The organism is Pseudarthrobacter raffinosi, from assembly GCF_023913835.1.
In the GTDB taxonomy this organism is placed as follows: Bacteria; Actinomycetota; Actinomycetes; order Actinomycetales; family Micrococcaceae; genus Arthrobacter; species Arthrobacter raffinosi.
Genome location: NZ_JAMXBG010000005.1, coordinates 1 through 55834 on the forward strand (window position 1 = coordinate 1; position 55834 = coordinate 55834).

Annotated in this window: 54 protein-coding genes and 2 pseudogenes (1 of these 56 cut by a window edge); 27 read left to right on the plus strand and 29 right to left on the minus strand. The window is 66.1% G+C overall.

Annotation, left to right across the window (positions count from 1 at the left end; translation table 11 throughout):
- From NG697_RS06220 to NG697_RS06240, 5 genes are all read left to right on the plus strand, one after another.
- Window positions 1-1004 (plus strand): rhodanese-like domain-containing protein (locus NG697_RS06220; protein ID WP_252613786.1); only part of this gene is annotated, 1004 nt, incomplete at its 5' end.
- Window positions 1005-1084: 80 nt separating this feature from the next.
- A complete protein-coding gene (locus NG697_RS06225; RefSeq protein WP_104063814.1) occupies window positions 1085-1357 on the plus strand; it encodes an SHOCT domain-containing protein in 273 nt (90 codons plus the stop codon).
- Window positions 1354-2838: a multicopper oxidase family protein gene (locus NG697_RS06230; RefSeq protein ID WP_252613787.1), complete on the plus strand. Its 1485-nt coding sequence runs from the start codon at window positions 1354-1356 to the stop codon at window positions 2836-2838. Before NG697_RS06225 ends, NG697_RS06230 begins: the two co-directional genes overlap by 4 nt.
- Before the next feature lie 31 nt (window positions 2839-2869).
- The gene (locus tag NG697_RS06235; RefSeq protein WP_252613788.1) at window positions 2870-4156 is read left to right on the plus strand and encodes an MFS transporter; all 1287 of its coding nucleotides are present in this window, start codon (window positions 2870-2872) and stop codon (window positions 4154-4156) included.
- Between the two features lie 25 nt (window positions 4157-4181).
- Window positions 4182-4496 carry a hypothetical protein gene (locus tag NG697_RS06240; protein ID WP_252598585.1) on the plus strand — a complete coding sequence of 105 codons (315 nt, stop codon included), beginning with the start codon at window positions 4182-4184 and terminating at the stop codon, window positions 4494-4496.
- A gap of 186 nt (window positions 4497-4682) precedes the next feature.
- Here the strand turns inward: NG697_RS06240 and NG697_RS06245 are convergent, their stop codons facing one another.
- The 3 genes from NG697_RS06245 to NG697_RS06255 all read right to left on the minus strand — a co-directional run bounded on the left by NG697_RS06245 (window position 4683) and on the right by NG697_RS06255 (window position 5470).
- Complete coding sequence (locus tag NG697_RS06245) at window positions 4683-5054, minus strand: hypothetical protein (protein ID WP_252613789.1); 372 nt, start codon at window positions 5052-5054, stop codon at window positions 4683-4685.
- Window positions 5051-5251 carry a type II toxin-antitoxin system HicA family toxin gene (locus tag NG697_RS06250; protein WP_252613790.1) on the minus strand — a complete coding sequence of 67 codons (201 nt, stop codon included), beginning with the start codon at window positions 5249-5251 and terminating at the stop codon, window positions 5051-5053. Before NG697_RS06250 ends, NG697_RS06245 begins: the two co-directional genes overlap by 4 nt.
- A gap of 78 nt (window positions 5252-5329) precedes the next feature.
- Window positions 5330-5470: a hypothetical protein gene (locus NG697_RS06255; RefSeq protein WP_252613791.1), complete on the minus strand. Its 141-nt coding sequence runs from the start codon at window positions 5468-5470 to the stop codon at window positions 5330-5332.
- 163 nt (window positions 5471-5633) lie between these two features.
- On the opposite strand from NG697_RS06255, the gene NG697_RS06260 reads away from it, so the two are divergent.
- Window positions 5634-6449 (plus strand): MBL fold metallo-hydrolase, encoded by an 816-nt coding sequence (locus NG697_RS06260; RefSeq protein ID WP_058931525.1) that lies wholly within the window; start codon window positions 5634-5636, stop codon window positions 6447-6449.
- 46 nt (window positions 6450-6495) lie between these two features.
- Window positions 6496-6960, plus strand: a complete 465-nt coding sequence (locus NG697_RS06265) for a type II toxin-antitoxin system Phd/YefM family antitoxin (protein ID WP_252613792.1) — start codon at window positions 6496-6498, stop codon at window positions 6958-6960.
- Between the two features lie 274 nt (window positions 6961-7234).
- Here the strand turns inward: NG697_RS06265 and NG697_RS06270 are convergent, their stop codons facing one another.
- The gene (locus tag NG697_RS06270) at window positions 7235-7672 is read right to left on the minus strand and encodes a hypothetical protein (RefSeq protein ID WP_252613793.1); all 438 of its coding nucleotides are present in this window, start codon (window positions 7670-7672) and stop codon (window positions 7235-7237) included.
- Window positions 7673-7991: 319 nt separating this feature from the next.
- Between NG697_RS06270 and NG697_RS06275 the strand changes: the two are divergent.
- Window positions 7992-8042 (plus strand): annotated as a pseudogene (locus NG697_RS06275) (hypothetical protein); the annotation flags it as partial.
- Between the two features lie 48 nt (window positions 8043-8090).
- Here the strand turns inward: NG697_RS06275 and NG697_RS06280 are convergent.
- The gene (locus NG697_RS06280) at window positions 8091-8282 is read right to left on the minus strand and encodes a DUF805 domain-containing protein (RefSeq protein ID WP_252613923.1); all 192 of its coding nucleotides are present in this window, start codon (window positions 8280-8282) and stop codon (window positions 8091-8093) included.
- Between the two features lie 22 nt (window positions 8283-8304).
- On the minus strand, window positions 8305-8817 hold the full coding sequence (locus NG697_RS06285; RefSeq protein ID WP_252613794.1) for a GNAT family N-acetyltransferase: 513 nt from the start codon (window positions 8815-8817) through the stop codon (window positions 8305-8307).
- Between NG697_RS06285 and NG697_RS06290 the strand changes: the two genes are divergently transcribed.
- Complete coding sequence (locus NG697_RS06290; protein WP_252613795.1) at window positions 8816-8959, plus strand: hypothetical protein; 144 nt, start codon at window positions 8816-8818, stop codon at window positions 8957-8959. The two genes, NG697_RS06285 and NG697_RS06290, sit on opposite strands and share 2 nt — an antisense overlap.
- A 165-nt stretch (window positions 8960-9124) precedes the next feature.
- Here NG697_RS06290 and NG697_RS06295 read toward each other — a convergent pair whose 3' ends face one another.
- The 3 genes from NG697_RS06295 to NG697_RS06305 all read right to left on the minus strand — a co-directional run bounded on the left by NG697_RS06295 (window position 9125) and on the right by NG697_RS06305 (window position 10268).
- Window positions 9125-9460: a LapA family protein gene (locus tag NG697_RS06295; protein WP_252613796.1), complete on the minus strand. Its 336-nt coding sequence runs from the start codon at window positions 9458-9460 to the stop codon at window positions 9125-9127.
- 85 nt (window positions 9461-9545) lie between these two features.
- The gene (locus tag NG697_RS06300; RefSeq protein ID WP_104061730.1) at window positions 9546-9722 is read right to left on the minus strand and encodes a CsbD family protein; all 177 of its coding nucleotides are present in this window, start codon (window positions 9720-9722) and stop codon (window positions 9546-9548) included.
- Between the two features lie 288 nt (window positions 9723-10010).
- Entirely contained in the window at window positions 10011-10268 is a 258-nt protein-coding gene (locus tag NG697_RS06305; protein WP_252613798.1) for a hypothetical protein, read from the minus strand.
- 366 nt (window positions 10269-10634) lie between these two features.
- On the opposite strand from NG697_RS06305, the gene NG697_RS06310 reads away from it, so the two are divergent.
- From NG697_RS06310 to NG697_RS06325, 4 genes are all read left to right on the plus strand, one after another.
- A complete protein-coding gene (locus NG697_RS06310) occupies window positions 10635-11147 on the plus strand; it encodes a MepB family protein (protein WP_252613800.1) in 513 nt (170 codons plus the stop codon).
- A gap of 704 nt (window positions 11148-11851) precedes the next feature.
- Window positions 11852-13288, plus strand: a complete 1437-nt coding sequence (locus NG697_RS06315; RefSeq protein ID WP_374209901.1) for a MinD/ParA family ATP-binding protein — start codon at window positions 11852-11854, stop codon at window positions 13286-13288.
- 144 nt (window positions 13289-13432) lie between these two features.
- Window positions 13433-13699, plus strand: a complete 267-nt coding sequence (locus tag NG697_RS06320; RefSeq protein WP_252613803.1) for a type II toxin-antitoxin system RelE family toxin — start codon at window positions 13433-13435, stop codon at window positions 13697-13699.
- 157 nt (window positions 13700-13856) lie between these two features.
- Window positions 13857-14195, plus strand: a complete 339-nt coding sequence (locus tag NG697_RS06325; protein ID WP_308216150.1) for a hypothetical protein — start codon at window positions 13857-13859, stop codon at window positions 14193-14195.
- Window positions 14196-14287: 92 nt separating this feature from the next.
- Here the strand turns inward: NG697_RS06325 and NG697_RS06330 are convergent, their stop codons facing one another.
- Window positions 14288-14629 carry a hypothetical protein gene (locus tag NG697_RS06330; protein WP_252573588.1) on the minus strand — a complete coding sequence of 114 codons (342 nt, stop codon included), beginning with the start codon at window positions 14627-14629 and terminating at the stop codon, window positions 14288-14290.
- A gap of 120 nt (window positions 14630-14749) precedes the next feature.
- On the opposite strand from NG697_RS06330, the gene NG697_RS06335 reads away from it, so the two are divergent.
- Entirely contained in the window at window positions 14750-15967 is a 1218-nt protein-coding gene (locus tag NG697_RS06335; protein WP_252613804.1) for an MFS transporter, read from the plus strand.
- A gap of 88 nt (window positions 15968-16055) precedes the next feature.
- Here NG697_RS06335 and NG697_RS06340 read toward each other — a convergent pair whose 3' ends face one another.
- From NG697_RS06340 to NG697_RS06355, 4 genes are all read right to left on the minus strand, one after another.
- Window positions 16056-16517, minus strand: a complete 462-nt coding sequence (locus NG697_RS06340; protein WP_252598569.1) for a hypothetical protein — start codon at window positions 16515-16517, stop codon at window positions 16056-16058.
- The gene (locus NG697_RS06345; RefSeq protein WP_252613806.1) at window positions 16510-17142 is read right to left on the minus strand and encodes a signal peptidase I; all 633 of its coding nucleotides are present in this window, start codon (window positions 17140-17142) and stop codon (window positions 16510-16512) included. Before NG697_RS06345 ends, NG697_RS06340 begins: the two co-directional genes overlap by 8 nt.
- An 87-nt stretch (window positions 17143-17229) precedes the next feature.
- Entirely contained in the window at window positions 17230-17820 is a 591-nt protein-coding gene (locus NG697_RS06350) for a TasA family protein (protein ID WP_252613807.1), read from the minus strand.
- Window positions 17821-18040: 220 nt separating this feature from the next.
- Window positions 18041-18253, minus strand: coding sequence for a carboxymuconolactone decarboxylase family protein (locus tag NG697_RS06355; RefSeq protein WP_252613808.1), 213 nt, complete (start codon window positions 18251-18253; stop codon window positions 18041-18043).
- 273 nt (window positions 18254-18526) lie between these two features.
- Between NG697_RS06355 and NG697_RS06360 the strand changes: the two genes are divergently transcribed.
- Window positions 18527-19999 carry an APC family permease gene (locus NG697_RS06360; RefSeq protein WP_252613810.1) on the plus strand — a complete coding sequence of 491 codons (1473 nt, stop codon included), beginning with the start codon at window positions 18527-18529 and terminating at the stop codon, window positions 19997-19999.
- 93 nt (window positions 20000-20092) lie between these two features.
- Here the strand turns inward: NG697_RS06360 and NG697_RS06365 are convergent, their stop codons facing one another.
- Entirely contained in the window at window positions 20093-21538 is a 1446-nt protein-coding gene (locus NG697_RS06365; RefSeq protein ID WP_252608339.1) for a TrkH family potassium uptake protein, read from the minus strand.
- Between the two features lie 11 nt (window positions 21539-21549).
- Complete coding sequence (locus NG697_RS06370; RefSeq protein ID WP_252613812.1) at window positions 21550-23532, minus strand: APC family permease; 1983 nt, start codon at window positions 23530-23532, stop codon at window positions 21550-21552.
- Window positions 23533-23703: 171 nt separating this feature from the next.
- Here NG697_RS06370 and NG697_RS06375 point away from each other — a divergent pair, with 171 nt between their 5' ends.
- The 3 genes and pseudogenes from NG697_RS06375 to NG697_RS06385 all read left to right on the plus strand — a co-directional run bounded on the left by NG697_RS06375 (window position 23704) and on the right by NG697_RS06385 (window position 25416).
- On the plus strand, window positions 23704-24069 hold the full coding sequence (locus NG697_RS06375) for a DUF1048 domain-containing protein (protein WP_252613813.1): 366 nt from the start codon (window positions 23704-23706) through the stop codon (window positions 24067-24069).
- A gap of 27 nt (window positions 24070-24096) precedes the next feature.
- Window positions 24097-24658: pseudogene (locus tag NG697_RS06380) on the plus strand (ATP-binding cassette domain-containing protein).
- A complete protein-coding gene (locus NG697_RS06385; protein WP_252598561.1) occupies window positions 24655-25416 on the plus strand; it encodes an ABC transporter permease in 762 nt (253 codons plus the stop codon). The pseudogene NG697_RS06380 and the gene NG697_RS06385 overlap by 4 nt, the downstream one beginning before the upstream one ends.
- A gap of 41 nt (window positions 25417-25457) precedes the next feature.
- Here the strand turns inward: NG697_RS06385 and NG697_RS06390 are convergent, their stop codons facing one another.
- A complete protein-coding gene (locus NG697_RS06390) occupies window positions 25458-26366 on the minus strand; it encodes a phosphatase PAP2 family protein (protein WP_252613820.1) in 909 nt (302 codons plus the stop codon).
- Window positions 26367-26576: 210 nt separating this feature from the next.
- Between NG697_RS06390 and NG697_RS06395 the strand changes: the two genes are divergently transcribed.
- Genes NG697_RS06395 through NG697_RS06410 form a run of 4 tightly spaced genes read left to right on the plus strand, consistent with a single transcriptional unit; the run spans window position 26577 to window position 31394 of the window.
- Complete coding sequence (locus NG697_RS06395) at window positions 26577-27998, plus strand: extracellular solute-binding protein (RefSeq protein WP_252613822.1); 1422 nt, start codon at window positions 26577-26579, stop codon at window positions 27996-27998.
- Window positions 27995-28963 (plus strand): carbohydrate ABC transporter permease, encoded by a 969-nt coding sequence (locus tag NG697_RS06400; protein WP_252613823.1) that lies wholly within the window; start codon window positions 27995-27997, stop codon window positions 28961-28963. Before NG697_RS06395 ends, NG697_RS06400 begins: the two co-directional genes overlap by 4 nt.
- Before the next feature lie 8 nt (window positions 28964-28971).
- Entirely contained in the window at window positions 28972-29853 is an 882-nt protein-coding gene (locus tag NG697_RS06405) for a carbohydrate ABC transporter permease (RefSeq protein ID WP_252608355.1), read from the plus strand.
- Between the two features lie 26 nt (window positions 29854-29879).
- The gene (locus NG697_RS06410) at window positions 29880-31394 is read left to right on the plus strand and encodes a glycoside hydrolase family 32 protein (protein ID WP_252608357.1); all 1515 of its coding nucleotides are present in this window, start codon (window positions 29880-29882) and stop codon (window positions 31392-31394) included.
- Between the two features lie 66 nt (window positions 31395-31460).
- Here NG697_RS06410 and NG697_RS06415 read toward each other — a convergent pair whose 3' ends face one another.
- The 4 genes from NG697_RS06415 to NG697_RS06430 all read right to left on the minus strand — a co-directional run bounded on the left by NG697_RS06415 (window position 31461) and on the right by NG697_RS06430 (window position 34867).
- Window positions 31461-32546 (minus strand): LacI family DNA-binding transcriptional regulator, encoded by a 1086-nt coding sequence (locus NG697_RS06415; protein WP_252608358.1) that lies wholly within the window; start codon window positions 32544-32546, stop codon window positions 31461-31463.
- 139 nt (window positions 32547-32685) lie between these two features.
- The gene (locus NG697_RS06420; protein ID WP_252598554.1) at window positions 32686-33876 is read right to left on the minus strand and encodes an MFS transporter; all 1191 of its coding nucleotides are present in this window, start codon (window positions 33874-33876) and stop codon (window positions 32686-32688) included.
- A 138-nt stretch (window positions 33877-34014) separates the two neighbouring features.
- The gene (locus NG697_RS06425) at window positions 34015-34521 is read right to left on the minus strand and encodes an SRPBCC family protein (protein ID WP_252598553.1); all 507 of its coding nucleotides are present in this window, start codon (window positions 34519-34521) and stop codon (window positions 34015-34017) included.
- A gap of 13 nt (window positions 34522-34534) precedes the next feature.
- Window positions 34535-34867 carry an ArsR/SmtB family transcription factor gene (locus NG697_RS06430; RefSeq protein WP_252598552.1) on the minus strand — a complete coding sequence of 111 codons (333 nt, stop codon included), beginning with the start codon at window positions 34865-34867 and terminating at the stop codon, window positions 34535-34537.
- 189 nt (window positions 34868-35056) lie between these two features.
- On the opposite strand from NG697_RS06430, the gene NG697_RS06435 reads away from it, so the two are divergent.
- Window positions 35057-35470 carry an Hpt domain-containing protein gene (locus NG697_RS06435; RefSeq protein WP_252613824.1) on the plus strand — a complete coding sequence of 138 codons (414 nt, stop codon included), beginning with the start codon at window positions 35057-35059 and terminating at the stop codon, window positions 35468-35470.
- Window positions 35471-35591: 121 nt separating this feature from the next.
- Here NG697_RS06435 and NG697_RS06440 read toward each other — a convergent pair whose 3' ends face one another.
- On the minus strand, window positions 35592-36818 hold the full coding sequence (locus tag NG697_RS06440; protein ID WP_252613825.1) for a BTAD domain-containing putative transcriptional regulator: 1227 nt from the start codon (window positions 36816-36818) through the stop codon (window positions 35592-35594).
- 359 nt (window positions 36819-37177) lie between these two features.
- Here NG697_RS06440 and NG697_RS06445 point away from each other — a divergent pair, with 359 nt between their 5' ends.
- Window positions 37178-42352, plus strand: a complete 5175-nt coding sequence (locus NG697_RS06445; RefSeq protein WP_252613826.1) for a peroxidase family protein — start codon at window positions 37178-37180, stop codon at window positions 42350-42352.
- Window positions 42353-42643: 291 nt separating this feature from the next.
- On the opposite strand, the gene NG697_RS06450 is transcribed toward NG697_RS06445, so the two are convergent.
- Window positions 42644-43417 (minus strand): hypothetical protein, encoded by a 774-nt coding sequence (locus NG697_RS06450; protein ID WP_252613827.1) that lies wholly within the window; start codon window positions 43415-43417, stop codon window positions 42644-42646.
- A gap of 1 nt (window position 43418) precedes the next feature.
- The gene (locus NG697_RS06455) at window positions 43419-45128 is read right to left on the minus strand and encodes a multicopper oxidase family protein (protein ID WP_252613828.1); all 1710 of its coding nucleotides are present in this window, start codon (window positions 45126-45128) and stop codon (window positions 43419-43421) included.
- 149 nt (window positions 45129-45277) lie between these two features.
- Between NG697_RS06455 and NG697_RS06460 the strand changes: the two genes are divergently transcribed.
- The gene (locus NG697_RS06460; RefSeq protein ID WP_252613829.1) at window positions 45278-46318 is read left to right on the plus strand and encodes an o-succinylbenzoate synthase; all 1041 of its coding nucleotides are present in this window, start codon (window positions 45278-45280) and stop codon (window positions 46316-46318) included.
- Window positions 46319-46487: 169 nt separating this feature from the next.
- Window positions 46488-48563 (plus strand): PhoX family protein, encoded by a 2076-nt coding sequence (locus tag NG697_RS06465; RefSeq protein ID WP_252598548.1) that lies wholly within the window; start codon window positions 46488-46490, stop codon window positions 48561-48563.
- On the opposite strand, the gene NG697_RS06470 is transcribed toward NG697_RS06465, so the two are convergent.
- The 5 genes from NG697_RS06470 to NG697_RS06490 form a co-directional block, all read right to left on the minus strand.
- Entirely contained in the window at window positions 48560-50641 is a 2082-nt protein-coding gene (locus NG697_RS06470) for a glycoside hydrolase family 3 protein (RefSeq protein WP_252608366.1), read from the minus strand. The two genes, NG697_RS06465 and NG697_RS06470, sit on opposite strands and share 4 nt — an antisense overlap.
- 34 nt (window positions 50642-50675) lie before the next feature.
- A complete protein-coding gene (locus NG697_RS06475; protein WP_252613830.1) occupies window positions 50676-51614 on the minus strand; it encodes a carbohydrate ABC transporter permease in 939 nt (312 codons plus the stop codon).
- Window positions 51615-51618: 4 nt separating this feature from the next.
- Window positions 51619-52560 (minus strand): carbohydrate ABC transporter permease, encoded by a 942-nt coding sequence (locus NG697_RS06480; protein WP_256470811.1) that lies wholly within the window; start codon window positions 52558-52560, stop codon window positions 51619-51621.
- A 23-nt stretch (window positions 52561-52583) separates the two neighbouring features.
- Window positions 52584-53858 carry a sugar ABC transporter substrate-binding protein gene (locus NG697_RS06485; protein ID WP_252613831.1) on the minus strand — a complete coding sequence of 425 codons (1275 nt, stop codon included), beginning with the start codon at window positions 53856-53858 and terminating at the stop codon, window positions 52584-52586.
- Window positions 53859-54093: 235 nt separating this feature from the next.
- Entirely contained in the window at window positions 54094-55287 is a 1194-nt protein-coding gene (locus tag NG697_RS06490) for a LacI family DNA-binding transcriptional regulator (protein ID WP_252613832.1), read from the minus strand.
- A gap of 93 nt (window positions 55288-55380) precedes the next feature.
- Between NG697_RS06490 and menD the strand changes: the two genes are divergently transcribed.
- Window positions 55381-55834, plus strand: the 5' end (the start) of a protein-coding gene (gene menD, locus NG697_RS06495) for a 2-succinyl-5-enolpyruvyl-6-hydroxy-3-cyclohexene-1-carboxylic-acid synthase (protein WP_252598542.1). 1241 nt of this gene lie beyond the right edge of the window; 454 of the gene's 1695 nt are visible here — the first part of the coding sequence; its start codon is at window positions 55381-55383; its stop codon lies beyond the right edge, outside the window.

The following is a 55834-nucleotide window of genomic DNA, read 5'->3' on the forward strand; positions in this document are numbered from 1 at the left end:
GCTACCTGCTCTCCGGCGACTTCGTCTTCTCCGGTGACCTGGGCCGTCCGGACCTGCTCGACGAGGCAGCCGGCGGCGTCGACACCCGCTTCGAGGGCGCCAAGCAGCTGTTCGCCAGCCTGCGGGACAAATTCCTGACCCTGCCGGACTATGTCCAGGTCCACCCTGCCCACGGCGCCGGCAGCGCCTGCGGCAAGGCCCTCGGCGCCATCCCCTCCTCCACCGTCGGCTACGAGCGCCTCTACGCCTGGTGGGGCCCGTACCTCGCCGCCAATGACGAGCAGGGCTTCATCGACGAACTCCTCGACGGCCAGCCCGACGCCCACGCCTACTTCGGACGGATGAAGCGCGAAAACCGTGAAGGCCCGGCGGTCATGGGCGAACGCACCCCGCTTCAGGAACTGGACCCGGCCGACGTCGCCGAGGACCTCGCCCAGGACACCGTCACCTTCATCGACACCCGCCCCAACACCGAAGTCCACGAAGGCACCGTCACCCGCTCCTTGAACGTTCCCGCCGGCAAGTCCGTGGCCAGCTACGGCGCCTGGGTCGTGAACCCGGAAACCGACAAGAACCCGCTCGTGCTGCTCGCCGCCGGGCAGGAAGCCGCGCAGGAGATGTGGGACCACCTGGTCCGGGTCGGCATCGACAACGTCGCCGGCTACGTCACCACCATCGAGGGACTCCCCGTCAGCACCCCGCCCCTGATCCGGCCCGAAGAACTGGGCAGCTTCGATGCGGCCATGGTGCTGGATGTCCGCAACCGCACCGAGCACACCGCCGGGCACATCCCCGGATCCCACCAGCTCAGCGGCGGCCGTGTCATGTGGCACCTCGATGAAATTCCGGCCGAAGGAACCATCGTGACCTACTGCCAGTCCGGGGTCCGGAACTCCGTCGCGGCCAGCGCCCTGCGCCGCGCCGGGTACGACGTCGTCGAACTCGACGGCAGCTACGCCGCCTGGGACGCCTGGCAGAACTCCCGTCAGTCAGCCAGGGCCTAGAACCACCGGCATCAGCGCGTCCCGGATAACCTGCGGTCAGGAACGGCCTGGCCGTGTACGAAAGAGACAAGGAACCCTTCATGATGAACGGCTTTGATATGGGCGGGATGGGGCTTGCTTGGATCTTCTGGCTTCTGCTGATCGCAGGCGGGGTCACGCTCGCCGTGGTGCTGGTCAAAGCCTTCACCCGCAACGCCGGCGGTAACGCGCCCACCGATGGGCAGGGACCACCGCGCACGGGTGCGGGCCCTGCCCGGGCCAAGGAGATCCTTGAGGAGCGTTACGCCCGCGGCGAGATCAGCACCGAGGAATACCAGGAACGGCGACGGATACTGGAGGAGGACGGCCGGTGAGGCCGCTGACACGCCGCCAGCTGCTGGCACTGGGTGCGGTCGGGGCCGGCGCTACGGCTGCCGGCGGCGCAGGGCTGTGGCTGACCACCGGCAACGGACCCGGATACACCGGGGGTGAGGGCCTGACCGAACCCCAGGTGCTGGCCAGCCGCGACCGGGTGCTGGAGCTGGATCTGACCGCCGCGCCGGCACGGGTCCGGGTCGGCGGGCGGGATGCCTCCGTCCAGGCGTTCAACGGCTCACTGCCCGGTCCGACCCTGCGGGTCCGCGCGGGCGACACGATCCGGGTCACACTGCGCAACGGGCTGCGGGCTCCCACGAACCTGCACGTGCACGGACTGCACGTCTCCCCACAGGGCAACAGTGACAACCCGTTCGTAAGCATTGACCCGGGCGGGTCCTTCGACTACGAGTTCACCCTGCCCGAGGACCACCCGCCTGGTACCTACTGGTACCACCCGCACCGCCACGGGCACGCCGCCGACCAGGTCGCTGCCGGCCTCTACGGGGCCATCGTGGTGGAGGACCCCGACCCGGTTCCGGTCACCCGGGAGCGGGTGCTGGTGGTCTCTGACCTGTCCCTCGACGCTGCCGGCAATCTCGCCGAGGTGGACCAGTTGCAGCAGATGATGGGACGTGAGGGAGAGATCGTCCTGGTCAACGGGCAACTCCGCCCGCAACTGCGCGCCGCGCCCGGAGAACGGGAGCGGTGGCGGATCATCAACGCCTGCCCCTCCCGGTACCTGCGCCTGGCACTTGACGGACAGCAGGTCCGGCTGCTCAGCAGGGACCTCGGACGCCTGCCGATCCCAGAGGACGTCACCGAAGTGGTTCTCGCCCCCGGCAACCGCGTAGAGCTGCTCGTGGAAACCCGCGACGGATCCTCCACCCTCACGGCTGCCGCCCTGGACCGCGGCAGCATGAACGCCATGATCGGCGGGGCCATGAGGGGCGACAACGAATCCGGTGACGGCCCGGTCGAACTGCTCACCCTGGCCGTCTCGGGAAGCGCGGGCACTGACCCCGGGCCCGTGCCCGAGGGCCGGCCCCTGCGCGATCTACGGAACGAACCGGTCACCGCCGCCCGCACCCTGAACTTCGCCATGGGCATGAATGGAAACATGGGCGCGGGAATGGGCAGCGGACAGGGCACCATGATGGCCTTCACCATCAACGGACGGGAGTTCGACCCCGAACGGCTCGACGAGACGGCCGCAGCCGGGACCGTGGAGGAGTGGACCCTGACCAACTCCAGCCCCATGGACCACCCCATCCACCTGCATGTGTGGCCCATGCAGATCGTCCAGGACGGCGACCGCGACGTGACCAGGCCCAAATGGCAGGACGTGGTCAACGTCCCCGCCCGCAGCCAAGTGAAAGTCCGGGTGGCCTTCGACGACTTCGCCGGCCGCACCGTGATCCACTGCCACATTCTGGACCACGAAGACCAAGGCATGATGGCCACCGTCCAAGCCCGCTGACCGGCACCCCTAACACTGACAGGATCCGCCAATGGCCTTAGGCAACACCGCCTCCCGCCAGCAGCCTCAGACAACCGAGGTCATCACGCTGGGACTGCGGCAGAACCTGGCCCAGTTCATGCTCCTCGTCGCCGTCAACGCCCTGGTCGGCGGAACCCTCGGCCAGGAACGCACGGTACTGCCGCTGCTGGCCGAAAAAGTCTTTCACCTCGACCAGTACACCTCCGCCCTGACCTACATCCTGGCGTTCGGCCTGGCCAAAGCCGCGACCAACTACTTCGCCGGGACCCTTTCGGACCGTTACGGCCGCAAGCCGGTCCTGGTCGCCGGCTGGCTCATCGCCCTCCCGGTGCCCCTCCTGCTGATCTTCGGGCCTTCCTGGGGCTGGATCGTGGCAGCCAACGTGGTTCTGGGCATCAGCCAGGGCCTGACCTGGTCCACCACCGTGATGATGAAAATGGACCTCGTCGGTCCCGAACGCCGCGGCCTGGCCATGGGGCTGAACGAAGCAGCCGGCTACCTCGGCGTCGCAGGCACCGCACTGGCCACCGGTTACATCGCTTCCTCCTACGGACTGCGCCCCGGGCCCTTCCTGCTCGGCGCAGCCTTCATCGCCGTCGGCCTTGGCCTGTCCGTGCTGACCATCGGCGAAACACACCACCACGCCAAAGCCGAAGCCGCAGTGCACGTCCCGGTCCACGCCGGCAGCCATGCCGGGCTGAGCAACCGTGAGGTGTTCACTCTGACCAGTTTCCGGGACAAGTCCCTGTCCTCCGTCAGCCAGGCCGGGATGGTGAACAACCTCAACGACGGCCTCGCCTGGGGGCTGTTCCCTGTCCTGTTCGCCGCCGCAGGGCTCAGCATCGAACGCATCGGCATCCTCGCCGCCGTCTACCCGGCCGTCTGGGGCGCCGGTCAACTGATCACCGGCGCCCTCTCGGACCGGATCGGGCGCAAACCACTGATCGCCGGAGGCATGCTCGTCCAAGCCCTGGCACTCGGCATGGTCGCCCTCGGAAATGACTTCGGAACCTGGCTTGCCGCCGTCGTCCTGCTCGGTGCCGGCACCGCCATGGTCTACCCCACACTGCTTGCAGCGATCGGCGATGTCGCCCACCCCGAATGGCGGGCCAGGTCAGTCGGCATCTACCGGCTATGGCGCGACGGCGGCTTCGCCGTCGGCGCCCTGCTCTCCGGCATCATCGCCGACGCCTACGGCATCCCGGCAGCCGTCGCCGTCGTCGCCGGCCTGACTGCGCTCTCCGGCATCATCGTGGCCGCACGGATGCGAAGCAGCGACCACCGCGGCCAGGGATGAACGAGTGGAACCACTTCAAGGACGGATGACCGGGATGCCCAGGTCGGTCAGGCTGACCCGGCATGAAGCGGTCCAGCGAATCCGGATCGTGGATGAGGCCGTCTCGCACTGGCGCGAAGACGCACTTGCATGCGGTGTCAGCCCCGACGCGCTGGACTTTATGGCGAAAGCCTTCGAGGGAGAGCGCCGGGCTCGCGCCACGGACCTGTACGACAGCAGCCCAACCACCATCGACCTTGCGGCAGGCGGCCCGGCAGGGCTGCCCGGTGAAGTCTGGGTACATCCGCACACCAGAAGAGGGCGGTTCGTCGAAGAGCATTTCAGGCGCCGGGCGCAGTAGGGAGGCGACGCGGACAAACTTAGTGCAGGTGAACGGGACGCGGAGAACCGCCGTCCCCCCGCCGTCGAACGAGAGGGCAAAGTGACGCCGGAACGCCTCGTCGCATCGGTAGTTGAGAGATCGAGGCGCACACGCCCGATGCCTTTCTTGCGGATGATGGGCCGGAGCCGAACGGTCGTAGCGCGGTCAGTGGGTGACGAGCTGTTGCGCTCGCTGGTGTGAGACGCCAAGTACCGCGCCGATGTCGCGGACGGTGACACCTTGCCGCTTCAGGACCATGGCCGCCTCGTGGCGTTCCTTGGCTGATGCCGCCTTCAGCTCATCGGACCTGGCAGCTAGCTCACGCGCTTGGCGGAGGTGGGCTGCGACTTCAGGCGTGTCGAAGGTGACCTCGACGTCGAAGTCGGATTCGGGGCGTCCCGTGATCATGGCCGCCAAATCGCGGACCATTTCGGGGATCTCGGCGACGGTGCGGGCCTGAGTGGTCAGCCCGTCGATTTGGGTGGATTCCAGGTACCAGAACCGGCCGTCCCGGCTGGCCGTTACTTCGAGTTTCATTTGGTGTCCTCTCCCTTGGCCTGCTTCATGATTTGCTTGGCGAGCTTCTCGCCGATTTCATTGTGGCGCGGCACAAACGTCGTATTATCGCCGACGTTCACGCGTGTGTGCCTGCCGCCTTCCTCGGTGGTGTACTCGACGTCGAGGTCCTTTGCGGTCTGCTTGAGCTGGTTCAGGAGTTCCCGGCGCTTCATCACGAGAAAAGTCTATAGCGGACTAGGCGAGGCCGTCTAGTCCGCTATGGACTGTGCCTAGGCGAGCTGTGCACCTCAGCGTCAGACGGCTTCCTCTGCATGCTCAGCGCACTGCACCGTCGCGATCAGCTGGCCACCGCCGTCGGCCTTTACATAGTGGGTCACGTGGTTCGTGATCCTGCCGCAGTGATCACAGAAGCACGCGTGTTGTTTTGTCTGCATAGCGAGATGTTACGCAGTTCGATGGATTTAAGGCGAAATCCCGGCTAGGAATGTGGATCTCCACATGCGGCCCGGACCGCGTCCCGCATCCCGGAAACTCCAAGGCCCCGCGGGTAGAATCGGGGCCAAGAACGCAGTCGCTTTCCGGAGGTACGGAGAAACAATGTCAGAATGGCTCGACGTCGGCGCGGACAACTACGTGCTGGTCACCGAAGGATCACTGCTGAACACCGGCCTGATTGTGGGCTCCGAGCGTGCCATGGTGGTCGATACCGGCTGCGGGCCGCGGCAGGGGCGCGAGATCCTGGACGCGGTGCGGGAGAAGACCTCTTTGCCCCTGGTGGTGGTCAATACCCACGCGCACTACGACCACTTCTTCGGCAACGCCGTGTTCGCATCCGACGGCGCCACCGAGTTCTGGGCACACGAAAACTGCGCCCAGGAGATCGACGACCACGGGGACCTGCAGCGCCGGTTCGTGGGAACGCTGGAGCCGGAGATGTCCACGGGCGAGGGCGAGAATGTGGAACTCGTGGTGCCCAACGCCATCGTCAAGGACCAGCCCGTGCTGGTGGACCTGGGCGGAATCACCGTGACCCTCTTCTACCTGGGGCGCGGCCACACCGACGGCGACCTCCTGGTGGGCACCCCCACCACTCTCTTCGTGGGCGACCTTGTTGAGCAGGGCGCGCACCCGTCCTTCGAGGACTCCTACCCGGAGGAATGGGCCGACAGCCTGCGCCACATCTCCGCCCTGCGCCACCGCTACGAGTTCCTGATCCCCGGCCACGGCCAGCCCTGCAGCGACCAGTTCGTCAAGACCATGGCCAACACCATGACCACCGCCGTCCGCCAGGCCCAGCAGTCCATCCGCGAAACCCCCACCGACGCCACCAAGGCCATCCCCGTGCTGCCCTACGGCCCGGAGCAGTCACGCTGGTTCATCAAGCGCCTGCAGGAGACGCGGCCGCTGCACTAGCCCCGAGGCCCTTCATTATTCAGAACACGTTCTGAATAATGAAGGTATGTCCACCCCCACCATTTCACGCACCGCCCAGTCCTCCGAGCTATCTCGCAATTCGGCGAACGTCTTCAAGGCGGCCGAGGAAGGGCCCGTTAGGATCACCCGCCGCGATGGGGAACCCCTCGTTCTTCTGACATCCCCCGAGTTCGACCGGATACACGAAGGGGCAGAGCTGGCGGCTCACCTCGTGACCGCGTCTTTGGGAGATCCGCAGGTTCCGTTTGTGGAGCGGCTCCGCGGTCCCTTTCCCTGGATTGCATTCCTCAGCGAGGCAGACGAGGCCGCCTTCGCACGCGAAATTGTCGCCATCACCCGCGCATGTGCCTCCGTCGGCAGGTTCGACAAGGCATTGGTTGCACTTCGGGCCTGGCGATCCACCGCGGAGGCCATTAGCGCCGGTTACACCCCCGATGACCAGTTGGACTGGATCGAGCCCACGGCTGTTGCCGACCCGCGCACTGCATGAGCGCTAAGAGATCCGGCGTTCCACGGCCCCTCAAGAAGGCAGAGTTCGAAATTCAGTCCGGCACTTCGGCCGCTGGCAGCACGAACTTCCCGGCGGTGCACGGCTTTGGTTCTACGTCGACGGGCAAACCGTCTGCTTAGTTGATGTGCACACGCATCACCCCAACGCCACCAAGTAGCAACCGGCCTACGCGGGCCGGCCAGCGAACACGCTGGTTCATCAAGCGCCTGCAGGAGACGCGGCCGCTGCACTAGGGCGCGGCGTCGTTGTTCGCTTATTCAGGCACATCCATCTGGAAGCCGCAGGAACAACGCAGAACCTGAGCCGTCAGGGACACACCCGACGCGTCCTCCGGCGGCCCGTCCGAAAAGCCCCGGGCGCTGAGTCTCCGCACCTTCGAGCCGATCTTGTGCATCGGCTGCTCGCAGTGGACGTAGTGCCCGCCGAAGACCAGGACGCCCTTGGGGCTGTGGAGCCGGCTAAAAACTGCAGCCACAGCAGCCACATCCGCCCGCCCGACATAGTGGAGGTTGCAGGCGTCGCAGGAATACCCCACCTCCACCAGGACGTCCGACGGCGGGCTGACGGCGGTGATGGAGTGCAGCGTCAGCCCGCCGTCGGCGCCGCAGCGGACGCAGGCAACCGGACCGCCGCCAGCTGGCCCTTCGGGCCGGCTATTTCCGGGCCCATGGGGATGGATGGGCGCCGTCATGCGGCTGCGGGGCGGCTGGACAGACTGGTGGCTTGATCAAGGAACTGGCTGAAATGCGAGGCGGCCATGGCTGGCTCTCTTTCGCTCCGTGCATTCCGGCCGCCGCGTGGCTACAGCGGCAACTCCAGACGTCCCTGCACCGGGCGAACGGGGATTCATCAACTGAAGTGATGTATGCCACTTTGAATTTAGCATTGCCTCCCGCGATGGCCAACGGCCCGTCCTAAGGACCGTGCCTCACGTGAGCCCGTTCGGTTAGACCTCAGGCATGATTGTTTGGGTGATCACAGAACATGCACTGCTCTCCGTCCGGCCCGGCATGGAGGACGAATTCGAGACTGCTTTTGGCAAAGCGAAATCGATCATTGGCTCCATGCCAGGATTCCAGGGCCTCACGCTGTCCCGCTGCATCGAGAATTCATCCACGTACCGAGGCAAGGCTGGAACCGACACCGATCACCCCGTTGGGGGTGGCCACGTTCAGGGCGCCAAGGCCGCTGGTTACCAGTGTCACGAAGAGGATGAACCACCAGAACTCGGCCACGCCGGCGCGGCCCCCAAACTCGGCATACTGCCGGAAGCCCGCGAGGATCGCGTCGCCGAACGACATGGGGGGTGCCCTGCAGCCTGGGTCATGACCGGATTCTACCGCCGCGCGTGGTCTGTGGCGATGGCGTTCCGGGCGCCGCGGCACACATCAGAAGGCTCAGCCCGCCCGTGAATGTGGTGGTGTGGAACCGTGGCCCGCGGGCCATCTCGGTGAAGTTCCAGCGGCGGTGCAGCTCGATGGACACGAGGTTGTCCGCATTGACCACGTACCAGGCCTCCGACGCCCGGGCCCAGACCCACCGCAACCGAGCCTCCGTCAGCGCCGCGCCCACCCCGCGCCTGCGCCACGCCGGCAGGACCGTCACGCCGGCGAGGTAATGCCCGGAAGGTGCAGGCCCGTCGTCGTCGTCCCAGTACCGGCGGGACGCACAGCGGCGACCGTCCCGGCGTCGGGCGTTACGTCCTTTTTGGTGAGATCGGCAAACCCGTGGGAGTCCATCTGGACAGTCAACCGCATCGCGCCTCCGGCGGCCATGGAGGTCACATTTGGAGCGACTTGAGCAAACCTTGAGCCTGTGTTCATAGCCTTGCGGCATGGGTAAGTATGGGGGTCCACAGTACGCGCGCGACACACGGAGCGAGCTCCGCCGTCGCCGACTTCAGGCGGTTTCCTACGTTGCGCTGGCCGCCCTGGCAGTGGCCACGGCAGCGGTGGTGGTGATCGCGCTCAACCGGTGAGCGGCTGCTGCCCTAGGGCGCCTTCTCAATTCCTTGGTTCTGTCGGGACGCCGAGAGAAGCAAGGAAGTGAAATGGCCGAATTCTAGGCGACGCGTTGTGTATAAGGAGCGCGCGGGCAGGGGCGCGAGGGAACAGGCAACCTGAATTCGCACTGAGGGTCGCTCTCAGGCTGTTTGCGGTGGGATCTGTTCGTGGCGGTGGTGGGATCTGAGTTGGATGATCCGCCCGGCGCCTGCCACGGCGACCAGGAACCCGCCGCTGACGGCGGCGATAAACAGGGCCATGCCCAGGGAAATTGTCCCGTCCAGGCCAAAGAACCTGACCCTGACGTTGTCCTGGTTCTGCACGATGAAGGCGATGAGCAGGATCAGCAGCATCAGGGTGGCCACGGTGGCCACCCAGATCATGCCTGAGCGGGTTACTGCCGGCCGATTCGCAACGGCCGGAGCGGGCCCGGGGCCGTGCACCGGCTCCGACGGCGGAAGCGGTTCAGCATTCATGAGGTGGTCCCTTCTTTGGTTCCCCCGGACGTGCCGGGCAGGGCCCGGGGCCAGGCCGGGAAGGCTCCGGGCCCCGGGTTTCGGGTCAGTGTTTCTTGAAGGCGTCTTTGATTTTTTCCCCGGCCTGCTTCAGGCCGGCCTTCGTCTGGTCGGTCTTGCCTTCGGCTTTGAGGCTTTCGTTGCCGGTGGCCTTTCCTGCGGCTTCCTTGCCCTTGCCGCCGGCTTTCTCGGCGGCGTGCCTGATCTTGTCACCTAAACCCATGATGGCTCTCCTATCCATGGCCGGTCCGCCGGCCCATGCCGGCGGGACACTTTCATCCTATCGCCGGGCGAACAAGGCGAACCGGCGAGGGCGATAACATTCACTCGGCACCGTGGTCAGGGCCGCCACCGCCGCCTTGCTCAGCGATGACTACTGCATCATCCTGGCCCGCCGGATCCTGGACGCAGCCCGTGCCATCCGCGATTTATGCGGAGGTGCCGCTGAGCCGGGCTCCGCTCTCTTCCGGGGCACGGGCGGTACCCGGGATGGCGCAAAGTGCCCCGCTGTTCACGGTTGTACGGAGTCAAAGAACCGGTACTCCGGGGGATCGGTCCGGGCCTCGTGTGCCTTGGCCTGGATGAAGTCACGGTCGTCCTGGGAGAGCACCGTCTCGCCGTGCCGGTCACCCTCGTCGGTTCCGCCGGTCTCCTTGCAGATGGTCGCTGTGATCGTGCGCGGCAGGACGAGGCATCCCGGGTGGTCGATGAGCCACTGCTGTGTGGCGTGATCGAGCCGCGCCCATTGGCCTTTGATGTTCATCCCCATGAATGCTGCCTTCCCGAGAACACGTATTGAGGGCCCCGGCGTCGCGCCGGTACCCGGTATGCGCTCAGGGTACGCCCCGCCGGCAGACGAAGGACAGGACCGCGGGACGGAACCGTGCACCGCGGCCCGTCGAACCGTCCCACCAAGGCACGCCGGCTGCGCACAGGCACCTGTTGCCTCATTGGGGACTAAAGATATCGGTCGTTTGTGAATCAGAGGATTCGTTGCCCAGGATCCTCCGGAAGACGTGCATATCAGGATCCTCCGGAAGACGTGCATATGCGGATAGTGTCCGGGTGGTGAGGGCTGAGCTTTTCATGCACTGCCCCGTCGTTCCTGTCGGGGTTTCGTTTCGATGGGAGTTCTATGTCTGCTGTTCAGGTCCATCCGGATGTCGCCATGGTGATGAGGGTTCTCGGCGGCCTCGCCCTCGTCTGTTCTCCCGCCATAGTTGAGGCCGACAACGCTGAGTACGGTGCCGCGATCTCGGAAATCGGTCGGTCTCCGGTTCGGTTCCGGGTCGGCAAGCTGACCCCGACGAAGGTGGGATTGTTCGTGACGGTGTGGCGGCGCTCTCTCGGTGGGTCGACCGAACCTCTGCCTGCGGAGGAGGACCCCGACATGCTAGTGGTCTGCGTGCGGGAGGATTCCCGAGTCGGAGCATTCGCGTTTCCGAAGGCGGCGCTCGTCAAGCATGGCGTCGTGTCCGTGGGCGGCGCCGGAGGCAAGCGAGGATTCCGCGTCTATCCGCCATGGTCAGCAACGACGAATCGGCAGGCGAAAAAATCCCAGCAATGGCAGTGTAATTACTTCTTCGAGATGGCTGACGGATCCGCCATCGATGCGCAGCGAGCCATTCGACTCTTCGTTGCGGCCTAGCTAGGAGGAGCGCTGGGGAATAGCTCCAGACGCATCCCGTGCAGAAAGCCGGAGATCAGCTCGCGATGATGATCTCCGGCTTTCTGATGCCCGGAACCATATAGCCCTACAACGCCAGCACTTCGTCGGAATTTTCTGGCTGCTGATCTTCATTCTGGTGGCCGTCTCGTCCGCGCGCCGGCCGTTAGGAACAGCTGCGAGACGGAAATCAATCTTGTCCGGAGGGATCCATCTGGTGACCGGAAGCATGCCCAGCGCGCCGCGTCAATGACGCGATTTGTCAATCCCGTGACGGACCGATAGCGTGACCTCTGATCGCATGGGGGATCACTCTAACGTTCGGAGACCGTTGTGGCTCTCATTGACTATGTCCTGGCGCTGTGCGCACTGTTGGGCACACTGCTGATTCCCTTCTTTGCGATGTACCACGTGCTGCGCCGGAAGCGACGCGCAGTGCGGGTGACCGCCACGAGGAGTAGCCGTAGATAGCCATGCCCTATATCGATATCAACCCGCATAAGGGTCGCCCCAAATGGCAGGCCTACGCCATCCTGGCCGTGCTTCTGGTCCTCACCGGTGCCGTGGTGATCGCCGCGCTCACCCGCGGCTGACCTCGTAATTCCGCCCCAGCGCCTAGACTTACTGATTGAATCAGTCCGTAAAGTGCCGCAGAACCTTGTGCCGAAAGTCCTGGGGGGACAGACATGCCCGATCCGGCGGATCAGAACGCACGCCCCTTCGCAGAAGATGCAGGGCAACCGCAACCGCCCCGGCGACGCCGTGACCTCCGTCGCGCCGACAGTGCGCTGCAGGATGCCCAGACAGGAACCATGCCAGCCGTAACGCCAGATCTTTCGAGCACCCCCGACGCCGGCACCCCGGTACCGCGCCGCAGTTCCTGGGCGGAGGCGGCGGCCGCCGCCGACCAGGCCAGTCCCGAACCCTCTGCCCCCATCACCTCTGCCCCCATCAGCTCTGTCCCGGCGCCCACCCGCCGGCCCGCCAGGCCGCCGGTGACCCCGCTGCCGCAGTCGACGCCGCAGGACGGGCAGCCGGCCGAGCCGGACTATGGCACCCCCGCATTGGCGTACGACGGCGACGAAGCCGCGCCGCCGTCGTCGTACGTTCCTGAGGAAGCACCGGAGCCGGCGCCGGCGCCGGCGTTCCGGCGCATCCGCCCCACTACCGCGGACATCATCGCCGACAGCCCCATGCCCGACTTCATCAGCTCCCCGGGCCTGTTCGTCAAGGAGCAGAAGCCCCGGCCGGTGGGCGGCGTCCGCGGCGCCCTCTACTCGCTCACGGGCGGGGCCTGGAACATGGGCCCCAGCGCCAAGCAGCGCGAGGAGGACGAGCTGGGCCGCCGCATCTCCCGCCAGCTGCAGGGCAGCTACAACACGGCGGTGCTGAGCCTCAAGGGCGGCATCGGCAAAACCTCCACCACGGTGGGCGTGGGCCTGACGCTGGCCGAATTCCGCGGCGACCCGCCCTGCGCCATCGACGCCAACCCGGACTCCGGCGACCTCGTGGAGCGCGCCCTCGGCGAGGGCATCTACCAGCAGGCCAGCCCGCGCACCATCACGGACCTGCTGGCGAACATCGAGGGCGTTGACTCGCTCACCGCCCTGGCCCGGTACATGCACCACGCCGGCCGGCTGCACCTGATCGCGGGGGAGCAGGACCCGGAGGTCTCCGACTCGCTGACGGCCGCCGAATACCTGCGGATCCGCAAGCTCATCTCCAACTACTACTCCGTGGCCCTGACCGACTGCGGCACCGGCGTGACGCACAACGCCATGAGCGGGATCCTGCAGTCGGCGGACAACATCATCATCGCCGCGGGGTATGCGGTGAGCGGGGCCAAGCGTGCCCGCAGCACCCTGCACTGGCTGGCGAGCCACGGGTACGAGGACCTGGCCCGGAACGCCGTCGTTGTCATCACGGACAAGGATGAGGTCTCCTCCCGCGTGGACAAGGACGCCATCGAGGAACACCTCGCCGGGATCTGCCGCCAGCTGATCGCCGTCCCGCATGACCGCGGCGTGGCCGACGGCGACCTGGTCACCCTGGATGTGCTGAAGCCGGAGACCCGGCGGGCGTACAAGGAAATCGCGGCGTCGATCGTGGACGGGTACCGGTAGCTTTCCCCTTCCCCCCGCCCCCTTCCCAACTAGGTAGCGCTAAGTGTCGTTTTGAGCCCTCAAAACGACACTTAGCGCTACCTACTTTTGGGTGAGCAGATCCGGGCTGAGTTCGGCGTTCCCAGCCACCGGGGCTGAGCCCCGGTGGCATATGAGGTCATTTTCTCGCCCACCGCACGCCGGGACCTGCAGTCCGTGCCTCCCCGGATACTGCCGGCCATCATCGCATTCGCCTACGGCGACCTCTCCAGAAACCCTCAGCTGGTAGGCAAGGCGTTGGAGCGGGACCTGGCTGGCTTCCACTCGGCCAGGCGTGGCCCCTACCGCGTCCTGCACTCCATTGATGAGGAACACAACAGCATCAGCATCCTGCGGGTCGACCACCGAGCCGACGTGTACCGGCCCAGATAGTCCCGAGTGCGCGCTTGGGGTGTGCGCGACATATCTGAGCTCAAATGTTGCGCAGATCACATTCGTTGCCTACGCTGAATGAGGCTGCAGAGGCGCGGCCATTGGCCGCAGCGTAGCGGCCTCCCCGGCTGCAGCGTCGCAGCCACGCAAGGAAGGCATGATTATCTTGTCCGAAAAGCTCAGCATTCTTGTCCGTGTAGATCTCGACCACGCGAAGGCCCAGGTTCTCGCCAAGGGCCACGTCACCATCCACAGCATCCAGGCCCTCTATGTTGTGGTGAAACGCGCCAACGCCTTGAAGCACAACCTGGACCTGGAATTGGACGTGCGGAACGCCCGCGTCGATCCCGAAGCCCTGCGGCAGCTGCAGGCCTGCTCCGAGACCCATCACCTGCCCGCCAGGATTGACCCGCAGCAAACTCACTGCACGCTGAGCATCCTCGCGCCCCGCCGTGTCACCGCCAAGGCCACCGAGTTCAGCCACGCCGCAGCCTGACCCACGCCCTTAGCGCGAACTCCCTTTAGCACGCCCTCTTCTTAGCGCGAACGGGCGCCACAACGCGCTTGAAGGAGGGCCGCCGTCGGGGGTTATCCGACGGCGGGAATCCCGCCGGCCAATTCCGCCGCCGCGGCGAGGGCCCAGCGGTCGTTCTCCGGATCGAAGAAGACCACCATGGATGAATCGGCTTCGCGGGCCTCGTCGAGGGCGAACAGCAGGGCATCCTCCAGATGCTGCGCGTGTTCCAGCCGTTCGGGAAGCGTGCCCGGAAGACCGCCGTCGTCAATGACGACGTGGGCCTTGCCGTCCACGATGACCTTCAGCGCAAAACCCTGGTCCTCATGAAGGGACCCCCGGGTGGATGCGATTTCCGTGACTTTGTCGGCCCGGACCAAACCGTTGTTGATGGTGCGGATCCACACTTCACCCATGAGACCTCCTTGGCTGAGAGGGGCAGGCGGAAGCGCCCCACAAGGCAAACGTTAGTCCTCGCGGGGCCGCTTGTGACCCCCTAAAACCTGGCGAATTTCCGGCGGCATAAGATAAATCTGATGACTTCGCCAGGAACCCCACAGCCGTTCAACTTCCGAAGCATCGCCATACCCGCGTTCGGACCGGCGCTGCTGTTCTGCATCGGCGAAGGCGCGGTCCTCCCGGTGGTGGTCCTCTCCGCCCGTGACCTCGGCGCCTCGGTGGCGGTCTCCGCTCTGATCGTCACGCTGATCGGGCTCGGCTCGTGGTTTTTCAACCTGCCGGCCTCCCTCATCACGCTCAAGTTCGGCGAACGCTGGTCCATCGTCGGCGCCGCGGCCGTGGGTGCCCTGGCGCTCGCGGCCGCCGCCATGTCTTCCATGATTCCCAACGGACTGTGGCTGCTCGCGGTGGCGATGGCCGTCGTCGGGATGGCCGCCAGCGTCTTCAGCCTGGCCCGGCAGAAGTACCTCACCGAGGCCGTGCCCGTCCAGTTCCGGGCGCGGGCGCTGTCGACGCTGGGCGGGGTCAGCCGGATCGGCGTCTTCATCGGGCCGTTCATAGGTGCCGGCGTGATGCAGTTCGCCGGGATCGCCGGAGCGTACTGGGTGGGGGTGGTGGGCATGGCGGCCGCCGCCGTTTTGGCGGTAACCATCCCGGACCTGGTGGTCCCGCCAGCGCCCGACGGCGGCCACAAGGGTCCGGAGCCGACGCTGCGGAATGTGGCGGTTTCGCATGCCCGCGTGTTCCTGACGCTGGGTGTGGGGGTCCTGCTGCTCAGCGCGCTGCGCGCGTCCCGCCAGGTGGTCATCCCGCTGTGGGCGGACCATCTGGGCATGGATCCGGCCCAGGCTTCCGTGATTTACGGACTGTCCGGGGCGATCGACATGCTGGTGTTTTACCCGGCCGGCAAGGTGATGGACCGCCGCGGCAGGCTGTTCGTGGCCATCCCGTCCACCATCATCATGGGCATCGCGATGCTGCTCATCCCTTTGTCTGCGTCCTTTGGCGGGCTGCTGCTGGCGTCGCTGCTTATCGGCTTCGGGAACGGCATCAGCTCCGGCCTGATCATGACCCTCGGTGCCGACTTCTCGCCCGACCGCGGCCGCGGCCAGTTCCTGGGGCTGTGGCGGTTCATCGCCGACGCAGGATCAACCGGCGGGCCCGTTTTGCTCTCCGGGGTCACGGCGCTGACCACCCTCGGTGCGGGAGTCTCGGCCACCGGTCTGCTGGGGTTTGCTGCAGCTGGTGTGTTTGCCGTTGTGCTTCCGCGGTTGCGGCACCGGCGGAACTACTGAACCGACATCCCGTCCACGGGGTGACCTTGCTGCAGCGCATCAGGGGCGAATCCGGGACGGTCCGGATGATCGCAGAGCAACTCGGCTGCTAATTGCAGATCAATGTCCGGGCGAGTGGCTGGCCGCTCCAGACATTGGTGGTTGAGGGGACTTTATACTTGGCGCGGATCTCGTAGATCCAGTTGCCCTTGCCGGCGCCGACGCTGACCTGGGTGGTGTAGGTTCGCTCCAGCGAGTTGCTCAGGTTGCCCGTGAACTGGACGGCACCGGCCGGGTTGCGGACCACCATCTCGTAGTAGTTCGCGTACTGCACGTTGCCCGTGCCCGTAATCGAGATGCTGACATGGTACATGCCACTGACCTTTGAGCAGCTGGCGGATGCCGGAAAGGACGCGGCGCTTGGCATCGGTATGGATGCCGTTGAGTAGCTCGTGGCCGCACCACCATTGCCGGTGAAGGCCGCGTCGGCGGCGGGGGCCAGGGTCAGGCCCAGAAGCAGGCACAGCGTCAGACCGGTGGCCGCCGCCGAACCTGCGCCAGGCCTACTCACTGGCGGCGGGTTCCGGATCCCTGCGCCAGATGGAGGCCAGCAGCCCGATCACCAGGACGGCCGGCGCCCCGTACATCATGGTGTTCAGGACAACCGGCTGGCGCAGGGTGCGGATGGCTTGGCCCACAGAGGGGACGGTCAGGACGTGCCGGTCAACAGTGGCGGCGTTGAAGGTGGCGGTCCAGGGATCCACGCCGGTGTTGGCGTCCCCCTTGGTGCGGACCGCAATCGTACCGGCCGCGTTGGCGAAGAGCTCCGTGACCCGGTGGGTCTCCACCCGGTGGTCTTCCACAGGGATGCTGTAGGTAATGACGTCGCCCACCCTGATCCCGTTGACCGGTGTGGGGACGGTGACGACCACATCGCCCGGGTTGATCAGCGGGGCCATGGACCCCGTGAGCATGGTGGACGTCTGGTAGCCAAAGACCCGCGGACCGACGGCTAGGAGCAGGAACGCTGCCACCGTCGCGACGAAAATCGCGGAGGTGAGGACGCTGACCGTCCTTCGCAGTACTGCCTTAAAGCGCGGTCGCTTGCCCGTCCGGACCCCAGCCCGGGGGCGCGCGGCGATGGTGGTCCCGGCGCCGCGCGGCGCCGCCGTCGGAATTTCAGTTACTGCGCTCATCACTACCAGCCCTAAGGGGAGTCCGGACGGGGGGTCAGGAGGTACTGCTTGGCGGCGCCGGCTTTCATGACACCGCCAAGTCTTGGGTTACCCGACCGCGGCGGTGCGCTGCGTGGCGTCGAACGTGAAGCCGATGGTGCTGGTCAGGCCCTGAAAGGTGTTATCCGCGCTGGTGGGCAGCGAGGTGGTGATCTTCAGGCGGTCGGACGAGCCCGCAGTCACTGATGCGAGGTTGGCCAGTGCCTTGCCGGTGCCGATGATGGAGCCCTTGGCGAGGACGGCGGTCTGCGTGCCGGAGCAGGTGTCCGGAGCGGCGGCAACCACGGTCCAGGCAACGTTGCACGCGTCGATGGCCACCTGCAGGCCGTTGGTTACGTCCGTTGTCAGCAGCGAGGAGACAGCGGCGTTGGTGGTCAGGGTTACCGTGTTCAGGGTCGAGTTGCCCGTGTTTTTCAGCGTGGCAAACTTTTCCACGGAATCGCCGGGCAGCAGGCCGGCTACGGCAACGTTAAGAGTGCCCGGATCCGTCAGGTCGATGTCGACGGTTCCTGCGGTCACCTGCTGGTCTACGGTGGTGGTGGTCCCCGTGAAGGCACCGTAGGTGCCCATGCCTGCAACGGCCGCGGCGGTGCCGACCAGAGCGACGGAAGCCAGAATCTTGCCTGAAGTGGTTTTCATGCTGATGCCCATGAGAATAAGTCCCTTTGTGACGGTTGCCCACCCCCAGGCGGGCCAGCCGCCCCCCAGCGGGCCGGCTGCCAATGCCTGGCTCACGTGGGCCGGCAAGAACTACTTTCTCCGATCCGACGCAACTTATGCCCGGGTATTTCCTCAAGATTTTGTCAAGGTTTCTTAACGTTTTCGCAGGTCAAGGGCAGAAAGTAATCCATTTGATGAACTAAAGCGTGGTCCGCCCGGCGTCAACGCACACCATGCTGCTCGCACTAAGGGTTGGCGGAACATCGAGCTCCACGGCCAGGGCAAGGAGCGTGCGGCTGAGGAAGTTTCGCGCGGTGGCCCCCAGAGTGATGTCCATGATCTCGCGGTCCGCGAAGCCGTGGTTGCGCACTTCCAGTGTGTCGGCGTCGGTCATTGCAGGATTGATCGCCATGGCCTTCGTCTGGGAGGTGACGTAACCGAGTGAGTGAGCGAGTGTCGTCGTCGTAAATTTCCACAGTCAGCCCCTTTGCCTCGGATTCCGACGTGGTTTTCAGGATCATGGCTACCCCTGTCAGGCTCGCAAGGCGGTTATCTGCCCATTCTGGCCCCGTGCCAAAACCCCCGCAACAGGTATGCCGATGACCCGGGCCCGGCCCGTTGCCAAAGGAACGCGAAAGGATCACAGTGAAGTCACATCGATGTATTGAGTGTGGAGGTCAGGGCGATGAGCACCACTTCAGATGACCTGTTTCCGGCAACTCCGGAGGCGGAGCCACACGAGCTGAAGCGGGTCCTGGGCCCCAAGCTCCTCCTGCTGTTCATCGTCGGCGACATCCTTGGCGCCGGCGTGTACGCGGTCACCGGAACCATGGCCGGGACAGTGGGTGGCATCGTGTGGCTGCCGTTCCTGCTCGCGTTCGTCGTCGCGACGCTGACCGCGTTTTCCTACCTTGAGCTCGTCACGCAGTACCCGCAGGCGGCAGGGGCGGCGCTCTATACGCACAAGGCGTTCGGCATCCACTTCGTCACGTTCCTGGTGGCATTCGCCGTGGTCTGCTCCGGCGTCACCAGCGCCTCCACCTCCGCGAACGTCCTCGCCCAGAATTTCTTCGGCGGCCTGAGGATCAACGGCTGGATGGAGATGCCGGCGCAGGGCGTGATCACCGCCGTGGCCATGGGCTTCATGGTCTTGCTGGCCGCGATCAACCTGCGGGGGGTGGGGGAGAGCGTGAAGTTTAACGTGGTCCTCACACTGGTGGAGGTAATCGCGCTGTCCATCGTGATCGGCGTCGGCTTCTACGTCATGACGCAGGGCACCGGGAACGTGGGCGAAATCTTCGTCTTCAACGATTACCAGGACAAGGGCCTGTTCCTGGCAGTCACAGCAGCGACCTCCATCGCCTTCTTTGCCATGGTGGGCTTTGAAGACTCGGTGAACATGGTGGAGGAGACCAAGCACCCCGAGAAGATTTTCCCGCGGACCATGCTGACCGGCCTGGGCATCGCAGTGCTCCTCTACATGCTGGTGGCCGTCTCCGTGGTCAGCGTGCTGTCGCCCACCGAGCTGGAGAACATCCGCGAGGCTGAAGGCGCCGCGCTGCTCGAAGTGGTGCACAAGGGCTCGCCGGACTTCCCCATCGACAGGGTCTTCCCGTTCCTCGCGGTGTTCGCCGTTGCCAACACGGCGCTGATCAACATGCTGATGGCGAGCCGGCTGATCTACGGCATGGCACGCCAGAACGTCCTGCCGCCTGCCCTGGGGAAGGTCCTGCCTGGCCGCCGCACCCCGTGGGCCGGCATCCTGTTCTCCACCGTCCTCGCGCTCGGGCTGATCTGGTACGTCACCAGCGACCCCAAGAGCAACATCGTGGCAAACCTTTCCGGCACCACGGCGTTCCTGCTGCTGTGCGTCTTCACCGTAGTGAACGTGGCCTGCCTGGTGCTCCGCCACAAGCGCGACCTCACCCGCAAGGTGTTCTTCACCTCGCCCGGGCAACTGCCGCTGCTCGCGGCTCTGCTGTGTGCCTTCCTCGCCGGGCCGTGGGTGGGCCGCAACGTCATCCAGTACCAGATCGCCGGGGGACTGATGGCGATCGGGGTGGTGCTCTGGTTTATCACCTGGCTGATCAATAGGCGGACGAACAGGGCGGAAAGCGAGCCGGTAGGGACCCAGAACATCGGCAAGGATGACGCTTAGGCGCCTATAACGGTGCCCGACGGCGGCTGGGCGCGGTCAGCGCCTTGGCGAGTCCCGCCGTCGTACTTTCCAGAGCGTCCGACGACGGCGGTGCTAGCCGATGATGGGGCGTTCCTCCGGCAGGCTGTAAAGGCGGGGCCGGGAGGACAAAGCCAGAGCGGACGCGACCGTCACTGTGCCGATTCTGCCGAGGAACATGAGGGCCATAAGCACCCATTCTGCCGACAGCGGGAGGTTATAGGTGATGCCGGTGCTCATCCCGACGGTGGCGAACGCGGAGATGGATTCGAACAGTACCTTCTCCAGGCTGTAGTCGGTCACCATCAGCAGCGCCAGCGTGCCGGCCACCACCGCGGCCACCCCGAGCAGCGCCACGGACAGGGCCTGGCGCTGGGACGAGGCGCTGATGGAACGGTGGGCAATGGTCACCTCGTCCCGGCCGCGGACCTCGTTCCAGATGGAGAAGCCGAGGACCAGGAACGTGGTGATCTTGATGCCGCCAGCGGTGCCGGCGCTGCCGCCGCCGATGAACATCAGGATGTTGGTGACCATGAGCGTTTCCGGTGACGCTAGGCCGTAGTCGATGCTGTTGAATCCGGCAGTGCGGGGGAAGACTCCGCCGGCCAGGGAACCCAGCAGCTTCCCGGTCAGGGACAGGCCGCCGAGTGTTTCGTCCCTGTTCCATTCGAACGCGGCGAAAAGCGTGACGCCAAGCACCAGGAGCAGCAGCGTGCCGTAGATGGTCAGTCGGAGGTGGACGCTCCAGTTCCGGGCCTTGACGTTTCCCCGGAGCAGCTGGATGATCACCGGGAAACCGAGGCCGCCTGCGATGATCGACAGGCAGATGGGGACGATGATCCAGGGATCCTCCGCGAAGCCGATGAGGTTGTCGCTGTAGAGCGCGAACCCGGCGTTGTTGAACGACGAGACGGCGTGGAACACACCGTGCCACAGCGCCGTGCCGGGGTTCTGGTCGTAGGCCAGCCAGAAGCGTCCGGTCAGCACCACGGCGGTGGCTGCTTCGATGCCCACCATGAGCCGGGCCACGCGGAGCAGCACGGCGCTGACGTCGCCCAGGTTGAGCGTGTGCGTTTCGGACTGCGCCACGAGCTGGCCGCGGAGGCCGATGCTTTTCCGGACCAGCAGGGCCAGGAGCGTCGCCAGTGTCATGATGCCGAACCCGCCCACCTGGATCAGTCCCAGAATCACGGTCTGCCCGAAAGGGGTCCAGTACGTGGCCGTGTCCACGGTGATCAGCCCGGTAACGCAGACAGCCGACACGGACGTGAACAGGGCGGCCATCAGGGGGTCGGCTCCGGGGTCGCTGCCGGTCCGGGCAACGGGCAGCATCAGCAGGGCTGCTCCCAGGATGATGACGGCCAGGAATGCCAGGGGCACCGACCGGACCGGGTGTGAGAGGGCCCGCCGGATGGCGCTCTCCTTGCGGGCCCTGGCCGATTTGGCTGTTTTGGCTGCCTTGCCTTTCCACCGCCCCGGGACGGGTCCCTTCACCCCGGCGGTGTCGCCACGTGCGGTCATCGGACTGCCCGTCAGCCTACGTGGATGCCGGGGCGGCGGGCGGGATCGGGCTCGTTTTCCCTGATGATCTCGCGGACCACGGGGGCGGTGTCTCCGCGTCCCAGCAACAGGTAGCGCATGAGGTGCGCCAGGGGATTGCCTTCTGCCCACTCGAAGTACGCGTGCGGCCGGACACCGGTGGCGTCGCGGAGGGCCAGCAGGATGGCGGCGATGGCGTTGGGTGCGGCCGGGCTTTCGGCGCGGAGAACGCGGTGTCCGTCCACTTCGATTCCGCGTACCTCAAGGACGTCGCTGAATCCCGAGGGGTCGGTGACGTCGATTTCCAGGAAGATCACGTCGGCGGTGCCGGGCACGGGGTTGTTCTCCCGCTGCTCGGCTTCCTTCTCACGGTATTCTGCGGCGTCGCGGGCCTGCGGGCGGTTCGCGATCAAGTTTATCCGCCCGTCAAAGTCCAGGGTGTCGGTGATGAAGCGGCGGGCTTCGTCGTCGAATTCGATGTTGTGGACCCGGAGTTCGGTGGTGCGGCTGACCCGGGAAACGAGTGAGACCACAATGATGCCCAGGATGAAGAAGCCGGATATTGCGAGGCCGTCCGGCTTGGCGATGACGTTGGCCCCCAGCGCATAGAGCAGGATCAGGGTCAGGATGGTGAAGCCGACGGCGGCGCGCCGCCTCTTGCTGCGGGCGGCGGAGATGCTGACCGCAACGGCGCCGGAAACCATCATGGCCAGGATGCCGGTGGCGTACGCGCCGGCCTGGGCGTTGACGTCGGCATTGAAACCGATGGTGATCAGGATGCTGATGGCGGTGTACACCAGCACCACCGGGCGCACGGCCCGGGACCAGTCCGGGGCCATGCCGTAGGACGGCAGGTAGCGGGGAACGATGTTGATCAGTCCGGCCATGGCCGAAGCGCCGGCGAACCACAGGATCAGGATGCTGCTGACGTCGTAGACGGAGCCGAAGCCGTTGCCCAGCAGTTCGTGGGCCAGGTAGGCCAGGGCGCGGCCGTTGGCCTCGCCGCCTGCCTGGAACGCTTCGGCGGGGATCAGCACGGTCGTCACGAAACTGCTGCCCAGGAGGTACACGCTCATGATCAGGGCGGCCGAGGTGAGGAGCTTGCGGGTGTTCCGGACGCGGGCGGCCAGGCGTTCCTCGGCGGTGGCGCCCTTCGCCGCGACCAGTGGCATCATGCTGACGCCGGTCTCGAAGCCGGACAGCCCCAGGACCAGCAGGGGGAAGGCGAGCAGGGCGGGTCCTGCGATGTCGCCGAAACCGGTTCCTGAGGAGGTGAGCGCAGCGGTCCAGTCAGCCATGGCACCCGGCTGGGTGACGGCGTCGTACAGTCCCACCCCGATGATGACGGCATTCAGCACCAGGAAGATGGCCACCAGGGGAATGGCGACGGCCACCGCTTCGGAGAAGCCGAGCAGGAACACGCCGCCCAGAATGAGCAGGAGGACCACGGTGATGGCAACCGCCTGGCCGTCGAGGAAGTGCGGCAGGTAGGGGTTCTCCAGCATGTGGACGGTGGCATCAGCGGCGGAGAGGGTGATGGTGATGATCCAGGACGTGGCGACGAAGCCGAGCAGGATGAGCACAAAGATCTTGCCGCGCCAGAACGGCAGGAGCTTTTCCAGCATGGCCACCGATCCCTGTCCGTGCGGGCTTTCGTGCGCCACCCTCCGGTACATCGGCAGCATGCCCAGCAGGGTCAGGCCGACGATCAGCAGGGTGGCCAGCGGGGAGAGCGCCCCGGCGGCGAGGGCGGCGATGCCGGGCAGGTAGGAGAGGGTGGAAAAGTAGTCCACCCCGGTGAGGCACATGACCTTCCACCAGCTCTGGGTGGGTGCGTGGTCCTCAGCAGTTTCCGGACCCACCGGCTGATGGACCGTGTGTTCCAGCAGCCACCGGGTGAGCCTGTTCCCGGGTCCGCCGTCGCGCTCCGGGTTGGGGACGCTGGCGGGAATGGAGAAGCGGGTGGGTGCAGTCAACGGGTTACTTTCTTTACCCCGCGCAGGCGGGATTGGGGTGAATAACCAACGGAGCGTAGCACCGCGCCAAGGGCCCTCAGCGGGGAAACCCGGGATCTTAACGCATCCTTAACGCCGCCGGCGCCTTCCTCTCCGAACGGCTTGAAGAGCTCCGCAAGGGAGGAAAGTGATATGGCAGCGAAATGGATCGAGCTGGTGACCGGCTCGCTCGAGCAGAAGAAGCAGTACAAGCAGGCCAAGGCGCGGCTGGATGCCCTGCCTGAGCCCTACCTCACCGTGGCGAAGGCCTTCAACCGGTACTTCATGTACTACGGCGGGGTCACCGAGGGGGACACCATGGTGCAGATGTTCTCGGACCTCGCGGACCTGTGGGAACGCGCCGCCATCGACGGCACGCCTGTGGGCGAGATCGTCGGCGAAGATCCCATCGAGTTCGCCGAGAGCTTCGCTCAGGCATACGGCGGAAAGCGGTGGATCGACAAGGAACGGGCCCGGCTCAACGAGGCGGTCGACAAAGCGAAGAGGGCGGAGTCATGACCAGGACCGGCGAACCGTGTGCAGAACATGGAGAAGTCCTACAAGGACCTGCACGTCCTGCGCGGCGTCGACTTCGAGGTGGCGGCTGGCAGCATCTTCGCGCTCCTCGGCTCCAACGGGGCGGGCAAGACCACCATGGTCAAAATCCTGTCGACGCTCCTCAAAGCAGATGCCGGCACGGCTACCGTGTATGGATTCGACGTCGCGACGGACGCCCTTCAGGTTCGGGAGTCCATCAGTCTGACCGGGCAGTTCGCCGCCGTCGACGAAATCCTCTCAGGCCGGGAGAGCCTGGTGCTGGTTGCCAGGTTGCGGCATCTGAAAGCCCCCGGCCAGGTGGTCGATGAGCTTTTGGCGCGCTTCAACCTCACCGATGCAGGCTCGCGGAAGGTGGCCACCTATTCCGGCGGCATGCGCCGTCGCCTGGACATCGCCATGAGCCTGCGCGAACGGCACGCTCGCCGAGCTGAAGCAACTCCTTCCACCGGCGAAGGTGGAATACGTCGAAAAGCAACCGAGCCTGGAGGATGTCTTCCTCGCACTTGTGGGGAACGACGGCAGGGTCGAGGCAAGTAAGGACAGGTCATGAGCACAAATTTCCTTGCAGACACCTCCGTGCTGCTGGGCCGCTCCATGCGTCACATCTTCCGCAGCGTTGACACCATCATCACCACCGCGATCACGCCGATCGCCCTCATGCTGCTGTTCGTGTACGTCTTCGGCGGCGCTATCAGCACGGGCACGGACAGCTACGTCAATTACCTGCTGCCGGGAATCATGCTGATCGCAATTGCGTCTGGCATTGCCTACACCGCCGTTCGGTTGTTCACCGATATGCAGAGCGGCATCTTCGAGCGATTCCAGTCCATGCCGATCGCACGATCATCCGTGCTGTGGGCCCATGTCCTGACGTCGCTGGTCGCCAACGGGCTCTCGCTCGTGATCATTGTGCTGGTGGCCCTCCTGATGGGGTTCCGCACCTCGGCAAGCCTCCTGGCCTGGCTCGCTGTGGCCGGAATCCTGGCGCTGTTCACCCTGGCACTCACCTGGCTGGCAATCATCGCCGGCCTGACAGCGAAGTCCGTGGACGGCGCCGGCGGATTCTCCTACCCGCTGATCTTCCTGCCGTTCATCAGCTCGGCCTTCGTCCCGACGGAAACCATGCCGGGTCCGGTCCGATGGTTCGCCGAGAACCAGCCCGTCACCTCGATCGTCAACACCATCCAGGACCTGTTTGCCCAGCAACCGGTGGGCAACGACATCTGGATCGCACTGGCCTGGTGCGTCGGTATCCTCGTACTCGCCTACGTGTTCGCCATGGCCGCCTACCGGCGCAGGATCATCTAAGGCGCCACCCCGCCGTCGTCCGCCGACCGCGGCTGGTGCGGTCAGCGCCTTGGCGCGTCCCGCCGTCGTGCGGCATATGCGAACAGCGACGTGGTGGCCACGGTGGCCAGGTACCCGGCGATCACGATGAGCGAGATTCCGGCCCAGAAGTAGTTGGTGGTGCTGTCATCCTGGAGCGGCCCCGGGGCGATCCTGGCCAGCGAATACACGGCCACCCCCGCGGAAGCCAGCCCGATCACCACCGGCAGCGTGAGCCAGATCTTTGCCGAGCCCACGTGACTGTCGAAGCCGTCCCACACGTTCCACGCCGCGCCGTTCCGGATGATCAGCCAGCCGGCGGGGATCATAAACGCGCCCACCAGGAGGAAGGCCGCGACGACGTCGGCCGGGCGGTGCCACTGGTTGATCAGGGTGGAGACTCCCGAGGCGATGGCGAAGGTGCCGCCCACAAAACCGGCCAGCGGACGCCACCGCGGCGAGGCCATCAGGAACACCGCCGCCGCAGCCGACGCCGCCAGCGCGGTGTGACCGGACGGCAGCGAGTTCAACTCGAGCGTCACCACACCCTTGTCCGGGCGGGCGGGCAGCACTTCCTTAAGGACCTGCGTGGCGATATTCGCGCCGATGCACGCGGTGACTGCAATCCCGGCAGCAGACCACCGCCGTCGGATCACCGTGACAAACAGGACCACGACGGCGGCCACCACCAGCGAAATGGTGGGCAGCCAGTCCAGGAACTCGGTGGCTGCCTTGCCCGCCGGCCCGTGGATGTCCACGGCTTCAACCAGCGCGGATTCATCGATGACCTGGCCCGTGGTGGTCTGGACGAAGTAGTAATACGTGGAGATCAGGCCGATGACGCAGGCGAGCCAGGCGAACGCGAACATAAAGCCGGAGCCCGGGGAGGGTCGGGCCGGGGTCCGCGGTGGTGCCTGGCGTGGAATGGTCATCGGCTAAGGGTGTCACAGAAAACTGGGAGGACCCGCAGGGCTGCCTCGCGGCCGGCACCCAAGTAGGTAGCGCCATCTGTCGTTTTGCGGGGTCTAAACGACAGATAGCGCTACCTAGTTGGGCGGGGTCGCGGCAACCCGAATGTGACACTTGACACGTGTTAGGTCGGCGCCATAAGCTACCTCACACGTGTTAGGAAGGAAATTGATATGACCGGTGCCACAACTGGCCCTCTGCGTGAATTCTCGCGCCGGACCGCCCTGGGTGCCCTGGGAGCAGGAATTGTGGGAGCAACGGTGGCATCGTGGCCCCGGCTCTCCGGATCCGATATTCCCGGGCGGGGCGACAACAGCCTCAGCATTGCCATCATGGGGACAGCCGCCGATGCCGCAGCGCGCCAGCGCGCCATCGACGCGTTCACCCGACTCCACCCGGACATCCGGGTCAAGGTCCAGGCCATCCAGGCCGTGGACTGGAAAGACTTCTTCACCAAGATCCTCACCATGGTGGCCGCCGGCACCCCGCCCGACGTCGTCTACGTCGCCACTGAAGGCGCGCAGCTCTTCGCGGACAAGCTGGCCCATCCGCTGGACGAATACCTGCGCCGCGATGCCGCGGACATGGCCGAGTTCTTCGCCGACGTCCACCCCAGCCTGGTGGAGGCCTTTATGTACAAGGGCAGCCTGTTCCAACTCCCCATGGACTGGAACGCCGCCAACATGTACTACAACACCACCGCCTTCGCGCAGGCGGGGCTGGACCGTCCTGCGGACGACTGGACCCACGTGGACTTCCGCAACAGCCTCGCCGCGATGCGCAAGGCCCGGCCGTCGGACTTCACCCCGTACTACTGGACCAACCGGCTCTTCGGCGGCGTGGTGCCCTGGCTCTACGCCAACGACACCAGCTTCCTGAAGGAGACCCGGTCCACCGGCGGGGACTGGCTCTGGGACTCCTTCTACGCCAACGATCCCTCCCGCAACCTGCGCTCCGGCGGCTACCAGTGGCTGGAACCCAACGCCGATGACCCGCGCGTCTTCGAGACCTTCGACTACCTCCGCGGCCTGGTCAAGGACGGCCTCGGCGTCCGGCCCGAGGAAGGCGGCGGCAGTTCCCTGGTGGGGCTCTTCGCCTCCAACCGGATCGGCACCACGCCGGCCGGCGGCTACTGGGTCCAGGGCCTCCACGAGGCCGGCATGAAGGAGAACGACTACGACGTCCAGTTCTTCCCCAAGTGGCGGAGCCAGCGGCACCAGTTCGGCACGGCCGGCTACGCCATCATGAAAACCGCCAAGGACAAGGACGCCGCCTGGGAGTGGATCAAGTTCAGTGCCAGCCGCGAGGCCATGGAGCTGATTTTCCCCAACCCGATAACCACCCCGGCCCGCCGCTCCATGGTCAACGAGGCGCTGTACGCGGGTAAGGGCCCGGCGCATTGGAAGGTCTTCTACGACACGCTGGACAAGTACCCCACGACAGGCCCCATCCCGGCGCCGCCCCAGCAGGCCGCCGTCGAAACGGCCCTGATGAAGAACGTTTCGCTGGCCGTCAGCGGCGATGAGCGCCAGCTCAAGCAGGCCCTCGAGTCCATGCAGCGCGATCTTGAACGGGCCCTGAGGAGGCAGTCATGAGCACCACCATCCCTCGCCGGGAGCGGCCAAAGCAGGCCGTCAAGCCGGCTCCGCCCGGGGGCGCGCCCGCCGCTTCCCAGACCGCGTCCGGACGGCACAGCCAGCGCTGGCTGGCCTGGATCTTCCTGGCCCCCACCATCCTGGGCATGGGCCTGTTCACGCTGGTGCCCATCGCGGCGTCGGTGGTCCTGGCGTTCTTCCGCTGGGACATCATCTCCGCCCCGACGTTCGTGGGCTTCGACAACTTCGCCGAAGTGGTCCAGGATCCCACGGTCCGGGTGTCCTTCCTGAACACCATTGTGTTTGTGATTGTGGCGGTGGCATTCCAGCTCGGCCTGGCCTTGGCGCTGGCCGTGATGGTGCAGGAGAAGATGCCGTCCTGGCTGCGGACCTTCTTCCGCTCGGCGTTCTTCTTCCCGCTGATCCTCTCCGCCGCCTCCGTGTCCATCTTTATGCGGTACCTCTTCAACGAGCAGTTCGGCGTGGTCAACTGGTTCCTGTCCCTCGCCGGCATCCCCGCGGTGCCGTGGCTGACCACCCCCGGCGGGTCCGCCGCCGTCGTCATCCTGGTCTACGTGTGGCAGAACTTCGGGTTCTCCTTCCTGCTGTTCATCGGCGGGCTGGCGTCGATCCCCGTGGAAACCTATGAGGCGGCCGCGCTGGACGGCGCCACCGGCTGGCGCAAGCACGTCTACGTCACCCTGCCGCTGCTCAGCCCCACCACCCTGCTGGCGTCCGTGATGGCCATCATCAGCGCCCTCCAGGTGTTCGACCAGCCGTACGTCCTGACCCGCGGCGGGCCCGGGGACTCCACCCGCACCGCCGTGATGGTGATCTTCGAATCCGCGTTCCAGCGCCTGGAATTCGGCGAGGCTTCGGCCATCGGCGTGATCCTGACCCTGATCATCATGGCCATCACCGCCGCGCAGTTCCGGCTCAGCAAACCATTCGTCTTCTACCAGTAAGGCCCGCCATGACTACCACTACAGAGCGTGTATCCACCCGCACCCCTGCCGTGCCTGCCCGGTCCCGGCGGAAGCCGAACTGGAACCTGGTCCTCCGCATTGTCCTGCTGATGATCGCGGCCGTCCTGACCCTGGGCCCGGTGATGTGGACCCTGTCCACCTCGCTGCGGTCGCCGTCGGAATCGTTCAAGCTGCCGCCGTCGTTCTTCCCCTGGAATCCGGACTTCACGTCCTACGCGCAGGTCTTCCAGCAGCTGGACATCGTCCTCCTGGTGCTGAACAGCGCCCTGGTCACCGGACTCATCGCCGTGGGGCAGATGGTCACCGCCGCGATGGCCGGCTACGCCTTCGCCAACCTGAAGTTCCGCGGCCGCGGGGCCCTGTTCTCCATCGTGCTGGCCACAATGATGGTGCCGGTGCAGGTGACCATCGTGCCGGTGTTTATGCTGATCCGAGGCATGGGGCTCTCGGACACCCTCCTGGCGCTGATCCTGCCGGCCATCCCGACGGCGTTCGGCACCTTCCTGATGCGGCAGTACTTCATGGGGCTGCCCACCGACCTCGCGGAAGCGGCGTCGATCGACGGCGCATCGCCATGGCGGACCTTCCGCTCGGTCTACGCCCCGCTGGCCATTCCGGGGATGGCGATCGTGGGCATCCTGGCCTTCAATTTCCACTGGAACGAGTTCTTCCGGCCGCTCATCATGACCATCTCAGAACAGAACTTCACCCTGCCGCTGGGCCTCGTCTCCCTCCAGGGCAACCTGGGCACCGGGAGCATCTCCGTAGTGCTGGCCGGCGTGGTCCTGTCCATGATCCCCGCCCTGGTGGTCTTCATCTTCGGCCAGCGCGCGCTGCAGGACGGCCTCACCGCCGGCAGCGGCAAATAATCCCAACTTCTGAGAGGCTTACTTCCATGTCATCCCCGGACCTCGCCGCCGCCGACTTCGCCCGCCTGGCCGCCGCCCACCCCGACCCAGCGTTCCCGCACTTCCACCCCCGCCCCGCCCAGGGCTGGATCAACGACCCCAACGGCATCAGCCACCTCAACGGCCGGTACCACGTCTTCTTCCAGTACAACCCCGCGTCCGCCCGGCACCACAAGATCGCGTGGGGCCACATCAGCTCCGCGGACCTGGTCCGCTGGGAGGAACACCCCGTGGCGCTGCGCCCGCAGGACGGCGGGCCGGACGAGTACGGCTGCTGGACCGGTGTGGTGACGGACGACGGCGGTGTCCCCACCGCCGCGTACTCCGGTGTCCGCGGCGACGGCGGCCACTCGCAGGTGGTCATCTCCCGCGGTTCGGCGGACCTTGTTTCCTGGACCCAGGATGGGCACGTCGCGGCGTCCATGCCGGCCGACCCCATGGTCACGGCCGTCCGCGACCCCTTCATCTTCCGATTCAACGGCAAGCGCTACGCCATGCAGGGCGCGGGTCTGGCCTCCGGCCACGCGGCGCTCCTGCTCTACACGGTGGAGGACCTGGCTGACTGGAAGTACCAGGGCATCTGGCTCACGTCGGAAAACCCGGTCGCAGCTGCCCGGACGCCGGCCGAGATCTGGGAGTGCCCGCAGCTGGTGCGCGTGCCGTCCGTGTCCTCCGCTGAATCCCTTGAATCCGGGTCCGGCAGCGACGCTTCTTCCGACGACGCGTGGGTCATGATGTTCTCCCTGTGGCTGTCCGGCGATGACCACGAGCACGCCAACGGCGTTGGCCACCTCATCGGCTCCCTGGCCGAGGACCCCGCCACCGGGCTGCCGGTATTTTCCCCGGAGACCGGCGGAAAGTCCGACCTGGGCCGCGACTTCTACGCGCCGCAGATCGTGCAGCTGCAGGACGGTGCCGGCGCCGGCGCTCCCGGTGATCCTGTTTCTTCCTCTGCCCTTGCTGCCCTCGCGGAGCCCAAGGGCCTGCTGTGGGGCTGGGCCAATGAAGGACCGGGACGGGACGGCCGCCGGGGCCGCAGCCAGGCCGAGATCGACGCCGCGGGCTGGGCCGGTGTGCTCACGCACCCGCGCCTGCTGTCCGTGGTGGACGGTTCCCTGGCCGTGGCACCGGCGCCGGAGGTGGATGCCTACCGCGGAGCGCAGCTGGCTGCGCAGGCTGCCGGGAGCGTTGAGCTGCCGGCGTATGCCGAGGCTGTGGTGACCGCCCGCTCCGGTGGGCCGGGCGCGCTGGCCGCGGACGACGTCGTCGAACTTTCCCTGGTGGCCGATGGTTCAACCGAGGCGGGGCAAGTGGTCTTCAGCGGGCCTCTGGCTGCGGGGGAGGAGCTGCGGGTGTTTGTGGACGCGTCGCTGGTGGAGGTGTACCGGAGCGGTTCGGTGGCCACCACGCTGCGCGCCTATCCGGCGCCCGGCGAGCGGTGGGTGCTGCGGCTTCCCGAGGCCGCGGCTGCGGACGTCTGGCAGCTGGCACAGCCTAAGTAGCCTGAATAGCGCCGGGTTCCTAAAGGACTCCGGCACTGTTCGCCGGGCCGGGGTCGGTGCCGGGGGTCAGACCTGGCCGGCGGGGACCGTGCCGGTTGACTCGCGCACCACGAGCCGGCACGGGACCAGCGTCTGGGCTGGCACGTCGTGTCCGGCCGGGGCGCCGCCGTCATTGTCGTTGTCCTCCGGTTCCTCCGACAGTTCCCGGAGGAGCCCGGTCATGGCAGCGGCCCCCATCTCCCGCAGCGGGAGGGCCATTGTGGTGAGCGCCGGGACCATGGTGGAGGCGATGCGGAATTCGTCGTCGTACCCCATGATCGAGAGGTCCTGCGGGATGGCCAGGCCCAGCCGGTTGGCCGCGAGCACCACGCCGATGGCCAGGCGGTCGTTCGCGCACACGATCGCGGTGGGCCGGTCCGGCGCAGCCACGCCGTCCAGGAGCTTCATGGCGCCATGGAACCCGGCATCGATGTCCCAGCCAGCTTCGAGGATCCGGGCCGGCCGCACCGGCAACCCGGCGGCCTCAAAGGCATCCCGATGGCCCTGGATCCGGCGCGGCGCGGCGGGCGTGAGGCCGTCACCGGCGAGGAACGCGATGTCCCGGTGGCCAAGCTCCAGCAGATGCGTTGCCGCCTCCCGGCCGCCGCGGACCTCATCCGGAATGACGGCCGGAACGCCTGCCTCGGGACGGTCATCGAAGCAGTTGGCCAGCACCGACGGCACGCGCAGCATGTTGAGCGGGACGTGCAGGGGGCGCAGGCCCACGGTGACGTACATCAGCCCGTCCACCTGGCGGTCCAGCAGCGTTGCCACCGCACTTTCGTCACGGGTCTCGTCCAGCTCCGTATCCATCACCACGGTGACAAAACCCTGGGACCTGGCCACGGCGTCCGCGCCGGCGATGATATTGCCGTCGAACGGGCTGGTGACCACCTGGTCCGAGACGATCCCGATGATCCGCGACCGGCGGTTGCGCAGGCTCACGGCAATGGCGTTGGGCGTGTAGTTCAGCGTGGCCGCCGCTTCCCGGATCCGGACCTGGCTCTCCTTGGCCACATTCCCGTCGCCGCGCCCGTTCAGGACCAGCGACACCGCGCTGCGGGAAACTCCGGCGAGCTTGGCGACGTCGAGCGCTGTGGCTTTGCGGTTCATGCTGGGTTTCCTCCCGCGTACGGTATTTCCTGCAGTCTACCTAACGCGTGTGAGGTGTGCCCGGACGCGGGGGGCGCTTTCCCCCAACTGAGTAGCGCTATCTGTCGTTTTGAGGGGTCAAAACGACAGATAGCGCTACCTACTTGGGCCGGGGCGGGTTCGGGAGGTGCGCTTCAGGCAGGCGCGGCAGGCTGGCCGCCGCGACCAGCAATGCCAGGGCCCCGAGGCCAAATGGCAGGGCGGTGAGGGTGGCGATGCCGCCCACCAGCAGCGGCCCGCCAGCGTCACCGAGTTCCCGGCCAAGTTCTGCCGAACCCATGGTCCGGCCCATCCGCTCCGGCGGCGTGGTGTCGGCCAGATGCGCGAAGCCGAGCGGCGTGGCCAGGCCGACGCCCGCGCCAATGGCTGCCGCGGCAATGAACAGCGTGACCGGACCCGGGGTGAGGGCGATGAGTGCGACGCCCGCGGCGGTAAGGAGGAGTCCCGCCGTCGTCCCTTTGTTATCGCTGATGCGGTGCGCGTCCCGCAGCCTGCCGATCCAGGGCTGGGTGAGCACCGACGTGATGGCCAGGACACTGACCGCGGCCGTGCCGGCAACCGGGCCAAGGCCGTGTCGCGTGGCGAGAGCGGGAATGAATCCGATCGCCGCGCCGAGCGCCCCGGTCGAGGCCGCCAGCACCAGCGTGGGCACCAGGAAGCGCCGCTCGGTGACCTGGCGGGCGAGATCGAGCACGGTGTAACGCTGCCGGGGGAGCGGCGCCAGGTGCGGAACAGACACCAGCACCCACACGGCGGTGGCCGCCGCCAGCACCGAGAGCGCGCCGAACAGCAGGGCAAACCCGCCCGCCAGGATCAGTCCCGCCCCCAGCAGCGGACCGATGACGTACCCCAGGCTTTTCCACGAACCATACCGGCCGAAGTAGGTCCCGGCCTTCGTCCCCGCCGCCAGCCGCGCAACCATCGCGGACGACGCCGGCGAGAACGCCGAAGCCGCCGCGCCCTGCCCCAGCCGCGCGAGTCCAAGCATCAGCGGATCCGCCGCCCAGAGGCCGATCAGCGACAGCACCGCGAAGGCCAGGAGGCCGCCGACGATGACAGGCTTGGTTCCGATCCGGTCGCTCAGGGCGCCGAAGACCGGCTTGAGGAAGACCTCGGAAACGTCATAGAGGGCCAGCAGGATGCCCAGGTTGAGCAGCGTCAGGCCGATGTTCTCGCTCTGCGCGCCCATGCCAGCGGCGATGCTGTGGGCGCCGAACGCGGTGACGAAGCCGGCCGCGTACAGGGGAACGGTGGACGCCCGGGCGTTGACCACCTGTGCCGCGGCGCTCACGCGCGCACTTCGAGACAGGGCGCCTGCTTTAGGGAAATCACACCGCAAAGCGTAACAACAGCCGAACTGAGGAGCGCCAAGTGTCGTAATGGACTCTGAAAACGACAGTTGGAGCTACTCAGTTGGGCCGGAGGAAGCTCAGGTGAGGGACGCCGCCAGCTCCTCGATGATCTCGAACTGCTCGCGCACGCCGCTTTCCATGCCGGACTGCGCAATCATGTCCCGGACTTCCTCGCTCCCCGCATCGGTGCGGATCCGCACGGTGGTGGCGCCGCCGTCGGCCCCGTCAAAGGTGACCGTATTAAGCACGGCGCCTTCCTCGCTGTCCGGCGCGGTGCCCGGCATCTCCATGACCTCCGTGTGGACGATCCGCTCGTTGGGCACAATCTCGCGGTATATGCCGTGGAAGGCCACCTCGAATTCGCCGTGCGCCACCATGACGTATCGCCACGCGCCGCCGACCCGGAAGTCCATGGCCGCCACAGTCATCTCGCCACGCCGTCCGGGCCACCATTTCTTGACGAGTTCCGGCGTGGTCCAGGCCCGGTAGACGAGGTGCGGGGGTGCGTTGAGGGTCCGCGTGATCAGGATTTCCGTGTCGCTGGGGAACGTCACATCCATGGTGCTGCCGCTTGCCTGTGCCATTGTCCTGCTCCTTTCAGTGCTCTTCCTTGAGATCCTCCAGCACGTCCTCGAGAAGATCGAAGCGCTCCTCCCAGAGGTGCTGGTAGCTGGCCACCCAGTCGTAGATGGGCTTGAGCGCTTGCGGATTGAGCCGGTAGAGCCGCTGCCGGCCTTCGTCACGCACGACGACGGCGCCCACCTCGCGCAGCACCCGCAAGTGCCGTGACACGTGCGGCTGCGCCAGGCCCAAAAGGGTCACCAGCTCGTTGACCGGGCGCTCGCCTTGAGTGAGGGCGTCCAGGATTTCCCGACGGCGGGGCTCAGCCACCGCGTTGAACGTATCTGCCGTTGTTGCTGCCCGTGCCATACGGCGATTGTATACCCATATGGATATGCACTGGAAGGGACGGACAGCTCATCTGCCACGCAGTGCCAATGAGTTGAAAAGTCGAGTACCTACTACTGATGCTTTCGGCATCCCCGGCCGCATAGCGTCGTATGGGGGACCTGCGAGACGTCCATCGGTACACCGCTTCTGGGGGCAGGAAGGACAGCAATGGCGCCGGACGAGGGCAATGCCCTTCCCCTCCTGGATCCGGATGTCCTGGACAGGCTGCGGACAGAGCTCGAGGACGATGAGGGAGTTTGGACGGTGTTCGTGCGGAACTTCATCGACTATCTGCCCCAGAGGACTGAAAAGCTGCGTCTGACCCTGACCACCGGGGACCTGGCCGGCGCAATGGACGCTGTCCTCAGCCTCAAGACTTCCAGCCAGATGGTAGGCGCGGAGCGCCTCGCCGGGCTTGCCATGGACCTGGAACGGTCCCTTCGACACGAGACCCTCGACTCTGAACCCGCCCGGGTCCTGCCCCGGTTGGCAGCGGACCACCTCACCCAGATCAAGCGCTGCGCCCGGCAGACCAGGTATCTGCTGCAGAGATATCTTCATTCCAAGCCGGGCGGGAAGTGACACCGCTGCGTTCGACTGGCGTGCCAATCGGCACTGGTCGCGTCATCAAGCGACAACTGATGCGCAACTCGATGGCCGCCGTGGTGGACGGCCATGGAGCTTACTATGCCGGACTGGTCAATCAGCGTCCCTGGACATCACTGGTCTTTCGCCGGACGGCGTTCAACAACATGGCCAGTGAGCCGTCCTGAGGCAGCAACGCGTAGATGCCCGCAGCGGCTGCTTGCCGTTGCACCCCCGAAGTCGGGGCCAGCATCACGATGCGGGTGCGGGGCGCAGCAGCACGAATGCTGAGCGCGGCAGCCATGCCGTCGTCGTCGCGCAGGAGGTTGTCAAGGATGACGACGTCGGGCGCCAGTTCGCGGACCAGGTCAACGCCCGATTGCGCCGAGTCAGCAGTTCCCACACTGAGCATGTCCGGTTCCCGGTCCAGGGCGACGGCAAGCAGCTCGGTGAACGTCCGGTGGCGGTTGATGGTCATGACTCGAATCTTTTGTGAGTCGGGGGTGGACGCTGACACGGGCATGGCGGTGTTGGCCGTGGACTCAAGAAGCCTGGCGTAAATGGACCTCAAGACGGGACCAGGCGCACAGCCCATTTCCCGGTCCATGGTCCGCCTGCACCGTTCGAACGCACGCAAGGCCTCCGTGGGCTGGCCACCTTGCTCCAGGCCGAGGACAAGAGCCGTCCAGGCCTGCTCGCTGAGGGGATCATCCGCGACGGCCTCCCTGGCCCAGGCAGCGGCCAGCCGGGTTCTTCCCACGGCCAGGGCAGACTCCGCCGCCAGAATCCGGGCATGGAAGACGCGGGCAGCATGGCGGGTTCGCTCGCCCTCGGCCCAGGATGGCAACAGTTCATCGCCCAGCAGTGGAGCCGAAGCCAGGCCAAGAGCCTCCTGGAGCAGCACAATCGCGCGCCGCGGCACTGCGGATTCGGCCCTGCGCACCAGGGCCTCGAAGCGGTCCAGATCCAGGTCCACCAGCGACCTGTCCAGCATGTAGCCGCCGGTTACCGTCCGCAGGGGGCCGTCCTTGCCCATCCCGGGCTGCAGATGACGCCGCAGCACACTGACATAGCTTTCCAGGGTGGGGAGCGCCTCCGGCGGGGCCTGCCCGGCCCAGAGGATGTCGATCAGGCGGTCCTTGGAAACGGGTGCGCCGAGGTTCAACAAGAGGAGTTCGAGGATTTGCCGGGGCTTGGGGCCGCCCAGCTCCCCGTATCCGAGGACCGCATCCCCGCGCTGGATCCGGAGCGGACCGATGATTCTCGCATCGAGTCGGCCGGGGCCCGGCCCTGTGAGGACGGATGGCATCGTGTCATCTGAAACTGCCAGCTCTACTGAGTTCATGGGTGAACCTGCGATTCAGTTGCGAAGTTTGCTCAAGTGTGACTGTCTTGCTGGCGGGGGACACGAGTAGGGGCTACCTGTTTGAGGTTGGTAGCAGCTACTTGTTTTGTCCGGCGAATGGATGTGGAGTCCGGTGTCATTGCAGCCAACAAGGTTGTTGCAAGGTGTCCGGTGCACGATGACGTCATTCCATCCCTCCTAACGGCAGGCATGTCATGAGACCCTTTAGTTGGATGCCCTTGGGCCAGGCCGATGGCAAGGCGCCCGCATCCCCAAGCACTGAACACAGCACCTTCCCACCCAGACAAGGCCGGCACGCCGTCGCCCGCTCAGCAAGAGTCCGGCCGGCACGGGTCCGGATGATCGCAGCCATCGCGGCAATGGTCATGCCCGTCGGCATGGGATTGCCCATCGTTGCAGCCAACGCCGAAACGGCTCCGGTTGGCCAGGGGTTCACGGTGAGCCCCTCCGACCTGGCGTTCATCCTGAAACAGATCAAAATCGCCGAGGCGCACGCTGCAACGCTGTCGCCGGAGCACCCGTGTGACACCATGATCGGCACCGGTCCTGATCAGATCGCGAGCCCCCTCGTTTCCCAGGGGCTGCGGACGGTCGACGGGTCATGCAACAACCTTGTGCCCGGCCAGGAGACGTTCGGCGCGGCCGACCAGACGTTCCCACGCCTGACCACGCCGGTATTCAAGAGTGCCGAGGACTCACCTCCCGCGTTCGGCCCTTCCCAGCCGACCTCGTACGCGCAGAAGAAGGGCTCCGTTTTCGACTCCGAGCCCCGCGTAATCAGCAACCTGATCGTGGACCAGACCTCAACCAACCCGGCCGCGGTGGCAGCGGCCGGTAACCCGGTCAGGTCGCAGGGCAACGAGGGCATCGTCCCGTGCACGACGGATCCAGATCCCTCGGCCACGCCGCCGGTCGTCGAAGATCCTGCGGGCTGCGTGCCGTCGCACCAGACCCTTTTCATCCCGAACGTGACCACGGACGTCGGCCTCTCGCCGCCCTACAATTCGATGTTCACCCTGTTCGGACAGTTCTTTGACCACGGCGTGGATCAGACCGTCAAGGGCGGAGGCACGGTGTTTGTGCCGCTGAAGGACGACGATCCACTGATCGCGGGCCCGGACCACGTCCTGGGCAACGGGGACGACCTGCCGCCGCACCTGCAGTTCATGGTCCTGACCCGAGGTAAGAACCAGCCCGGTCCGGACGGCACCACAGGCGACAACCCCGCGACTCCTGCGGACGAAAGTGCTGACGATATCCAGAATGCGACCAACACGGACTCGCCCTTGGTTGACCAGAGCCAGACCTACACCTCGCACTCGTCGCACCAGGTATTCGTGCGCGAGTACGTCAACAACGCCGACGGCAAGCCGGTCTCAACGGGCAAGCTCCTCGGCGGTCCGGCTGGTCCAACGGCGGGCGGCATGGCTACCTGGGCCACGACCAAGTCCCAGGCGGAGACCTTGCTTGGTCTCAAGCTCGAAGACAAGGACGCCACGAACATCCCGATGATCGCCGCGGACCCCTACGGCAAGTTCCTCCCCGGCCCCTTGCGCGGACTGCCGCAGTACGTGACGGGTGCGGGCCTGATCGAGGGTGACAAAGCCAACCCCGTGCCGGTTCCGGCGGATGTGAAGTACTTCGACACGCCGTTCCTGACCGACATCGCGCACAACGCGGACCCGAGCCCTCAGGACACGGACCACAACCCGGGCACGGCCCCGGTCGCGCCGGCCCCGGATGCTGACAACGTGGCATCTGCCGATTTCGCCAGCCAGCCGCTTGGTACGTACGACGACGAGATGCTCAACGCGCACTTCGTCGCCGGTGATGGGCGGGTCAACGAGAATATCGGACTGACCGCCATCCACCAGATATTCCACTCGGAACACGACCGGCTCGTCGGCGACATCAAGAACGTGCTGACCACCGATACTTCCGCGAGCGGCACGGCGGCCCTGGCCGAATGGCAGGCGGTCGCCGGCGCCAACGGCTGGAACGGTGAGCGCCTGTTCCAGGCGGCACGGTTCATCACCGAAATGGAGTACCAGCACCTGGTCTTCGAGGAGTTCGCCCGCAAGATTCAACCTGCGATCAACCCCTTCGAGCCGTTTGCGTTCACTCAGACCGAGCTCAACCCCGCGGTCAAGGCTGAATTCGCCCACGCCGTGTACCGCTTCGGTCACTCCATGCTGACCGAGACAATCTCCCGCAGGAACGAGGACAGCCCCGGTCCCGACGACCAGTTCGGCACCTCCGACGACATCTTGGGGAGTCAGAACGACATCTCCTTGCTCGAGGGTTTCCTCAACCCGCCGGAGTACACCAACGGCGGCCCTGCAGGTTCGCTCACCTCTGAGGAGGCTGCGGGCAGCATCATCATGGGTATGTCGGACCAGGCCGGTAACGAGCTCGATGAGTTCGTGACGGAAACGCTCCGCAACAACCTGCTGGGTCTGCCTCTGGACCTTCCGACGATCAACATGACACGGGCACGCTCCGAAGGAATTCCGCGGTTGAACGTCCTTCGCCGGGACCTGTTCAACTCAACGAATGACGGCCAGCTGAAGCCCTACATCAACTGGATCGACTTCGGAGAGAACCTCAAGCACCCGGAGTCGCTCGTAAACTTCGTCGCGGCCTACGGCCAGCACCCGTCCATCACCGGCCCTACGACGTTGGCGGGCAAGCGGGAGGCTGCACGGCTGATCGTCAACCCCAACACCGGGGACGTTGCTCCCACTGATGCTGCTGCGTTCATGAACAGCACGGACGCCTGGGCCAACAACGGCACCCAGTCGATCACCGGCCTGGACAACGTGGACCTTTGGGTCGGCGGTCTCGCGGAGCAGACCGTTGTTTTCGGTGGCCTGCTTGGAAGCACGTTCAACTACGTCTTCGAGAACCAGCTGACGGACCTGCAGAACGGCGACCGCCTGTATTACCTGGCGCGCACGCCGGGCATGAACCTGCGCAGTGCGCTGGAGGGTAACTCGTTCGCCGAGCTGATGATGCGCAACACGAACGTGCACACCCTGAAGGCCGACTCGTTCGCCACGGCGGACTGCAAGTTTGAACTGAAGAAGCTTGCGGGCACCACCGACGGCTTTGCGGCCTCCGGCAACACCGTAGCGGATGACCCGGACTCAGACTGCGATGAGGCCGCCCTGCTGATCCGCATGCCCGACGGTACGATCAAGTACCGCGCGAGGAACACCGTAGACCCCTCCGGGATCAACGGACAGAGCGTCTACAACGGCACTGCCGGCGTGGACCGCATCTTCGGTGGAAACGACAGCGACACCTTCTGGGGTGGTGCCAGCAACGACATCATCGAAGGTGGTGACGGAGCCGACGTCGCACTCGGCGGCGAAGGCGAAGACATCATCACCGACCTCGCCGGCGACGACGTGCACAAGGGCGGTCCCGGAAACGACGCGATCGACGCCGGCCCGGGCCTGGACATCATCATGGGCGGCGATGGCAAAGACTTCACGAACGGTGGAGCCAATGCCAACGAGACCTTCGGTGGAACTGGTGACGACTTCATCATGCTCGGTCAAGGCATCGATGCCGCGTTCGGTGACAGCGGCGACGATTGGGAAGAGGGCGGGGACCAACCTGACCTCATGATCGGGGACAGCAGCAACCTGTTCTTCCTGGACGACTCCCAAAAGCCCGGACACGACATCCTGATCGGCCAGGGCGGTGACGACGACTACGACATGGAAGGCGGCGACGACGTCGGCCTCGCAGGACCCGGCGTCGAGAAGGTCGCCGGAGCCTCGGGATACGACTGGGAGATCGGTCTTCAGGATCCACAGGCACAGGATGCCGACCTGAACCTCCCGATCCCGCCGCTGGACATCCTGCAGGTGGGAGTCCGGGACAAGTTCAACGAGGTGGAGGCACTCTCAGGCGCGAACCTCAATGACGTCCTGCGTGGCGACGACGTGGTTCCCAGCGCCGTCGGCGGCGCCGGATTCATCGGATGCGACGTGCTGGACCAGGCGGGCCTTGACCGCATCGCGGGCCTTGACCCACTGGTACCGGCGCTCAGCACTCCGGCGAACACCGTCATCGCGGCGTCGGCATCCAAGAACTGCCCGCTACTGGTCCCCGACAGCAACGTCTGGGGCGATGGCAACGTCCTCCTCGGCGGCGGTGGCAGCGACCTGATCGAGGGACGGGGCGCCGATGACATCATCGACGGCGACAGGTACCTCAGCGTCCGGCTCAGCGTCCGCACGGACGCGAACAACCGGCTCTCCGAGGTTGGCAGCGCGGCCGGAATGACCACGCAGTACCTGCGGGACGGAGACGGTAACCTCACCGGTGCCACCCTCCAGGAAGCCGTGTTCGCGGGAACCGTGAACCCGGGCAACATCGTGGCAGTCCGCGAGATCCTGGAAGGCACCGGCGGCACCGACACCGCGGTCTTCTCGGGACCGCTGTCGAACTACACGATCGTTGCCACCCCCGCAACGGCAACCGAACTGGCCAAGCTGACGGTCACCCAGACCGGCGCCAATGTGGCTGGCCAGCGGGCCAGCGACGGGATCGACACGCTGCGGAACATCGAGCGGCTGCAGTTCACCGATCAGGTGGTCACAGTGCAGGTGCCTGATGCGCCGGCCATCGGCTCGGCGACCGCAGGCAACAGCTCCGCGACGGTGACGTTTACGGCCCCGGCGCCCAACGGGTCCTCGGCGATCACGGGCTTCGAAGTGGTCGTGAACACCGGCGGCGCGGCAGTCCAGACGGTCACCGGCATTGCGGCCTCGGCCACCAGTGCCACAGTAACCGGACTGACCAACGGCACCTCGTACACCCTCCAGGTGCGCGCGGTGAACCAGTTCGGCGCAGGGCCGCTGTCCGCGGAATCCAACGCGGTCACACCGGCGCCCTCGGTGCCCGATGCCCCGACCGGAGTCACAGCCAGCGCGGGTGTCGCCTCGGCAACCGTTACCTGGACGGCGCCGGCCAGTGACGGAGGATCCCCGATCACAGGGTCCGAAGTCGAGGTCCGCACGGGAACCACGGTGGTCACCACCGTCTCCTTCGCCGACGCGGCCACCAGCCAGGTGGTCACCGGCCTGGCAAACGGGACCGCGTACACGTTCGTGGTCCGGGCGGTGAACGCGGCCGGAACCAGCCTGGGTTCGGCACCGTCGATTGCAATTACGACGCCGGGCACGCCAGATGCTCCGGTGATCGGAAGGGCAAGGCAAGGGGACAGAAGGGGTCCCATAACAGCCATCATCGACTGGACGCCGCCGGCCGCGACCGGCGGGTCTGCGATCACGGGCTACAAGGTGACGGCCCTGCGGATGAGTTCAGCCGCAGCCAACGCCACGGTGATCTCACGGACGGACTCCGCCGTCCTGCCGGCAACGGCGAGGACCCTGGAGATGACCCTTACAAACAACAACTACCGGTTCGTTGTAGTGGCCATCAACGCAGTAGGGACCAGCCCGGAGTCCGCCCGCTCGAACAGCGTGGTGGCACGATAGGGAAGGCAAAGCGCAGCTAGTACCTGCAGCTGGCAAGTGAAGGGGGTGGCCCCGCGGCCACCCCCTTTGCTGTGCGTGCGGAGCTGCCTGTGGGGGCACGCCACCACGGTGCCGAGCTCCCTCTGCTGCGCCGCCCCCTGTGCCGGCACACCCCTGCCTGCAGCTCCCTCGGCGGGGAAGGTAACGGGGGCATTTTTATCCAGGCATGGAAGAGGGGCCAGGCTGGCTGAGATGCAGCCTCAGCCAGCCTGGCCCTTCGTGGTTAGTTAGCGGGCAGCGGTGCTGTTCTGATCAATGGCCGTGTACCGGTTCCCGGGCAACGGACGCATCTGCGGGCTCTTTGTCCATGTCCACGCCCGTTCCTGTCCCCGAGCGCGGAGCCACTTTGACGTCGTCGGCGGTGTTCCCTGCGGCGCGCGCAACGCCGAGGCGGACAGCCTCCACAGTCTTGTCGCTCAGGAGCGGGCCGGTGTAGCCCAGTTCGAGCTCGCCGTCGCTTGCATGGGTGTCGTAGTTGCCCAGCGCATCGGCGAGGATGCCTTCCAGCGCGATTGCCTCGGCCAGAGCCCCGGGGTTGGCTGAGCTGGCGGTGAACCGGAGGTCGTGCACCAGGACCTGGGCCACATGAACGTGGTCCAGCCCCGGAAACGCCAGGTCGTGGCCGAATGCAAGGTTAACCAGTTCGCCGCCATCATCGATGGTGGCATCACTGGGCAGGGCAACAATAAGCTCTGGCACCGTGTGTTGCAGCACGTTGGCGCCCAGGACATCCGGTGAGATAGGGGACACGGCCAGCCCCAGGCTGCCGGCAGCAGAGGAGAGCGCTGCACTGAGCGTAACCAGATCCGCGTCCGGGGCCGGGTGGATGGCCACCACAATACGGCGCCGGACCATCAGCCCGTCGTAGCTCACCTGGGGCCGGCCGTTCCCCAGCTCGGAACCCGAACCGGACGTCAGGACCGCGCCGGACGGGTCGGAAGGAGAACCGGGTGGCGCTCCGGCAGTGCAGCCGGCCAACAGTGAAGAGGCCAGAACCACCGAGACGGCAACAGCAGCCGCCTTCATCTCACGTACCCGCCGGGTAACCCGGCTGGTAGCGCGGGATGAAATGGTTCGCTGGCAGGGTGTCCGGAACGGAGGGGTCGGAGGTGATGGGATCGTTGTTCCGCGGATCGCCCACGGAGAACTGCACCATCATGTCGTGGTCCTCGTGCACCAGGTTATGGCAGTGCACCATGTAGCGTCCGCCCGCCTGGGCTCCGGTGTCGAACTGCGTGAGTAAGGTGATGGACTCGTTCTCACCCGCATAGAAGACATCCTTGGGCCCCCCCTCCCACGCGAACGGTTTCCCGCCGTTGGTGTTGCGGGCGATGATCTTGGCATCGACCAGATGGATGTGGACAGGGTGGAACCACCCGCCGGATCCGTTGGTGATGGTCCACTGCTCAACGTCAAAAGGCTGCGGGTTGCCGAACAGCTTAGTGAACCCTGAACTTTCCACATCGGCCCACGTAACCCCGTTGATGGTCCATTCCCCGTTCTCCCGCTCCACCCTGAGCTCCCGCTTGGCCACAGCCATCTCCGGCGTCAGGCTCATGGTGGGCAGTCCGCCGCGGGCCGCATTCGGCGACCCGCCGTCGTCGAGCGTCTTGGGAATCGAGGAGATGCCTCCCTTCCCCGAGCCGGAGTTGCGCACTACCTCGAACTGCATGATTTTGTCCGTATTGGCAAAATCCTCGTTGTTCTTGTTGCTGAGGTTCCGCAACTGGATCTTTTGCCCCACTTTGTACTTCCGGAAGTCGATGAGGATCTCGTAGCGTTCCGCGGTGCCCTGCCGCCACGACTGCACCGCCTGGACCTTGGGCGTCATACCGCCGTCGGTGCCGACGATGTAAACCGGCTCTCCGGTGGAGAGGGTGGGCCGGTACGAACGGGTAATCGAGGCCACGAGGACCCGGAAACGGTAGATGCGCGGCTTCACTTTCATGGTTGGCCACGGCACCCCGTTGACCATGACGATGTCGCCCCACAAGCCGTCGTGGTCGTTGTCGTTGTAGCCGAACGAGCCGTCAGCATTGAACAGGGCATCCGAAATCATCAGCGGCACGTCGAACTCACCCTGCGGCAGCTGGGCGCGCTCGAACTTATCGGACAGGGGGTAGAAGCCGGCCAGCCCGGAGTACACGTTCTGGGCCGTCACGTGGTGCTTGTGGTCGTGGTACCAGAGTGTCCGCCCGGTTTGCCAGTTGGGGTAGTGGTAGTTCTTGACGTATCCCGGTGGAGTGGTGTCATTGGCGTACCCGTCGTATTGCGGCAGCGACGCCGAGCCGTGGAGGTGGGTAACGGTATGGAAGGCCATGGGATGCAGCAGGCCCAGCGCCGGGAAGTCATTGCGGATCCGCACCTCGGTCCGGGTCCCCTGGAGGGCCCGGATGGTAGGGGCGGGGAAAATACCGTTGTACCCGGCGAGCGTGGTGGTGAGCCCCGGCACAAACTGGGCTTGTCCAAGCTTCTGCGTCAGCGCGTACTTGGCATACGGGCGGTTGGGGTCGCCGTCGTCGAAGCCGGTTTCGTAAGGCTCCAGCACCGGCGGCCGCCGGAAGACCCCGGCGTACGGAACCGGGGTGTTTTGGGGCGCGAGCTGGCTCGTCGTGATGGGCGGCGTGGAGGGCGGCGTGGTGGACGAAGGAAGGGTGAGCGGGGCCCCCTTCATGCCCACGAGGCTGAATGCCCCAAGCGCTCCGCCCAGTTTTAGAACTTCCCTGCGAGATGTCATGACCTCTCCTCATGGTGAGTGGCTGCTCAACCCTGCTCAGATCATGCGCCGCGCAACTTGTAAAAAGGCTGGAGTGGCCAACCCCGGAGGCCCCTGCCAAGGGAGTGGTCGCCCGCATTACCGTCAGAGGCGGCCGGTAGAGTGAAATCATGCCCGCCGACCCAGCACGCCAGCCCCGGAACGGGTTCCCGAACCGTCCCTCCTTGGACGAACTGCTCGCCACCGCGCATGTGGTGAGCCTGCCCATGCGGGTGAAGTTCCGCGGCATCATGGAACGCGAAACGCTGCTGCTGCGCGGGCCGCACGGCTGGGGCGAGTTCTGCCCGTTCCCCGAATACGCCGACGCCGAGGCCTCCCGCTGGCTCGCCGCCACCATCGAGGCCGGCTGGCACGGCTTCCCTGCACCCGTCCGTTCGGTGATCCCGGTCAACGCCACCGTTCCTGCCGTTTCCGCGGACCGGGTGCCGGAGGTCCTGGCCCGGTTCGGCCGGGTGGACGCCGTCAAGATCAAGGTGGCCGAGCACGGGCAGACGCTCGACGACGACGCCGCCCGTGTCGCCGCCGTCCGCGCAGCCCTGCCCGACGCCGCCATCCGCGTCGACGCCAACGGCGGCTGGGACGTGCCCTTTGCAGTGTCGGCACTCACCCGGCTCGCCGCCGTCGGACTTGAATATGCCGAGCAGCCGGTGCCCACAATTGAGGGGCTCGCCGAGGTACGGCGGCAGCTGCGCGCCGCCGGGACGCCGGTGCTGATCGCCGCCGACGAAAGCGTGCGCAAGGAATCCGATCCCCTTAAGGTGGCGCGGGCCGGCGCGGCGGATCTGCTGGTTGTCAAGGTCGCGCCGCTCGGGGGAGTGCGGCGCGCGCTGGACATCGTGGCGCAGGCCGGGCTCCCCGCCGTTGTCAGTTCCGCGCTGGACACGTCCGTGGGCATCCGCGCCGGGCTGGCTCTGGCCGCTGCCCTCCCCGAACTGCCGTACGCGTGCGGGCTGGGGACGGTGTCGCTGTTCGCCTCGGATATCACGCTGGATCCGCTAGTGGCCGACGACGGCGCCATCCGCCTCCGCGACGTCGCCGCCGACGCCGGGCTGCTGGAGCAGTATGCGGCTTCCGCGGAACGCCGCGACTGGTGGCTGGCCCGGCTCGCCAGGGTCCACGCCCTCCTCGCCCCCTGTCGCTCTCTCACTTAACGCGGGTTTCTTACGGACGCTCTCTCACTTAACGCGGGTTTTTGGGCAACGCTCTCTCACATCCCTGCAGGTCACCGCCGGTTAACCTGAACTTCACCTTGCCGACGGCTTGGCGTCGACCTGCGCTGAAAGGGTGGCCGGGACCCGATCGTCATATTGGAGGCACCCCTTGTCTGAATCGACAGCCCGTAAGTTCACCCTGCTGCCCATGCTCGGCCACACCAAAGGCAAGCGCAGTGCAGTCACCTGCGCCCTGAAATGCGACAACGCCTGCTCCGGCGACGTCTGCAACACCAGCTCCAACAGCTACTTCCGCGATATCGCGTCCGCCACCATGTCCCGCCGCGCCGCCCTGGGCTTCGGCGCCGCCGGTGCGCTCGCCGTCGTACTTGGCAGCGCCGTCACCTCCGCGGAACCGGCTGTTGCCGGCGGCCCCGGCCTGGCACCCGCCGCGAAGGAAGGCTTCACCAAGTCGAAGCTGAAGTTCACGCCCATCCCTTCAATTGACGCAGCGGTGGACGCTGTCACGGTTCCGGAAGGCTTCACCTGGCAGCCCGTGATCCGCTGGGGCGACCCCATTTTCAACGGCACCCCGGACTTCGACCTGAACAACCAGACGGCAGCCGCACAGGAAAAGCAGTTTGGCTACAACAACGACTACACCGACATCCTGGAGATTCCGGGCTCAAAGGGCCGCCGCGCGGTGCTGTTCGCCAACCACGAATACACCAACGAGAACATCATGTTCCCGGCCACCATGCCGGCAGAGCAGATGCGCGCTGTGGGACAGGCTGCACACGGCCTGTCCGTCGTCGAGCTCGAGCGCAAGAACAAGAACAAGCCGTGGACCTATGTCAAGGGCGCGCCGCTGAACCGCCGTTACCTGAACAACACCGTGTACGAGCTCACCGGCCCGGCAGCGGGCTCGGCACTGGTCACGACCGCTGAGGACTCCAAAGGCCGCTTCATCAAGGGCACGCTGGGCAACTGCGCCGGCGGCACCACCCCGTGGGGCACCATCCTCTCCGGCGAGGAGAACTTCCAGGGCTACTTCGTGGGGAACGGCACGTCCGCCGGGGACAAGCGCTACGGCATCACTTCCAAGCCGACGGCCCGCAAGTGGGAGCTCGACGACCCGCGCTTCGACACCCGCACAGCCGGCTACGAAAACGAGGCCAACCGCTTCGGTTACATCGTGGAAGTTGACCCGTTCGATCCCACCTCCATGCCGAAGAAGCACTCCTCACTGGGCCGCTTCAAGCACGAGGGCGCCAACGTGATCATCGCCGAATCCGGCCACGTGGTGGCTTACTCCGGCGACGACGAGCGCTTCGACTACCTGTACAAGTTCGTCTCCAAGGACAAGTACATCGAGGGCGACCGCAAGCACAACATGACGCTGCTCTCCGCCGGCAACCTCTACGTTGCCAAGTTCACGGGCAACTCGCCTGTCGCTGAAATCGACGGCAAGGGCACAGTCCCGGCCGACGGCTCGTTCGACGGTACCGGCGAATGGCTTCCGTTGGTGGTGGACGGCGCTTCGGCTGTGAAGGGCATGTCCGTCGAGGAGGTCCTGGTGTACACCCGCCTGGCCGCCGACAAGGTTGGCCCCACCAAGATGGACCGGGCCGAGGACGTTGAGCCCAGCCTGCACACCGGCAAGGTCTACGTTGCCTGCACCAACAACTCGGACCGTGGCAAAGCCGGCAAGGAAGGCGCCACGGAGGTCAACCCGCGCAACCTGAACCGCGACGGCCACATCGTGGAAATCACTGAAACCGGCGACCAGACCTCCACGAAGTTCCAGTGGAACCTGCTGATGGTCTGCGGCGATCCGGCCCAGGGTGACGTTACCTACTTCTCCGGCTTCCCGGTGGACAAGGTTTCGCCCATCTCCTGCCCCGACAACCTCGCGTTCGACTCCGTAGGCAACCTGTGGATCTCCACCGACGGCGCCCCCTCCGGCATCGGCAAGGCCGACGGCCTGTTCAAGGTCACCCTCGAAGGTGCCGAGCGCGGCAAGGTGGAGCAGTTCCTGGCCGTGCCGCGGGACGGCGAGACCTGCGGACCCATCATCCACGACGAGGAGCGCACCGTGTTCGTCTCCGTGCAGCACCCGGGTGAGGACGGCTCGTTCGATGACCAGCACTCCTTCTTCCCGGACTACGTCGCGGAAGGCACGACGCCGGCCCGCGGCCAGGCGCGCGCGCCCCGTCCGTCAGTGGTCCAGGTGTTCCGAGGCTAGGTCCGTTCCCTCCCACCAGGACGCTCTCTCACCTTTGGCGGGTTTTCGGCCAACGCTCTCTCACTTTCTTCAGGAAAGTGAGAGAGCGTTCGGTCGTATGGCGCATCAAGTGAGAGAGCGTTTGGCTTTTGGAGGCCAAAGGTGAGAGAGCGTCCTAGTCGATCAGGCCGGCGCCGGTTATTGGAGGTGGCCGTTGCCGGCTCTGGCAGGCTCAGGCCGTGCCCGAACGGGAAAAGGGGATCGGCGGTATCGCCGGGGACGTCGGATCGGGATGCACGCACGGCATCCATCGACCGCGGGATCTCGAACGGCAGGCGCCCTTCGGGCCCGGTCCGTCCGAACAGGGCGTCCAGGAGCGCCGTGTCCGACACGCCGAACGTGCCGACCAGGGCTGAGGTGAAGCCGGTTAGGGGTGTGAGGATCGCCGGGCGGTCCAGCCGCACGTCAATGACCAGAGGTACTTTTTCGGCCAGGGTGCGGAGCCGGGAGATCAGCCCAGGAGGGAAATCCAGGCTCCCAGCATGGAAATGTTCCTCCAGGAACAGGTCGTTGCGGTGGTCCCACGGCGAGTGAAGCCGGATAACGGCAACATCCGCCTGCTCCGGGTCCTGCACCACAGTGCCGAAACCGTCGAGGCTCAGCGGGTCCACGCCCTCCACATAGACGGCAGGTGAGCCGGAAAGCGGAAGGGAGGTCCCGACGTCGGACGTTCCGTTGGTGAGCACCGTGACGGACCGGGACTGCGCACGGTGTCCTTCGCGCCGGAATTCGGCGTTCCCCACGATGGTGGCCGCGGCGTCCTCGTCCACGAACGGGTTGTCGAACAGGCCCAGCTGGAACTTCACCAGTAGCAGCCGGCGGGCGGATTCGTCCAAACGCGACTCGCTGACCAGCCCGTCCCGGACAAGGCCGATGAGCAGGTCGGTGCATTCCTCGCCGCCGAACTGGTCCACGCCGGCGTTGAGGATCTTCAGCATGCGTTCGGGCGCGGTGAGCTGTTCAACGCCCCAGGCCCGGGCCGGCAGGACTTGGTCGCCCACGATGTTGTCGTTGACCAGTTCCCAGTCGCTGAGGACCACGCCGTCGTAGCCGAGCTTGTCGCGGAGCAGGTTGGTGATGATCTGCCGGTTGTAGCCGAAGCCGACTTCCTCAACCGGTTCGCCGTCGAGTTCCACGCCCACCGGCATGCCGTAATAGGGCATGATGGCGCTGGTCTTTTCGGAGATCGCGGCCCGGAAAGGGGCCAGATGTTCGGCGAAGCGGCCGCCGGGGTAGACCTGTTCGCGGCCGTACGGGAAGTGCGCATCCTCGCCGTCGCGCTGCGGACCGCCGCCGGGGAAGTGCTTGGTGGTGCAGGCAACGCTGTCCGACCCCAGCTCATCGCCCTGGAACCCCTGGAGGTACTCGACGACGTACTTCGAGCTGAGCTCCGAGTCCTGCCCGAAGGTTCCCGCTTGCCGGCACCACCGCGGTTCGGTGGCCAGGTCAACGGTGGGGTGCAGCGCCGCGCGGATCCCGACGGCGGTGTATTCCTGCCGCGCGATCCCGGCGAAGCGGCGGATCAGTTCGGCACTGCCCACCGCGGCCAGGCCGATCGGCTCCGGCCACTGCGAAAAGTGGGCGGCCGTGAACGAGACGCCGGAGTTTTCGATGAACGCATGCCGCGGGTCCGTGGAGATGGTCACCGGAATCCCGTGCGGGGTCTGCGCGGCAAGCTCCTGCAGGGCGTTGCTCCAGCGGGCGGCTTCCCGGGCGGTGCCGAGCGCATGGACGTTGAAGTGGTTCATGAACTTGGTGAGGATTACCGTGCTGGTGGGCGATTTGCTGATGTTGCCTGGCTGCTCAAGGAGGGTGCCGTCCGGGCCGGTTTCGATGACCGTGTGGAACATCAGCCCGGCCTTTTCCTCGAGGCTGAGGCGGGTCACCAGATCGGCGGCGCGTTCACGCGGGCTGAGGCCGGGGTTTTCGAAGGGATCCATGATCCCGTTTCCGTTGAGGTCCCGGAACTCTTTTCCGTCGGCGTTTCCGTCGGCGACGGACGTCCCGGGGCGTGCGTGATTCTGGGCTTGTGCAGTCATGGGGCTCTCTCGGGGAGGTTGGGCGGGGGAGCGGCTACTTGATGCCGGTGGCCGCGACGCCCTGGATGAAGTACTTCTGGAGGGCAACGAAGAGCAGGATGATGGGCGTGATCACTAGCACCGAGCCGGCCAGGAGCAGGCCGTAGTCCGTGGCGTTCTGGCCCGTGGAGTAGAGGGAAAGGGCCACCGGGAGGGTGTACATTTCCTCGCTCTGCGCAACAACCAGCGGCCACAGGAAGTTGTTCCAGGAACCAAGGAAGGTCAGGATGCCGAGCGTGGCCAGCGGCGGTCCGCACAGGGGCATCACAATCCGCAGGAACGTGCGCAGCTCGCCGGCGCCGTCGATCCGGGCGGCCTCGATGAGCGAATCCGGGATCCCGGCGATGAACTGCCGCATCAGGAAAACACCCATGGGCGCGGCGAGGAACGGCAGGATCAGGGCCGGGTACGTGCTGACCATTCCCAGTTTGCTGACCAGGACGAACAGCGGCACAAACGTCACCACGCCCGGGACCATCAGCATGACCATCACCAGCAGGAACAGGAAACGCTTGCCGGGGAAGTCCATCTTCGCCAGGGCATAGCCCACCATCGAGCAGAACAGCAGGTTGCCGAGCACCGTGAACACGGCCACCACAACGCTGTTCAGGAAGAACATGCCGATCTGCAGCTCGGTGAACCAGACCACGAAGTTCTCCAGCGTGGGCTGCTCCGGCCACCACGTGATGGGCCGGCGGAGGAGCTCGCCCTGGGTTTTGAACGCGCCGAGCAGCATCCAGGCAAACGGCAGCAGCGTGGCGGTGACAGCGACCAGGAGGGCCGCGTAGATCAGCGCCCGGCGCGCGGACAGCCGGGGGCCAGTACGACGGCGGCGGGCCGGGACGGGCGGCGACGCCGGCACCTGGGTGCCTCCCGCCGTCGTCCGTTCCGCTTGGGCGCGGGGGATGGTTGGTGCAGTTTCCGGGATGGTCATGTCCTCAGTCCTTGGATCGCAGGGCGCGGAATTGGATGAGGCTCAACAGCGCGATGGCCACGAAGAGCACATAGCTGGCGGCCGAGGCGAGCCCGTATTTGCCGAACCCGAACTGGTTGAACGTGAAGTAGCTGACCGAAAGGGTGGAGTCCAGCGGGCCGCCCTTGGTCATCACGAACGGCTCCTCGAAGAACTGGAGGAAGCCCACCGACAGCAGGACTGTGCCCAGGAGCAGGGTGGGGCGGAGCATGGGCAGCGTGATCTTCATGAACCGCTGCCAGGCGCTGGCACCGTCCACTTCGGCGGCCTCCAGGATGTCCGCGGGGACCGTCTGGAGTCCGGCCAGGAAGATGATCATCAGCGTGCCAAGGTTGCGCCAGACGGCGAGCAGGATCAGTGCCGGCATGGACCAGGTGGTGCTGTTGAGCCAGTCCGGGCCCGCGATGCCCACCCAGCTGAGGATGAGGTTCAGCAGGCCGTCCGGCTGAAGGATGAAGCGCCACACCACGGCTACGGCCACAATGCTGGTGACCACGGGAGTGTAGAAGCCCACGCGGAAGGCCGTGCGGAAGCGGGTGATGCCGTTGTTCAGGGCGACCGCGAGGGCCAGGGCCAGGACGGTGGTGAGGGGGATACCGGCCAGCACGAAGTAGGCCGTGTTCAGGATCGAGTGCAGGAACTGTGGATTCCGGAACAGTGCCGCGTACTGGTCAAGCCCTACGAATCCAACAGCCAGCGGGTTGTCGATGTCGCGGCTGGTGAAATCCGTGAAGGACATCAGGAACGACGACACCAGCGGACCCAGCATAAAGATGCCGAAGATCAGGACGAACGGCGCAGCGAACAGCCACGCGGTGATGGCGTTGCGGCGCCGGCGCGAGCCGCCTGCCCTGGCCTTTGCGCGGGCCGGAGGCCTGCCGGCACCCCTTGAGGTGCCGGCAGGCATCGTGTTGGTGGTGGCAGCCACTGTTACTTCCCGGTGCCGATCGAATCTGCGGCCTGCTGCAGCGACTTCAGGGCTTCGGCGGGGTCCTTGCCGGCCTTGACGATCTGTTCGATTTCGCTGTCCGCGGCTGCCGCGACCTGGGTCCAGGTGGGGACGGACGGCGGGTTGTTGGCGGACTTGAGCTGGTCTCCGAAGACGGAGAGCTTGCTGTCCGACGCAAGGGACGGGTCCTTCCAGGCGCTCTGCTGCGAGGGCAGGTCACCGGTGGCCTTGTACCACTTGAGCTGAACCTCGGGCTTGGACAGCCACTGGAGGAGCTTCCAGGACGCATCGCGGTTCTCGGACTTCTTGAAGACCACCATGTTGGAACCGCCCACGAAGGACGTTGAGGTCTTCTCCTTGGGCATCGGGGCAACCTTGTACTTGTCCTCAAAGCCTGGGCCGCCGGCCTTGTTGAGCAGGCCGACGTGCCATGGGCCGCTCATCATCATGGGGGCGGAACCGTCCACGAAGGATGCTTCGGCGGTGGTTCCGGTGGACACGGCCTTGGATGCGAGCCCGTCAGCGAAGAAGCTGGCGTAGTACTTCAGCGCCTCAGCCGCTTCCGGGGTGTCGAGGGTCCACTTGGTGCCGTCGTCGTTCATCAGCTTGGCGCCGTTGGACCACTGGAAAGGGAGGGTGTCCAGGTAGGAGCCGGCGACGCCGGCGGGCAGCTGGACTCCGTATTTTGCCCCGGACTTCTCCTTGAGTGCCGTGGCGAGGGTTTTGAAGTCATCCCAGGTTTCGGGCGCCTTGGTGATGCCCGCCTTTTCCGCGAGGTCGCTGCGGTAGTAGACCACGCGGGTGTCAACGTACCAGGGCACGCCGTAGGTGGTCCCTTCGACTTCGGTTGACTTCATCGAGCCGGGGAAGAAGTCGCTGGTGCCGATCTCCTGGGGTGTGGCGTCGAAGGAGTCGGCGAAGTCACCCATCCAGGTGGTGCCCATCTGGGCGACGTCCGGGGTGGTGCCGCCTGCGATGGCGGTCTGGTACTTGCTGAGGGCGGCGTCCCAGGGGATGGCCGTGACGTTGACCTTGACGCCGGGGTTCTCGGCCTCGAATTCCTTCAGCAGGGCGGGCAGTGCCTCGCCTTCGCTGCCCTGCGCCCACAAGGTGATGGTGCCCGACGGCGGCCCGGAGGCAATGGCTTCGGCCGGAGACGATGCGGCGGGGCCGGCAGAGTCCCTGCCGCAGGCGGTTAGGAGCAGGGAGGCGGCGATGCCGACGGCTGCTGCCTTCTTAGCATTCGGATGGATCATCATTGTTCCTTTCGTGGTTCCGCGGGCCGGCAGGTGGCACGGCGCGGAGGGAGCAGGAGAGGTGGAGCCATCCCGCCAGAAACTATCTAAGCGCTTTGATTCGATTCGTAAGGTCAATCTAAGCGCATTGAATGTGATGTTGGCAACAGCTGGCGCTAAGTTTTTTGAACGACACGGCGCGAACGGACACTTGAGGCCCGGCGTCGTGCGGTGGCCGTAAGCCTGACCCGTGTGCCTAGACCGGCTGGCAGCCGCAGCTTTCGCGCAGCACCACGCGCACGGGCAGTTTCAGATCCGCCGGGGGCTTCTCCGGGCGGTCCAGCCTGTCCAGGAGCAGCTCCACCATGGTCCGGCCCATCCGTTCCATGGGCTGCCGCACTGTGGTGAGCGAAGGCCGGATGACCCGCCCTGCGGCGATGCCGTCGAAGCCGGTCACGGCCACGTGTTTCGGCACATTAACGCCGCACGCGGCCAGCACATCCATAACAACCAGCGCATCCTGGTCGGTGGCGCAGACAAAGGCCTGCGGCAGGGAGCCCTGCTGGCAGATGGTCCGGACAGTTTCCGCGACGGCGAACTCGCCGCCGGCGGGATACCGGGGCTCGTGCCGCATCTTCACGCCCGCAGCGGCGAGGGCGCTCCGGAATGCCTCGAGCCGTTCGTCGTTGTCGGAGGACGGCATGGCGCCGATGAACATCAGCTCGGTCAGTCCATGCACATTGATCAAGTGCTCGGTGATTGCACGCGCTCCGGAAGCGTTGTCCACGGTCACATGGTCCATACCCCGGTTACGCAGGCTCTCCGAGACCTCCACCACGGGGATGCGGCGGGCTATGCGGGCCAGGGCCTCGACAGGAACCGAGCGCGGGAACACGGCCAGCCCGTCAACCCTGCCGGCGATGTCAGACAGCACCGCTTCGTTGTTCGCGGGATTGCCGCCGCCAACCAGCAGCGCCTGCCCCCGGCGCCAGCACTCCAGTTCGACACCGCGCTGCACCTCATCCACGTATAGGGGGAATAGGCGGAGGTTCCCCTCCTCACTGTCTCCGTCCAAAGGGTCGCCGCCCTCAGGGTCCGCGCCCGCGGCCGGCTCCTGCGGGATCCCGCCTGACAGCCCACCCTGCGCGCCGGCCAGTCCGCCCGGCCCGCCCGGCAGCCCACCCTGCATACCGGGCCCACCCTGCACGCCGGGGCCTCCCGACGGATCCAACAGGTAGTCGTAGGCGAACAGGCCCAGGGCGCCGGTCCTGCCGCGTGCGAGTCCGCGGGCGCTGGCACTGGGCACGTAGCCCAGTTCGTCGGCGGCAGCGAGCACCAGTTCGCGGGTAGACGCCTTGACCTTCTCCGGCTGCCGGAAGGTAAACGAGACGGTTGCAATGGAGACGCCCGCGCGTTCGGCGACGTGGTAAACAGTGGGGCCCTTTGCCATGTGATTCTCCTTCTGGTCCGAGTCTATGCGCTTAGTACCTGCGCGCGGGAGTCCCGGGACAGGCAGGCGTCCTCAGGATGGCAAACTGGTTCGGTGACTTCCCTGAACTCCCTCGCCGCCGCGCGGATCGCCGTCGACGCCCTGATCGACGGTGGTGTCCAGTACGTGGTGGTCTCGCCGGGATCGCGTTCCGCCCCCATGGCCTACGCCCTGGCCGAGGCCGAAGCGGCCGGCCGCGTGGACCTGCTGGTCCGCATCGACGAACGTTCCGCCGGCTTCACGGCCCTTGGCCTGGCCCTGTCCACCGGCTCCCCGGCGGCCGTCCTCACCACCTCAGGCACCGCCGTCGGGAATCTCATGCCCGCCGTGATGGAGGCCAACCACGCCGCCGTTCCGCTGGTGGTGGTGTCAGCGGACCGGCCCGAAGAGCTGCAAGGGACCGGTGCCAACCAGACCACCATCCAGCTGGACCTGTTCGGCGAGCACGTGCGCTTCGCCGCCGACGTCCCGGCCGGCAGCAACCCGCTGCGCGCGGTGGAAACGGCGC

What these genes read in the sequence shown, in the direction of transcription:
- NG697_RS06460 (WP_252613829.1), top strand. Translation starts at nt 45,278, where the DNA reads ATGCCCGCCGACCCAGCACGCCAGCCCCGGAACGGGTTCCCGAACCGT.
- NG697_RS06485 (WP_252613831.1), bottom strand. Translation starts at nt 53,858, where the DNA reads ATGATCCATCCGAATGCTAAGAAGGCAGCAGCCGTCGGCATCGCCGCC.
- NG697_RS06480 (WP_256470811.1), bottom strand. Translation starts at nt 52,560, where the DNA reads ATGCCTGCCGGCACCTCAAGGGGTGCCGGCAGGCCTCCGGCCCGCGCA.
- NG697_RS06355 (WP_252613808.1), bottom strand. Translation starts at nt 18,253, where the DNA reads ATGGCGATCAATCCTGCAATGACCGACGCCGACACACTGGAAGTGCGC.
- NG697_RS06285 (WP_252613794.1), bottom strand. Translation starts at nt 8,817, where the DNA reads ATGCCGCAAGGCTATGAACACAGGCTCAAGGTTTGCTCAAGTCGCTCC.
- NG697_RS06410 (WP_252608357.1), top strand. Translation starts at nt 29,880, where the DNA reads ATGTCATCCCCGGACCTCGCCGCCGCCGACTTCGCCCGCCTGGCCGCC.
- NG697_RS06350 (WP_252613807.1), bottom strand. Translation starts at nt 17,820, where the DNA reads ATGAAAACCACTTCAGGCAAGATTCTGGCTTCCGTCGCTCTGGTCGGC.
- NG697_RS06475 (WP_252613830.1), bottom strand. Translation starts at nt 51,614, where the DNA reads ATGACCATCCCGGAAACTGCACCAACCATCCCCCGCGCCCAAGCGGAA.
- NG697_RS06400 (WP_252613823.1), top strand. Translation starts at nt 27,995, where the DNA reads ATGAGCACCACCATCCCTCGCCGGGAGCGGCCAAAGCAGGCCGTCAAG.
- NG697_RS06280 (WP_252613923.1), bottom strand. Translation starts at nt 8,282, where the DNA reads ATGTCGTTCGGCGACGCGATCCTCGCGGGCTTCCGGCAGTATGCCGAG.
- NG697_RS06240 (WP_252598585.1), top strand. Translation starts at nt 4,182, where the DNA reads ATGACCGGGATGCCCAGGTCGGTCAGGCTGACCCGGCATGAAGCGGTC.
- NG697_RS06405 (WP_252608355.1), top strand. Translation starts at nt 28,972, where the DNA reads ATGACTACCACTACAGAGCGTGTATCCACCCGCACCCCTGCCGTGCCT.
- NG697_RS06260 (WP_058931525.1), top strand. Translation starts at nt 5,634, where the DNA reads ATGTCAGAATGGCTCGACGTCGGCGCGGACAACTACGTGCTGGTCACC.
- NG697_RS06295 (WP_252613796.1), bottom strand. Translation starts at nt 9,460, where the DNA reads ATGAATGCTGAACCGCTTCCGCCGTCGGAGCCGGTGCACGGCCCCGGG.
- NG697_RS06310 (WP_252613800.1), top strand. Translation starts at nt 10,635, where the DNA reads ATGTCTGCTGTTCAGGTCCATCCGGATGTCGCCATGGTGATGAGGGTT.
- NG697_RS06425 (WP_252598553.1), bottom strand. Translation starts at nt 34,521, where the DNA reads ATGGCACAGGCAAGCGGCAGCACCATGGATGTGACGTTCCCCAGCGAC.
- NG697_RS06440 (WP_252613825.1), bottom strand. Translation starts at nt 36,818, where the DNA reads ATGAACTCAGTAGAGCTGGCAGTTTCAGATGACACGATGCCATCCGTC.
- NG697_RS06385 (WP_252598561.1), top strand. Translation starts at nt 24,655, where the DNA reads ATGAGCACAAATTTCCTTGCAGACACCTCCGTGCTGCTGGGCCGCTCC.
- NG697_RS06450 (WP_252613827.1), bottom strand. Translation starts at nt 43,417, where the DNA reads ATGAAGGCGGCTGCTGTTGCCGTCTCGGTGGTTCTGGCCTCTTCACTG.
- NG697_RS06270 (WP_252613793.1), bottom strand. Translation starts at nt 7,672, where the DNA reads ATGACGGCGCCCATCCATCCCCATGGGCCCGGAAATAGCCGGCCCGAA.
- NG697_RS06315 (WP_374209901.1), top strand. Translation starts at nt 11,852, where the DNA reads ATGCCCGATCCGGCGGATCAGAACGCACGCCCCTTCGCAGAAGATGCA.
- NG697_RS06290 (WP_252613795.1), top strand. Translation starts at nt 8,816, where the DNA reads ATGGGTAAGTATGGGGGTCCACAGTACGCGCGCGACACACGGAGCGAG.
- NG697_RS06325 (WP_308216150.1), top strand. Translation starts at nt 13,857, where the DNA reads ATGATTATCTTGTCCGAAAAGCTCAGCATTCTTGTCCGTGTAGATCTC.
- NG697_RS06415 (WP_252608358.1), bottom strand. Translation starts at nt 32,546, where the DNA reads ATGAACCGCAAAGCCACAGCGCTCGACGTCGCCAAGCTCGCCGGAGTT.
- NG697_RS06395 (WP_252613822.1), top strand. Translation starts at nt 26,577, where the DNA reads ATGACCGGTGCCACAACTGGCCCTCTGCGTGAATTCTCGCGCCGGACC.
- NG697_RS06335 (WP_252613804.1), top strand. Translation starts at nt 14,750, where the DNA reads ATGACTTCGCCAGGAACCCCACAGCCGTTCAACTTCCGAAGCATCGCC.
- NG697_RS06470 (WP_252608366.1), bottom strand. Translation starts at nt 50,641, where the DNA reads ATGACTGCACAAGCCCAGAATCACGCACGCCCCGGGACGTCCGTCGCC.
- NG697_RS06360 (WP_252613810.1), top strand. Translation starts at nt 18,527, where the DNA reads ATGAGCACCACTTCAGATGACCTGTTTCCGGCAACTCCGGAGGCGGAG.
- NG697_RS06435 (WP_252613824.1), top strand. Translation starts at nt 35,057, where the DNA reads ATGGCGCCGGACGAGGGCAATGCCCTTCCCCTCCTGGATCCGGATGTC.
- NG697_RS06265 (WP_252613792.1), top strand. Translation starts at nt 6,496, where the DNA reads ATGTCCACCCCCACCATTTCACGCACCGCCCAGTCCTCCGAGCTATCT.
- NG697_RS06490 (WP_252613832.1), bottom strand. Translation starts at nt 55,287, where the DNA reads ATGGCAAAGGGCCCCACTGTTTACCACGTCGCCGAACGCGCGGGCGTC.
- NG697_RS06455 (WP_252613828.1), bottom strand. Translation starts at nt 45,128, where the DNA reads ATGACATCTCGCAGGGAAGTTCTAAAACTGGGCGGAGCGCTTGGGGCA.
- NG697_RS06445 (WP_252613826.1), top strand. Translation starts at nt 37,178, where the DNA reads ATGATCGCAGCCATCGCGGCAATGGTCATGCCCGTCGGCATGGGATTG.
- NG697_RS06390 (WP_252613820.1), bottom strand. Translation starts at nt 26,366, where the DNA reads ATGACCATTCCACGCCAGGCACCACCGCGGACCCCGGCCCGACCCTCC.
- NG697_RS06345 (WP_252613806.1), bottom strand. Translation starts at nt 17,142, where the DNA reads ATGAGCGCAGTAACTGAAATTCCGACGGCGGCGCCGCGCGGCGCCGGG.
- NG697_RS06245 (WP_252613789.1), bottom strand. Translation starts at nt 5,054, where the DNA reads ATGAAACTCGAAGTAACGGCCAGCCGGGACGGCCGGTTCTGGTACCTG.
- NG697_RS06235 (WP_252613788.1), top strand. Translation starts at nt 2,870, where the DNA reads ATGGCCTTAGGCAACACCGCCTCCCGCCAGCAGCCTCAGACAACCGAG.
- NG697_RS06430 (WP_252598552.1), bottom strand. Translation starts at nt 34,867, where the DNA reads ATGGCACGGGCAGCAACAACGGCAGATACGTTCAACGCGGTGGCTGAG.
- NG697_RS06300 (WP_104061730.1), bottom strand. Translation starts at nt 9,722, where the DNA reads ATGGGTTTAGGTGACAAGATCAGGCACGCCGCCGAGAAAGCCGGCGGC.
- NG697_RS06375 (WP_252613813.1), top strand. Translation starts at nt 23,704, where the DNA reads ATGGCAGCGAAATGGATCGAGCTGGTGACCGGCTCGCTCGAGCAGAAG.
- NG697_RS06365 (WP_252608339.1), bottom strand. Translation starts at nt 21,538, where the DNA reads ATGACCGCACGTGGCGACACCGCCGGGGTGAAGGGACCCGTCCCGGGG.
- NG697_RS06255 (WP_252613791.1), bottom strand. Translation starts at nt 5,470, where the DNA reads ATGCAGACAAAACAACACGCGTGCTTCTGTGATCACTGCGGCAGGATC.
- NG697_RS06330 (WP_252573588.1), bottom strand. Translation starts at nt 14,629, where the DNA reads ATGGGTGAAGTGTGGATCCGCACCATCAACAACGGTTTGGTCCGGGCC.
- NG697_RS06225 (WP_104063814.1), top strand. Translation starts at nt 1,085, where the DNA reads ATGATGAACGGCTTTGATATGGGCGGGATGGGGCTTGCTTGGATCTTC.
- NG697_RS06305 (WP_252613798.1), bottom strand. Translation starts at nt 10,268, where the DNA reads ATGGGGATGAACATCAAAGGCCAATGGGCGCGGCTCGATCACGCCACA.